Annotated in this window: 53 protein-coding genes and 4 pseudogenes (1 of these 57 cut by a window edge); 36 read left to right on the forward strand and 21 right to left on the reverse strand. The window is 62.8% G+C overall.

Going from position 1 to position 57088, the window contains the following annotated elements:
* Nucleotides 1-531 precede the first annotated feature (531 nt).
* Nucleotides 532-1356, reverse strand: a complete 825-nt coding sequence (locus J8I34_RS24510) for an IclR family transcriptional regulator (RefSeq protein ID WP_209775473.1) — start codon at nt 1354-1356, stop codon at nt 532-534.
* Between the two features lie 145 nt (nt 1357-1501).
* On the opposite strand from J8I34_RS24510, the gene J8I34_RS24515 reads away from it, so the two are divergent.
* The 8 genes and pseudogenes from J8I34_RS24515 (at nt 1502) to J8I34_RS24550 (ending at nt 10286) form a co-directional block, all read left to right on the forward strand.
* Nucleotides 1502-2518 (forward strand): amidohydrolase family protein, encoded by a 1017-nt coding sequence (locus tag J8I34_RS24515; protein WP_209775447.1) that lies wholly within the window; start codon nt 1502-1504, stop codon nt 2516-2518.
* A 173-nt stretch (nt 2519-2691) separates the two neighbouring features.
* Nucleotides 2692-3648: a Bug family tripartite tricarboxylate transporter substrate binding protein gene (locus tag J8I34_RS24520; RefSeq protein ID WP_371748131.1), complete on the forward strand. Its 957-nt coding sequence runs from the start codon at nt 2692-2694 to the stop codon at nt 3646-3648.
* A 60-nt stretch (nt 3649-3708) separates the two neighbouring features.
* On the forward strand, nt 3709-4908 hold the full coding sequence (locus J8I34_RS24525) for a CaiB/BaiF CoA transferase family protein (protein ID WP_209807186.1): 1200 nt from the start codon (nt 3709-3711) through the stop codon (nt 4906-4908).
* Nucleotides 4905-5777 carry a citryl-CoA lyase gene (locus J8I34_RS24530; RefSeq protein WP_209807187.1) on the forward strand — a complete coding sequence of 291 codons (873 nt, stop codon included), beginning with the start codon at nt 4905-4907 and terminating at the stop codon, nt 5775-5777. Before J8I34_RS24525 ends, J8I34_RS24530 begins: the two co-directional genes overlap by 4 nt.
* A 151-nt stretch (nt 5778-5928) precedes the next feature.
* Complete coding sequence (locus J8I34_RS24535; protein ID WP_209807188.1) at nt 5929-6888, forward strand: Bug family tripartite tricarboxylate transporter substrate binding protein; 960 nt, start codon at nt 5929-5931, stop codon at nt 6886-6888.
* A gap of 200 nt (nt 6889-7088) precedes the next feature.
* A pseudogene (locus J8I34_RS34820) lies at nt 7089-7196 on the forward strand (LysR substrate-binding domain-containing protein); the annotation flags it as partial.
* A 446-nt stretch (nt 7197-7642) separates the two neighbouring features.
* Complete coding sequence (locus tag J8I34_RS24545) at nt 7643-9235, forward strand: aspartate:alanine exchanger family transporter (RefSeq protein ID WP_209807189.1); 1593 nt, start codon at nt 7643-7645, stop codon at nt 9233-9235.
* 58 nt (nt 9236-9293) lie between these two features.
* Nucleotides 9294-10286, forward strand: a complete 993-nt coding sequence (locus tag J8I34_RS24550) for a 2-hydroxyacid dehydrogenase (protein WP_209775441.1) — start codon at nt 9294-9296, stop codon at nt 10284-10286.
* A 473-nt stretch (nt 10287-10759) separates the two neighbouring features.
* Here J8I34_RS24550 and J8I34_RS24555 read toward each other — a convergent pair whose 3' ends face one another.
* On the reverse strand, nt 10760-11683 hold the full coding sequence (locus tag J8I34_RS24555) for a LysR family transcriptional regulator (protein WP_209807190.1): 924 nt from the start codon (nt 11681-11683) through the stop codon (nt 10760-10762).
* 136 nt (nt 11684-11819) lie between these two features.
* Between J8I34_RS24555 and J8I34_RS24560 the strand changes: the two genes are divergently transcribed.
* The 10 genes and pseudogenes from J8I34_RS24560 to J8I34_RS35510 form a co-directional block, all read left to right on the forward strand.
* Nucleotides 11820-13244: an aldehyde dehydrogenase family protein gene (locus tag J8I34_RS24560; RefSeq protein ID WP_209807191.1), complete on the forward strand. Its 1425-nt coding sequence runs from the start codon at nt 11820-11822 to the stop codon at nt 13242-13244.
* A 131-nt stretch (nt 13245-13375) separates the two neighbouring features.
* Complete coding sequence (locus J8I34_RS24565) at nt 13376-14677, forward strand: MFS transporter (protein ID WP_051320519.1); 1302 nt, start codon at nt 13376-13378, stop codon at nt 14675-14677.
* Nucleotides 14678-14736: 59 nt separating this feature from the next.
* Complete coding sequence (locus J8I34_RS24570) at nt 14737-16374, forward strand: fatty acid--CoA ligase (protein ID WP_209807192.1); 1638 nt, start codon at nt 14737-14739, stop codon at nt 16372-16374.
* Nucleotides 16375-16513: 139 nt separating this feature from the next.
* Complete coding sequence (locus J8I34_RS24575; protein ID WP_209807202.1) at nt 16514-17392, forward strand: TauD/TfdA dioxygenase family protein; 879 nt, start codon at nt 16514-16516, stop codon at nt 17390-17392.
* 47 nt (nt 17393-17439) lie between these two features.
* Nucleotides 17440-18630 carry a lipid-transfer protein gene (locus tag J8I34_RS24580; RefSeq protein WP_209775436.1) on the forward strand — a complete coding sequence of 397 codons (1191 nt, stop codon included), beginning with the start codon at nt 17440-17442 and terminating at the stop codon, nt 18628-18630.
* Between the two features lie 54 nt (nt 18631-18684).
* On the forward strand, nt 18685-19128 hold the full coding sequence (locus J8I34_RS24585) for a MaoC family dehydratase N-terminal domain-containing protein (RefSeq protein WP_029047996.1): 444 nt from the start codon (nt 18685-18687) through the stop codon (nt 19126-19128).
* Nucleotides 19129-19141: 13 nt separating this feature from the next.
* Nucleotides 19142-19561, forward strand: coding sequence for a MaoC family dehydratase (locus J8I34_RS24590; protein WP_209775435.1), 420 nt, complete (start codon nt 19142-19144; stop codon nt 19559-19561).
* Nucleotides 19562-19638: 77 nt separating this feature from the next.
* Nucleotides 19639-20469 (forward strand): SDR family NAD(P)-dependent oxidoreductase, encoded by an 831-nt coding sequence (locus J8I34_RS24595; protein ID WP_209807193.1) that lies wholly within the window; start codon nt 19639-19641, stop codon nt 20467-20469.
* Between the two features lie 21 nt (nt 20470-20490).
* Nucleotides 20491-21639 carry an acyl-CoA dehydrogenase family protein gene (locus J8I34_RS24600; RefSeq protein ID WP_029047999.1) on the forward strand — a complete coding sequence of 383 codons (1149 nt, stop codon included), beginning with the start codon at nt 20491-20493 and terminating at the stop codon, nt 21637-21639.
* A 362-nt stretch (nt 21640-22001) separates the two neighbouring features.
* Nucleotides 22002-22076, forward strand: a pseudogene (locus J8I34_RS35510) (SEC-C metal-binding domain-containing protein); the annotation flags it as partial.
* A gap of 39 nt (nt 22077-22115) precedes the next feature.
* Here J8I34_RS35510 and J8I34_RS24610 read toward each other — a convergent pair.
* Nucleotides 22116-23003, reverse strand: coding sequence for a LysR family transcriptional regulator (locus tag J8I34_RS24610; protein ID WP_029048001.1), 888 nt, complete (start codon nt 23001-23003; stop codon nt 22116-22118).
* 97 nt (nt 23004-23100) lie between these two features.
* Here J8I34_RS24610 and glaH point away from each other — a divergent pair, with 97 nt between their 5' ends.
* Complete coding sequence (gene glaH, locus J8I34_RS24615; RefSeq protein ID WP_209775434.1) at nt 23101-24030, forward strand: glutarate dioxygenase GlaH; 930 nt, start codon at nt 23101-23103, stop codon at nt 24028-24030.
* A gap of 73 nt (nt 24031-24103) precedes the next feature.
* Nucleotides 24104-25342, forward strand: coding sequence for an alpha-hydroxy acid oxidase (locus J8I34_RS24620; RefSeq protein ID WP_209775433.1), 1239 nt, complete (start codon nt 24104-24106; stop codon nt 25340-25342).
* A gap of 200 nt (nt 25343-25542) precedes the next feature.
* Here J8I34_RS24620 and J8I34_RS24625 read toward each other — a convergent pair whose 3' ends face one another.
* The gene (locus J8I34_RS24625) at nt 25543-26655 is read right to left on the reverse strand and encodes an alcohol dehydrogenase catalytic domain-containing protein (protein WP_029048004.1); all 1113 of its coding nucleotides are present in this window, start codon (nt 26653-26655) and stop codon (nt 25543-25545) included.
* A 347-nt stretch (nt 26656-27002) separates the two neighbouring features.
* On the opposite strand from J8I34_RS24625, the gene J8I34_RS24630 reads away from it, so the two are divergent.
* The 6 genes and pseudogenes from J8I34_RS24630 to J8I34_RS24655 all read left to right on the forward strand — a co-directional run.
* Entirely contained in the window at nt 27003-27686 is a 684-nt protein-coding gene (locus J8I34_RS24630; protein WP_209807194.1) for an FCD domain-containing protein, read from the forward strand.
* Nucleotides 27687-28337: 651 nt separating this feature from the next.
* A complete protein-coding gene (locus J8I34_RS24635) occupies nt 28338-29600 on the forward strand; it encodes an MFS transporter (RefSeq protein WP_209775431.1) in 1263 nt (420 codons plus the stop codon).
* A gap of 71 nt (nt 29601-29671) precedes the next feature.
* Entirely contained in the window at nt 29672-30202 is a 531-nt protein-coding gene (locus J8I34_RS24640; protein WP_209775430.1) for a cupin domain-containing protein, read from the forward strand.
* A gap of 73 nt (nt 30203-30275) precedes the next feature.
* Entirely contained in the window at nt 30276-31355 is a 1080-nt protein-coding gene (locus tag J8I34_RS24645; protein WP_245176108.1) for a porin, read from the forward strand.
* A gap of 123 nt (nt 31356-31478) precedes the next feature.
* Nucleotides 31479-31770: pseudogene (locus J8I34_RS24650) on the forward strand (transposase); the annotation flags it as partial.
* A 152-nt stretch (nt 31771-31922) separates the two neighbouring features.
* Nucleotides 31923-32031 (forward strand): annotated as a pseudogene (locus J8I34_RS24655) (IS5/IS1182 family transposase); the annotation flags it as partial.
* 514 nt (nt 32032-32545) lie between these two features.
* On the opposite strand, the gene J8I34_RS24660 reads toward J8I34_RS24655, so the two are convergent.
* The 5 genes from J8I34_RS24660 to J8I34_RS24680 all read right to left on the reverse strand — a co-directional run bounded on the left by J8I34_RS24660 (nt 32546) and on the right by J8I34_RS24680 (nt 37116).
* Nucleotides 32546-33979, reverse strand: coding sequence for an aldehyde dehydrogenase family protein (locus tag J8I34_RS24660; protein WP_209775429.1), 1434 nt, complete (start codon nt 33977-33979; stop codon nt 32546-32548).
* Between the two features lie 58 nt (nt 33980-34037).
* Nucleotides 34038-34616: an amino acid synthesis family protein gene (locus J8I34_RS24665; RefSeq protein ID WP_029048011.1), complete on the reverse strand. Its 579-nt coding sequence runs from the start codon at nt 34614-34616 to the stop codon at nt 34038-34040.
* Between the two features lie 7 nt (nt 34617-34623).
* Nucleotides 34624-35592 (reverse strand): Bug family tripartite tricarboxylate transporter substrate binding protein, encoded by a 969-nt coding sequence (locus J8I34_RS24670; RefSeq protein WP_209775428.1) that lies wholly within the window; start codon nt 35590-35592, stop codon nt 34624-34626.
* A 63-nt stretch (nt 35593-35655) separates the two neighbouring features.
* The gene (locus tag J8I34_RS24675; protein WP_209775427.1) at nt 35656-36519 is read right to left on the reverse strand and encodes a fumarylacetoacetate hydrolase family protein; all 864 of its coding nucleotides are present in this window, start codon (nt 36517-36519) and stop codon (nt 35656-35658) included.
* Between the two features lie 39 nt (nt 36520-36558).
* Nucleotides 36559-37116 (reverse strand): VOC family protein, encoded by a 558-nt coding sequence (locus tag J8I34_RS24680; protein WP_209775470.1) that lies wholly within the window; start codon nt 37114-37116, stop codon nt 36559-36561.
* A 215-nt stretch (nt 37117-37331) separates the two neighbouring features.
* On the opposite strand from J8I34_RS24680, the gene J8I34_RS24685 reads away from it, so the two are divergent.
* Together J8I34_RS24685 and J8I34_RS24690 are read left to right on the forward strand one after the other, a co-directional pair.
* A complete protein-coding gene (locus J8I34_RS24685; RefSeq protein ID WP_209775426.1) occupies nt 37332-37739 on the forward strand; it encodes a nuclear transport factor 2 family protein in 408 nt (135 codons plus the stop codon).
* Nucleotides 37740-37892: 153 nt separating this feature from the next.
* Nucleotides 37893-38222 (forward strand): hypothetical protein, encoded by a 330-nt coding sequence (locus tag J8I34_RS24690; RefSeq protein WP_209775425.1) that lies wholly within the window; start codon nt 37893-37895, stop codon nt 38220-38222.
* A gap of 172 nt (nt 38223-38394) precedes the next feature.
* Here J8I34_RS24690 and J8I34_RS24695 read toward each other — a convergent pair whose 3' ends face one another.
* Complete coding sequence (locus J8I34_RS24695; protein ID WP_035877924.1) at nt 38395-39303, reverse strand: LysR family transcriptional regulator; 909 nt, start codon at nt 39301-39303, stop codon at nt 38395-38397.
* Nucleotides 39304-39434: 131 nt separating this feature from the next.
* Between J8I34_RS24695 and J8I34_RS24700 the strand changes: the two genes are divergently transcribed.
* From J8I34_RS24700 to J8I34_RS24720, 5 genes are read left to right on the forward strand one after another with little or no spacing between them, the layout of a single operon-like run.
* Nucleotides 39435-40439, forward strand: coding sequence for a Bug family tripartite tricarboxylate transporter substrate binding protein (locus J8I34_RS24700; protein WP_029048017.1), 1005 nt, complete (start codon nt 39435-39437; stop codon nt 40437-40439).
* Nucleotides 40432-42522 carry an acetate--CoA ligase family protein gene (locus tag J8I34_RS24705; RefSeq protein WP_245176109.1) on the forward strand — a complete coding sequence of 697 codons (2091 nt, stop codon included), beginning with the start codon at nt 40432-40434 and terminating at the stop codon, nt 42520-42522. Before J8I34_RS24700 ends, J8I34_RS24705 begins: the two co-directional genes overlap by 8 nt.
* A 3-nt stretch (nt 42523-42525) precedes the next feature.
* The gene (locus J8I34_RS24710; protein WP_209807196.1) at nt 42526-43296 is read left to right on the forward strand and encodes an enoyl-CoA hydratase/isomerase family protein; all 771 of its coding nucleotides are present in this window, start codon (nt 42526-42528) and stop codon (nt 43294-43296) included.
* Nucleotides 43293-44708 carry an aldehyde dehydrogenase family protein gene (locus tag J8I34_RS24715; RefSeq protein ID WP_348635779.1) on the forward strand — a complete coding sequence of 472 codons (1416 nt, stop codon included), beginning with the start codon at nt 43293-43295 and terminating at the stop codon, nt 44706-44708. Before J8I34_RS24710 ends, J8I34_RS24715 begins: the two co-directional genes overlap by 4 nt.
* 35 nt (nt 44709-44743) lie before the next feature.
* Nucleotides 44744-45562, forward strand: coding sequence for an enoyl-CoA hydratase (locus J8I34_RS24720; RefSeq protein ID WP_209807198.1), 819 nt, complete (start codon nt 44744-44746; stop codon nt 45560-45562).
* A 140-nt stretch (nt 45563-45702) separates the two neighbouring features.
* On the opposite strand, the gene J8I34_RS24725 is transcribed toward J8I34_RS24720, so the two are convergent.
* The 3 genes from J8I34_RS24725 to J8I34_RS24735 form a co-directional block, all read right to left on the reverse strand.
* Complete coding sequence (locus J8I34_RS24725) at nt 45703-46677, reverse strand: Bug family tripartite tricarboxylate transporter substrate binding protein (protein WP_209775419.1); 975 nt, start codon at nt 46675-46677, stop codon at nt 45703-45705.
* An 84-nt stretch (nt 46678-46761) separates the two neighbouring features.
* Nucleotides 46762-47520 carry an SDR family oxidoreductase gene (locus tag J8I34_RS24730; protein WP_029048023.1) on the reverse strand — a complete coding sequence of 253 codons (759 nt, stop codon included), beginning with the start codon at nt 47518-47520 and terminating at the stop codon, nt 46762-46764.
* Nucleotides 47521-47657: 137 nt separating this feature from the next.
* Nucleotides 47658-48611 carry a 2-hydroxyacid dehydrogenase gene (locus J8I34_RS24735; RefSeq protein ID WP_209807199.1) on the reverse strand — a complete coding sequence of 318 codons (954 nt, stop codon included), beginning with the start codon at nt 48609-48611 and terminating at the stop codon, nt 47658-47660.
* 137 nt (nt 48612-48748) lie between these two features.
* Between J8I34_RS24735 and J8I34_RS24740 the strand changes: the two genes are divergently transcribed.
* Entirely contained in the window at nt 48749-49882 is a 1134-nt protein-coding gene (locus J8I34_RS24740) for a citrate/2-methylcitrate synthase (protein ID WP_198030833.1), read from the forward strand.
* Between the two features lie 76 nt (nt 49883-49958).
* On the opposite strand, the gene J8I34_RS35515 is transcribed toward J8I34_RS24740, so the two are convergent.
* Together J8I34_RS35515 and J8I34_RS24750 are read right to left on the reverse strand one after the other, a co-directional pair.
* Nucleotides 49959-50111, reverse strand: coding sequence for a hypothetical protein (locus J8I34_RS35515; RefSeq protein ID WP_348635778.1), 153 nt, complete (start codon nt 50109-50111; stop codon nt 49959-49961).
* A 75-nt stretch (nt 50112-50186) separates the two neighbouring features.
* On the reverse strand, nt 50187-50360 hold the full coding sequence (locus J8I34_RS24750) for a hypothetical protein (RefSeq protein ID WP_348635777.1): 174 nt from the start codon (nt 50358-50360) through the stop codon (nt 50187-50189).
* Nucleotides 50361-50526: 166 nt separating this feature from the next.
* On the opposite strand from J8I34_RS24750, the gene J8I34_RS24755 reads away from it, so the two are divergent.
* Nucleotides 50527-50817 (forward strand): hypothetical protein, encoded by a 291-nt coding sequence (locus J8I34_RS24755; protein ID WP_209754315.1) that lies wholly within the window; start codon nt 50527-50529, stop codon nt 50815-50817.
* Between the two features lie 144 nt (nt 50818-50961).
* Complete coding sequence (locus J8I34_RS24760) at nt 50962-51270, forward strand: EthD family reductase (RefSeq protein ID WP_029048027.1); 309 nt, start codon at nt 50962-50964, stop codon at nt 51268-51270.
* Nucleotides 51271-51431: 161 nt separating this feature from the next.
* On the opposite strand, the gene J8I34_RS24765 is transcribed toward J8I34_RS24760, so the two are convergent.
* The 6 genes from J8I34_RS24765 to J8I34_RS24790 form a co-directional block, all read right to left on the reverse strand.
* Nucleotides 51432-52664, reverse strand: a complete 1233-nt coding sequence (locus tag J8I34_RS24765) for an adenylate/guanylate cyclase domain-containing protein (RefSeq protein WP_209775417.1) — start codon at nt 52662-52664, stop codon at nt 51432-51434.
* 256 nt (nt 52665-52920) lie between these two features.
* The gene (locus J8I34_RS24770) at nt 52921-53865 is read right to left on the reverse strand and encodes a SphA family protein (protein WP_245176111.1); all 945 of its coding nucleotides are present in this window, start codon (nt 53863-53865) and stop codon (nt 52921-52923) included.
* Between the two features lie 41 nt (nt 53866-53906).
* Nucleotides 53907-54686, reverse strand: coding sequence for a cyclase family protein (locus tag J8I34_RS24775; protein ID WP_209807200.1), 780 nt, complete (start codon nt 54684-54686; stop codon nt 53907-53909).
* Nucleotides 54687-54714: 28 nt separating this feature from the next.
* On the reverse strand, nt 54715-56310 hold the full coding sequence (locus J8I34_RS24780; protein ID WP_209807201.1) for a phytoene desaturase family protein: 1596 nt from the start codon (nt 56308-56310) through the stop codon (nt 54715-54717).
* A gap of 93 nt (nt 56311-56403) precedes the next feature.
* The gene (locus J8I34_RS24785) at nt 56404-56928 is read right to left on the reverse strand and encodes a flavin reductase family protein (protein ID WP_209775414.1); all 525 of its coding nucleotides are present in this window, start codon (nt 56926-56928) and stop codon (nt 56404-56406) included.
* A 72-nt stretch (nt 56929-57000) separates the two neighbouring features.
* Nucleotides 57001-57088 carry the 3' portion of a styrene monooxygenase/indole monooxygenase family protein gene (locus tag J8I34_RS24790; protein WP_209775413.1) on the reverse strand. 1202 nt of this gene lie beyond the right edge of the window, so the window shows 88 of its 1290 coding nt (coding positions 1203-1290); the start codon falls outside the window, past its right edge; it ends in the stop codon at nt 57001-57003.

Here is a 57088-nt window from a genome sequence, read left to right on the forward strand (position 1 = left end):
CACCATCGACGCCGAGATCGAGAAACTTCTCTCCGGCTACGGCTCAAAGTTTGAAATCCGTTTCTCGTGAATACTTATAAAGCTGGAATGGAGCACGCAACAGTCCGGCATATTTTCCGGCGGACAACGGTCGAGGCGGACCATGAACGCAGCGGGCGAAACGCCCCACAGGTCCGTTGCTTCGCACTGAAAAGCTATGGCCGCATGGATGATGAGCGCGGTCGCACGAACCTCAATCCTCGACAACAGCGCCAGCTGCCGTCGGAGGCAAAAATAAAAATGCGATTAATCGCCAAGCTGGTCGATCGGCAGCCTTCGTAGCAGCACGCAGATGGGCGGGGAACCGAAGTTTCGCGGGTTCATGGACACTTGAGCACCGTGCGCGGGATTCTGGATTGGTCTTGCATTGCACGCTCTCCGGCTCTTTGGTACCGAGACGAAACCCCGAGGCGGGGCGGCATTCCAGGAGTCAGGTGCAGCGCTTACGGGATTGCTTGGCCCAGGTCTGGACCACCGAAGAGTCTGCGCTACCTACGGTGCCTCATGGGCGCCGATGGCACCGCTGGTGATGATTTGCTGCATGTGCAGCTGCGCAATACTGCTATCGAATCGCCCTCCATTGCCGCCGAGGATCTCGGTGGCCTGCCTGGCAGTCTTTAGCAGCGTTGTCACTGCCGCGAACATGGTCGGCGCAGCGGCGAGTCTCTGCTTTGGCCCGGACAAGGTCAAGGCGCCGACGAGTTGCCCCATCGCGCTGAAAACAGGGACTGAAGCGGCCGCAGTCTCGGATTCGCGCTCGCCATATGACACAGCCCACAAGCGCTCGCGAACCTCGCGCCAGCGTTCATCGCTGGTTTCGCTGAACGCCAGCAACACCTTGCCCGAGGCACCGCGATCAATGGGGAACTCATCGCCGACACCGATCGCGACGCGCACAGCGCGCGCCGGCTCCACCCGATACAGCACCAGCCGCCGGTCCCCCTGGCGGACATAGAACGAAGCGGTCTCGCCGAGTTCGCGGCTGAGTTGCTCAAGCAAAGGCTCAATGACAGGACCGACGCGAAACGATCGCTGATAAATCGCGGCCAGCCGTAGCGGCTGTGGGCCAATTGCATACTGGCCATCGTCAAGCTTGCGAATGAAGCCGCCGTGCTCCAGCGCGCCCAGCAAGCGCAACACCGTACTCTTGTACATATCCGTGCGGCGCGAGAGTTCCGTCAGCGTCAGGCGGTCATCGTTGGGGCCGAATGCCCCAAGAATGGCAAAAGCGCGATCCAGCACCGCCACGCCACTGGAACTGTCGGCAGGCAGGACCTTGGTCCGGCCATCGAGCGGAGAAGTGGAGTTGTGGCCCATGTTGGTCGTGGCTGTTTGTTCTGTCCAGTAGAACACGTTTTCAAAAAAATAGAAAGATGAGGGTATACCCTCCTTTCTAACGCGGTTTCTCGCGCCTAAAGTTCTTTTCCATAGAACACGGTTCTGTCTGAGAGAACAAAGCGCGATGAGTAACTACCTTCCCGTTCGGCCCGAATGGCTAGCCTCTGCCACCGAGGAGGCGCTTGAGCCGTCGTTGCCAATCGTCGATGCGCATCACCATTTCTACGAGCGCCCGGGATGGGCCTACCTGCGCGACGACTATCTGCAGGATCTGCGCTGCGGGCACGACATCCAGGCGTCCGTGTATATGCAAGCCCTGACCCGCTACCGCGTAGCAGGCCCTGAGGCACTACGTCCGGTCGGCGAAACCGAGTTTGTTTCGCAGGCAACGCCAACGCACGCCGGCGGGGAGCCTCAAGTTGCCCAGGCCATCGTGGGCTACGCGGACTTGCGGCGTGGCGCGGCTGTGCGCGAAGTCCTGGAAGCCCATCTTGCGGCCGGCGGCGGCCGTTTCCGGGGCGTGCGCCACCTCACCACCTGGGATGCCGACGCCTCCCTCGCCAATCCTCTTACCGCCGCACCCCGCGGACTGCTGCTGGATCCTGGATACCGCGCAGGCGTTGCAGAGCTGGCGCCCCTGGGACTGTCCTACGATGCCTGGCTGTTCTTTCCGCAGCTCCCGGAACTGTTCGACCTGGCCAAAGCCAACCCGGATACGGTTGTCATCGTCAACCATTGCGGCGGCATCGTGCGCATCGGCCAGTACCGTGACAAGCAGGCGGAAGTGTTCACGCAGTGGTCGCGCCATATGCGCGAACTGGCCCGCCTACCTAACGTACGCGTCAAGCTGGGCGGCCTGGGCATGCGCATCAACGGCTTTGGCTTTGACCAGGGGGAGCGCCCGCCGTCATCGGTTCAGCTCGCCGACACGTGGAAACCGTGGATGCTCACGTGCGTGGAAGCGTTTGGCGCCGAGCGCTGCATGTTCGAAAGCAATTTCCCGGTCGACAAGGGTTCGTACCCCTACAGCAACGGCTGGAACGCCTTCAAGCGCCTGACTGCACAGGCCAGCGCAGCCGAGCGCGACGCGCTGTTCCGCGGGACGGCCAGTGCCGTGTACCGGCTTGGCGAATCGCCTTAATCCACCTTGAATTGCCAGCCCCTGCTGCTGCAGGCCAGCTCCTCCACCTTCTGCCAACAACCCACACCTCACCGACCGGATCTATGCCATCCGCCCGTACAGGAGACGACATGACTCACGCTCACACTCACCAGCCGTTCGCCACGGCAACCCGCCGCAGTTTTGCCAGAGCCATGCTCGGTTGCACCGTGTCGGCGCTGCTCGCCGCCGGCGTCACAGGCGCGGCTGCGGCCGAGGCCTATCCATCCCAGCCGGTCCGGCTGGTCGTGCCGTTCCCGCCTGCCGGCGGCACCGACGTGCTCTCGCGCCTGGTGTTCAACAAGATCGGCCAGGCCACGAATTGGAAGGTAGTGGTGGAGAACCGCGCCGGCGCCGGCGGCAATATCGGACTCGATAGCGTCGCCAAGGCCAAGCCGGATGGCTACACCCTGGGCATGGGCCAGACCGCCAACCTGGCGATCAATCCCACCTTGTATCCGAAGATGCCCTACAACGCACAGAAGGACTTCACGCCGGTAGTCCTGGTCGCGGCGCAACCGGTCGTGCTGATCGTGCGTAGCGATGCCCCTTACAAGAACGTTGCCGATCTGGTTGCGGCGGGCAAGGCGAAACAGCTATCGATGGCATCGGCAGGCGCCGGCACCGTCGGCCACCTCACCGGCGAAATGTTCGCGCGCCGCGCCGGCATCAAGATGCTGCACGTCCCTTACAAGGGGGCCTCACCAGCGCTGACCGACCTGATGGGCGGGCAGACCGATTTCTATTTCGCCACGCCGCCGATCGCGATGCCGATGGTCAAGGCCGGCAAGGTCCGTGCGATCGCCGTGACCTCCGCCAAACGCCTGCCGCTGCTTTCCGCCGTGCCGACCGTGGCGGAGTCGGGCTACGCCGGCTTCCAGGCGGAAGACTGGAAGGCGCTGGTGGCGCCCGCCGGCACGCCGGCGGAAGTGGTGGCGCGCCTGAATGCCGAGGTCAACAAAGTGCTGGCACAGCCGGACACCATCACCAGGCTGCGCGAAGAAGGCAGCGAGCCGCGCGGCGGCTCGGCCAAGGACCTGACGACCTTCATCCAGAGCGAAAACACGCGTTGGGGCGACATCGTGCGTCAGTCCGGCGCTCGCGTCGAGTAATTCATTCAGTGGTGCCGCGGCGGCCGTAACGCCGTGGCCCCACGCCACCGGAAGCCAGTCATGCAAAAGCCCTTGCGCAATATTCGCGTGCTCGACCTCACCAACGTGCTGGCCGGGCCCTTCTGCTGCCACCAGCTTGCCCATATGGGCGCCGAGGTCATCAAGGTGGAAACGCCCGGTACCGGCGACCTGGCACGCCAGCTGGGCGCCGATGCCGAGCTGAACCAGCGCCTGATGGGCGTGTCGTTCCTCGCCCAGAATCCCGGCAAACAGTCGATCACCATCAACTTGAAGCACGCCCACGGCAAGGAAATCTTCCGCAAGCTGGTGCGCAGCGCCGACGTGGTGGTGGAGAACTTTCGTCCCGGCGTGATGGACCGCCTCGGCCTGGGGTACGAGACGCTCAAGCAGGACAACCCGCGCCTGATCTATTGCGCGATCTCGGGCTTCGGCCAGGACGGCCCGCTGGCTGAACTGCCGGCCTACGACCAGATTATCCAGGGCATGTCCGGGGTGATGAGCATCACCGGCAAACCGCAGACGGCCCCGTACCGGGTCGGCTATCCGGTGTCGGACACCATCGGCGGGCTGACCGCGGCCTTTGCGGTGGCGGCATCGCTCGCCGACCACCAGCGCACCGAGGGCTACTTCATTGATGTCTCGATGCTGGAAGCGACGCTCGCCACCATGGGCTGGGTGGTGTCGAACCACCTGATCGCGGGCAGGGCGCCGGTGCCGATGGGCAACGAGAACATGACCGCAAGCCCCTCGGGGACGTTCCGCACCGGCGACGGCCTGCTCAATATCGCCGCCAACAAGCAGGAACAGTTCGAGGCTGTGTGCCGCGTGGTGGGCAAGCCCGAACTGGCCACCGATGAACGCTTCGCCCAGCGCCAGGCGCGGCTGGCCAACCGAGCTGCGCTGACGGCAGCGCTGGAGGCCGAGCTGGCCAGCAAAGCGGCCACCGAGTGGTGGCCGCTGCTGAACGAGGCCGGCGTACCGGCGGGACCCGTGCTGAGCGTGCCCGACACGCTCGCCCATCCCCAGGTGCGTGACCGCGGCATGATCGGTGAATTTGCCGATGCGCCGGGCGTTGGTCGCGACATTCGCGTGGTGCGTACGGGCTTCAAGCTCAATCGCGAGGCCCCGGCCGTCGACACGCCACCACCCGAACTCGGCCAGCATACGCGCGCGATCCTGGGCAGCCTGGGCTACAGCGACGCGGACATCGACCAACTCAGCCAGGAGCGCGCAATATGAGCCGCATCGAACAAGCCCCCAACACGCCCGATAGCACCATGGACGCCGGCCAACGCTTGTCGCAGGACTGGTGGCGCACCGAGATCATCGACATGCGCCCCGGCGAAATTCGCTATCGAGGCTATCCCATCGAGCAGCTGATCGGCCGCGTGTCGTTCGCACAGATGATCTGGCTGATGCTGCGCGGCGAACTGCCGGGGCCCGGCCAGGGCGAACTGCTTGATGCCGCCCTGATGGCGGCCGTGGACCACGGCCCGCAGGCGCCCAGCATCGCCATCGCGCGCATGGCGGCCACCTGCGGCGTGGGGCTGAACAACGCGATGGCCTCGGCTGTCAACGTGCTGGGCGACGTGCATGGCGGTGCCGGCGAGCAGGCCGTCGAGCTGTACCAGGACATCGCGCAACGCATCGACGCAGGCGCCGGCCTGGATGAGGCGGTCGGTGCCGGCCTGGAGCGCTACCGCGACCTGCACGGCAAGTTCGTCTCAGGGTTCGGCCACCGCTTTCATCCGCTGGATCCGCGAGCGCCGCGCCTGCTGGCACTGGTAGACCAGGCATCGGAAAACGGCGTCGTCAACGGCCGCTACGCCGCGATTGCTCGCGCAGTGGAGCAAGCCCTAGGTGCAGGCCGCAGCAAGCCGATCCCGATGAATATCGACGGCGCCACCGCCGTCATCTATGCCGAACTCGGCTTCCCGGCGCCGCTGGCGCGCGGGCTGTTCTGCCTGTCCCGCTCGGTCGGCATTCTCGCGCATGCGTGGGAGCAGACCAACCAGGGCGGGCGCAACAAGGGACCGATCCCTCGGCAGTTCCTGTGGACGTATGACGGCACGCCCCAGCGCGACGTGCCGGAGCCTCCGCGCGAATAGGACCACGATGCCGTCTTGCGACGAGCGAGACGTCATCCAAGGCATCTCTCGACAAGACGCGGGCGACGGCAGTCGCCCCGCGATGACCCGCATCGCCCGGACGCCGCCTCACCGGCGCCGGACAACGACAAGCCACACCAAGGAGACAACCATGTTGAACCGACTGATCGCTACCGTTGCCATGCTCTGCGCCACCCTGCCGGGCCATGCCGAGACCTGGCCCAGCAAGCCGGTGCGCATCGTCGTGCCGTACTCGGCCGGCGGCACCACCGATTTCGTTGCCAGGCAGGTCGCACAGAAACTGACCGAGAGCACCGGCAAATCCTTTTTTGTTGAAAACAAGCCAGGAGCCAGCGGGACGATCGGTACCATGCAAGTCGCGCGCGCCGCCCCCGACGGTTACACCCTGCTCGCGAACGACACCACGTACACGATGCTGCCGTCACTCTTCAAGACCCTGCCCTGGGACCATGAGCGTGACCTGGTGCCGGTCACCACCATCGCGCAGACGCCGGTAATTATCATTGTTCCTACAGGATCGCAATTCAAAAACCTGCAGCAACTGATCGCATACGCCAAGCAGAACCCCGGCAAGCTCAACTTTGGCTCCGGCGGCGCAGGGAGCTCGACACATCTGGCGGCGGAAGTGTTCGAGAAAAGCTCAGGCGTCTCCCTGGCGCACATTCCCTACAAGGGCGCCGGCGAAGCATTGATGGGCCTGATTGCCGGAAATGTCGATCTGCTGATTACCGCGACACCCACTGCGATCCCCCAGGTCAAGGGCGGCAAGGCACGAGCGTTGGCGGTCACTGGTGCAGCCCGTGTACCGACACTCCCGGAGGTGCCGACGTTCACCGAGGCTGGACTGAAAGATTACGCCGTGACCAACTGGTTTGGCCTCGCTGCGCCCAAGGGGACGCCGCCGGAACTGGTTGCCAAGCTTCAGTCCGAAGTGCAGAAGAGCGTGCAAAGCGCCGACGTCAGGGAGCGACTGGAGAGCATGGGGGCACAACCCGGCGGAATTCCGTCAGCGGAGTTTGCGAAACGGATCAAGCAAGACACCGTTACCTGGACGCAAGTGGCAAAGGCAGCCAATGTCAAGCCGGAGTAATTGGCGCGCATCTGCATTCCATGCCTGCGCGGCGGCATTCCAGCGGCGCTCGACGTCTTGCAGTATGGCCTGTGCGCGCCCCGCGGCCGTGCTGATGGTGACTATATATCGGTCATGCTTGCCATGTCGTTTCAAGGAGGTCCGCGCTTCCCGCCATCCTTGTCTCCCAGCTTTGCAGACCATGCTACGACGATGGCGCGCTGCGGCTGGAGATCCATGTCGGCCGCAGTCCGTTCCTGATGGAAGCACTGCGCCGCGGCGAGATCGACCTGACCGTCTCCACGCGCGAGGATGCCACGCTGGACGGATCTTCGACAACACGGGCAGAAATCAAGGCTGTCTGGAAGAAAATGCAATTAATCGCCAGGCGAGCAACCCAACAAAGAATGGAGCCAACAGGCAAGTGGGTTTGTGTTCGTGATGTCCCGCCGGGACTGCTCAGGGTAGGCTCGGAGGTACTTTCACGATCGTGAAAGTAAAATTCGCCTTGCCTGAAGCTCACTGGCGGTGCTCGCGGAGAAGCTGTGTGGGGGCTCTTGCGCCGGCAGCTTGCGGCATGTGGCATGCCTCGTCCGTCTGGCGGGCAGCCGTCCTATGCCCGGCACCGCAACCGTGGAATCGATTTGACGTCCGGCACAATTGACCTACCCTGCATATTCAGGCCCTGAGCGAGGAGAGCGGTGCTCCCCGCCCATCTATTTCGGCAAGCCATACCGGCCTGTCCCGCTGATCTTTCGGCTAGAAGGAACTGGCAATGGATGCAGTCCGGGTCTTATTCGAAACCCAGCCCTTGTTCACTTTGCTCCTCACGGTTGCACTGGGTTACGTTGTCGGCGAAATTAATATCAAGGGCGTTGCGCTGGGTTCCGGCGCCGTGCTATTTGTCGGCTTGGCAATCGGGGGGTTCGCACCCAAAGCGGCGCCGCCCCCGCTGGTCGGGACTCTCGGCCTGCTGCTGTTCCTCTATGGCATCGGCATCCAGTACGGCGCCCAGTTCTTCGAGGGGCTGACCAGTACCCGGGGACTGAAGGCCAATGCCGCCGCGGCCCTGGGAGTTATCGGTGCCGGAATGGCGTCGCTGGCGCTGGTTCCGCTGTTCGGGCTGAAGCTCGATGAGTCGCTGGGCATCTTTGCCGGCACCGGGACCAGCACGGCGACATTGCAGGCCATCATTGCGGCCATGAAGGGCGATGGCGCGGCGGTTGGCTACAGCGTGGCATACCCGTTCGGTGTGGCGGGCCCGATCCTGATTCTCTATGTCCTCGGTGCGGTGCTTAAAGCGAAAATCGAGGCGCCAGCGGCAAAGATCATTGAGACTGCCGAGATTTCCCTGCGCAACCCGGAGCTCGTCGGCCTCACGCTTTCCCAGCTGAAGGCGCGCCTGCCAGCGGGGCTGGCCATTGCGGCGGTGCGTCGCGAGCACCATAACCAGCTGCCAACGGAAGACCTTGTCCTGCGCACGGACGACGTTCTGCTGGCGACGTCCACCGAGCCCGCATTGCTTCGGGAAGCTGCTGGCATGTTGGGAGAGTTGCAGCCAGGCCGGATGAGCAGTCATCGCGAGGACCTTGACTATGTCCGCCTGTTTGCCTCAAGCCGTGCCGTGGTCGGGCTTGCGCTGCGCGATATCCGCTTTCCTGATGGCATCGCAAGTTCGATCGTCCAGGTACGCAGGGGCGACGCGGACATGCTGCCAAGCCCCGAGCTCATCCTCGAAGTCGGGGATCGGGTCGGGCTGCTAGTGAATCGCGCCCACACCAAGACCATGCGCAAGTTTTTCGGCGACTCCATCAAAGGTACCGCAGAGCTGAGCTTCATTTCCATCGGCATTGGCGCGGCGGTGGGCCTGCTGGCGGGCATGATTCCGCTGCCGGTCCCGGGCGCTGGCAAGCTGACCCTCGGACTGGCCGCACTGCTGCTGGTTGCGCTCTATCTGGGAAAGATCCGTCGTTCGGGCCCGCTCGTCTGGACCATGCCGCTTTCTGCCAACCTGGTGCTGCGCAATCTCGGGCTTACCATTTTCCTGGCACAGGTGGGAATATCCTCAGGGCCCAGGTTCTTCTCGACCATTGCCATCGCCGGAGCTTCGCTGCTTTTCTACAGCCTGCTCATTGTTCTGGTGCTCGTGCTGGTCACGGCCCTGGCTTGCCTGTGGATCTTCAGGATGCCCTTCGATGTGGCAGCGGGCGTCATCTGCGGGGCGACCGGAAATCCGGCAATCCTGGCGTTCGCCAACCGCGTAGCGCCCACGGAGCAGCCGGATATCGGCTACGCCATGATCTTTCCTTCGATGACGGTTACCAAGATCCTGTTCGTGGAGATTGCCATGGTCCTGGCTGGCGGGTAGGGCAAACAGGCATTTCTGCCCGAAGCCCCGGGACCTCATTCCGACCCGGAGAGAAGCCATGAAAGTTGCCGTATTCAGCGCCAAGCCCTACGACCGAGAGTATCTTGACGCCGCCAATGTTGCCGAAGGCCATCAACTCGACTTCTTCGATGTTCAGCTCGACATCAATACTGTCAGTCTGGCCGCTGGTCATGGAGCAGTCTGTATTTTCGTGAACGATGTCGCGGATGCAGCCGTGCTCAATGTGCTCCGGCGTGGCGGCACGTCACTGGTTGCGCTGCGCTGCACCGGATTCAACAATGTCGATCTTGGCGCCGCAGCGGGTCTCGACATGAAGGTGGTGCGAGTCGTCACGTACTCGCCCAACTCGGTGGCAGAGCATGCCGTGGCCCTGCTGCTGGCTATCAACCGGAAGATCCACCGTGCCTACAATCGCACGCGGGACTTCAATTTCTCGCTCGATGGCCTGATGGGGTTCGATTTCTGCGGCAAGACCGTCGCCGTGGTCGGCACCGGGAAGATCGGTCGGGTATTTGCCCGCATCATGCTTGGCTTCGGATGCGAAGTGATCGGCTATGATGTGTTTCCCTCACCGGAATTCGAAGCCTTAGGCGGCCGCTACGCCCAACCCGGCGAAATCGGCGCCAGTGCGGACATTATTTCCCTGCATTGCCCACTGACTCCGCAGACTCACCACATCATCAATGCCGACGCACTGGCGCGCGCCAAGCCCGGGGCACTGCTGGTCAATACCAGCCGCGGAGGCCTGCTCGATACCGTGGCCGCAATCGATGCACTGCAGAGCCGACAACTTGGTGGGCTGGCACTGGACGTGTACGAGCAGGAAGCCGACCTGTTCTTCCGTGATCTCTCCAGCACTATCATCGCCGACGACGTGATGCAGCGATTGGTCTCGTTCCCAAACGTCATCGTGACCGGGCACCAGGCCTTTCTCACGCGGGAAGCCGTGTCGACGATCTGCCAGACGACCCTGCGCAGCATGACCGAATTCGAGTCCGGCCTGGCGCTGACGAACGAGGTCAGCGCATGAATTTGGAGGCCACGTCGTGCGTCGATAAGCTGATGAGCTTTCATCGCCACGACAGCGACCTTGTCCGCTTGCACGCCGCAGAGCCAGGCCAGCGCGTTAGCGTACATCCATGGACGATGCACGTACTTTCTCGACAGCTTTGGCCACGGTGCCGGCAAGGATGCGATTGTTGGCGACGTTCGCTTGCGCGGGCAAGTTCCGCAAGAGCCGCGATACCCCAGCGTCTCCGTTATCGCTCCACGCTGCATCCGGGCCGATGCCCTGAAAAAAGTCGTGACCCTGGCCGGCATGAGTCCCCAATCACCATCAAAGCCTTGTCGCTCTATCACGCGCAGGCCGTTGTTTCATAACCAAATCTCCTTGTATCACCTGAAAGGCACCGGAATTTGCCTCACCTGGCGTGACGTGGTACTCAAACTTTCCTTTGTGCTACGAAATCCGGACGGCAGCGCTGCACGAGCGCAACTGGAACGTCATGGCTGGCAGTCGTCGGCAGGTCTCAAGACGCTGTTCGCTACGCGTTCAATGCATTCCATGGCGGATCTTGCAATGGGCGAAGGGGTTCGTCCCGTCAGCGAAACGATGCCCGGGCGCACGATCAATACCGGAGCATCCGTGATCGCAAGTTTGACCAGGGCGCCGGCTTCAACGTCGGCGGCGACGAGTGCACGGGGACTTGCCAGAACTGCTTCTGTGCTGAGTGCCACGGCGCGCAGGATGCCGAAGTTGTCGCATTCCAGCGCCGGCACCGTGGTGCTGGCCGGTTGGCCCAATGTTGCGGCCAGCGTGGCCTGCATCATGGCCGGCGGCGTCGCCGACGCCAGCCCGAATTGCCAGATCTGCGCGAATGCGCAGTGAGTTCCAGCCAGCGGATGGCCCGAGCGAGCGTAGAACTCGATCCGCTCGGCAGGCAGGAGCCGGATGGTTAGCGCAGCTTCTTCGGGCAGCTCATTGGTGTCCGAGACAAAGAACTCGATGCTTTCCCCGCGTAGCCGCTCCAGCAACTGCTTCCAATTGCTTTCCTCCACCCGCAGTGCGACCCTGGGATGGCGTTGCCGCAGCTCGGACAAGACGCGCGGCATCAGCGTCACCGCGGGGAAGGGTCCTACGCCAAAGGCCGTGTCGCCCAGCTCCACATCCCGATAGAGGTCGATATTGCGCTGCAGGCAGCGGGCGTCGAACAGGAGCTTGCGCGCACCATCGATCACAAATTGTCCCGCCGGCGTTGGGCGAACATCTGCATCGCCTCGCTCAAACAAGCGCAGGCCGAGTTCTGCTTCGATGGCCTGGATGCTGCGGCTGAACGCCGGCTGGCTGAGATGGACGCGCGCGGCCGCGCGCGCGAAATGCAACTCATCGGCCAAGGCAAGAACGTGGCTGAGACGGCGGAGATCCATACTACACGCATTGCGTCCAACGCATTGATCGGATGCTGATTATGCATTGGACGAATCACGGTGGCAAACCTAAAGTCAGCGCATCAAGTCCCGGCGATGAACGGGACGACCCGGATGCAGGACAAACGGAGACACCATGAAAGTGCTGGACAAGTTCTACATCAACGGCGAGTGGGTAGCCCCGTGCATGCGCGCCACCTACGCCGACATCATCGACCCCGCGACCGAGGCGGTCATCGGCAAGCTGGCCATGGGCAGCGCTGAGGACGCCGGACGTGCCGTACAGGCCGCGAAGGCAGCGCTGCCGGCGTGGTCGGCCACCCCGCGTGAGACCCGTGCCGCGCTGCTGGAGCGCGTGATGGCGGGCTACCAGGCGCGTCTGGGCGAACTGGCGGACGCGGTGCGGTGCGAGATGGGTGCTCCGGTGACGCTCTGTCAATCGCTGCAGGCGCCCATCGGCCTGGGCCAGATTCAGGCCACGCTTGAAGCGTTGCGTGATTTCGAGTTCGAGAGCGAGCGCGGCCGCAGCCGGATCCGGCGCGAGGCGGTCGGCGTGGCGGCGCTGATCACTCCATGGAACTGGCCGCTGAACCAGATCGCGGCAAAGGTTGCGCCGGCGCTTGCAGCGGGCTGCACGATGGTGCTCAAGCCGTCGGAGATCGCGCCGCTGGATGCAGTGCTGTTCGCCGAGATCCTGCACGCCGCCGGGGTGCCGGCTGGCGTCTTCAATATGGTGTTCGGCGACGGCAGCGTGGTAGGGGCTGCGCTGTCGTCGCACCGCGACGTGGACATGGTTTCCATCACTGGTTCGACCCGCGCTGGCGTAGAGGTGGCCATTAACGCCGCACCAACCGTCAAGCGCGTGGCGCAGGAACTTGGCGGCAAGTCCGCGCTGGTCATCCTCGACGATGCCGACCTGCAGGCTGCCGTCACCACCGGCGTGGCGCAGTGCATGATGAATGCCGGCCAGACCTGCATCGCGCCCACGCGCATGCTGGTGCCGCGCCAGCGCTACGAAGAGGCGGTGTCGATTGCCGCGGCAGCGGCCGATGCCATTTGCGTGGGCGATCCCGCCGATCCGCAGACCGGCATGGGCCCGATCTCCAACCGCGCGCAGTACCAGAAAGTGCAGCGCATGATCGGCATCGGCCTGGAGGAGGGCGCGCGGCTGGCCGCGGGGGGAGCGGGACGACCACACGGGCTCGAATGCGGTTTCTATGCCAGGCCGACCATCTTCGCCGACGTCCGCAACGACATGACGATCGCGCGCGAGGAGATATTCGGCCCGGTGCTCGTAATGATTCCCTACGACGGCGAGGAGGCGGCGATCGCCATCGCCAACGATACCGACTATGGCCTCGCCGCCTACGTGGCCGGCACCGACCCCGACCGCACGCAACGCGTGGCGGCGCGGCTGCGCGCCGGGGTGGTTTTCGTCAATGGCGCCATGCTTGACCTGGCTGCGCCCTTCGGCGGATGCAAGACCTCAGGCAACGGACGGGAATGCGGTCCGGAAGGCCTGGCCGAGTTCCTCGAGACCAGGACGGTGACGTCGCCCTGAGCGGGCACGCCGCCTGCAGTTCTCTCGCGGCCTGCGGGCCGCGGCGCCCTACGCTGTCCCATTGACGATTTCCCCGGCGGCCGCCATCGATGGCAACCCGCCGCGGAGACTTGCACCTTGCCGGAGAACGCATGAACACCTCCTATCAACCGGCCATGGCCTGGCGCACCGCCTTGCTGCTGGTGGTCTATATGGTCATCAATTTCGCCGACAAGATCGCGGTCGGCCTGCTGGCCGTGCCGATGATGACGGAGCTGGACCTGTCGCCTGCACAGTTCGGGCTGATCGGCAGCAGCTTCTTCTGGCTGTTCGCCATCGCGGGCGTCAGCGGCGGCTTCCTGGCCAACCGCCGGCCGACGACCGGCATCCTGCTGGCGATGGCGTTGGCCTGGTCGGTGCTGCAGATCCCGATGGCCATGTCGTCCAGCCTCTTCGTGCTGGTGGCGGCGCGCGTGCTGCTGGGCGCCGCCGAAGGACCGGCGTGGCCCGTTGCGGTCCACGCTTGCTACAAATGGTTTCCCAACGAGAAGCGCGAACTGCCGGTGGCCTGCCTGGCGCAAGGCGGCGCCATCGGGCTGCTGCTGGCAGGCATGGCCATGCCGCTGGTGACGGCGCACTGGGGATGGCGTGCCAACTTCTACGCGCTGGCCGTGATCGGCTTCGCCTGGGCGCTGCTGTGGATGGCGCTGGGGACGGAAGGCCGGGGCGCCGACGCCGAGACGCGCGAGGAGAAGGCCGGCATGCACGTGCCCTATCGCCGGCTGCTGGCCGAACCCACGGTGGCGGCATGCATCGCCATGAAGTTCTTCTCCTACTGGGGACTGGCTCTGACGCTGACCTGGTTGCCAGCCTATTTGCAGAAGGGCCTGGGATATGGCGCCGTCGAATCGGGAAGGCTGTACGCGGCACTCATCGCCATGGGCCTGCCGATCAGCCTCGCGGGATCGTGGCTGGTGCGTCAGTTGCTGGCGCGCGGCGTGTCGTCGCGGACGGCTCGCGCAAAGGTGGCCGCGGCGGCCGTCGCCATGGGCGGCGCGGCATTCATGCTGGTGTGGCTGGGAGAACTGCCGCCGTTGTGGCGCGCGGCGCTGATCGGCCTGACGCTGGGGCTGGCGCAGGTCATGTATGCGGTGGGACCCGCCATCCTGGCGGAAGTGGTGCCCGATTCGCAGCGCGGCGCCATCCTTGCCATCGACAACTCCATTGCTTCGTTTGCCGGCGTGCTGGCGCCGCTGGTCACCGGCTTCCTGGTGCAAGGCATGAGCGGCAGCGCGGGCTATGAGGCGGGCTTTGCCCTCTGCGGGCTGCTGATGGTCGCCGGCGCGTTGGCCGGGGGCTTGGCGATCGATCCGGCGCGCGCCGCCTTGTCCGTGCGCCGGCACGCGAGACCTGCCTACCACTATCGCGGCGAGGCCGCGGCATCGAGCCACTGACAGCCCATTGCGCCCTGGCAGGCAATACCCAACAAAGACACCGAATGGAGCAGAGACATATGACCGCCTACCACTTTCCCCTGCTGATCAAGCAGTTGCTGGCCACGCCGATCGCGCAGCGCTCGCGCAACGACATTGTCTATGACGACCGCGTGCGCTTTGGCTATCCCACGCTGGTCGAACGCATCGGCCGGCTCGGCAGCGCGCTCACCCGGCTGGGCGTGGCCCGCGGCAGCACGGTCGCGGTGCTCGACTGGGACAGCCATCGCTACCTGGAAGCCTATTTCGCCGTGCCGATGCTGGGCGCGACGCTGATGAAGACCAACATCCGCCTGTCGCCGGAGCAGATTGCCTATACGCTCGACCATGCCGAGGCGGAGACGCTGCTGGTCAACGTCGACTTCCTGCCGCTGATCCACGAAATCCGCGCGCATTTGCCGCGCGTCAAGCGCCTGATCTGCCTGGCCGAAGACGGCAAGGTGCCGCCGGAGCTTGACTGGGCCGGCGAATACGAGGCGCTGCTTGCCGCCGGCGATCCGGCGCATGCGTTTGCGGAATTCGACGAGAACACGCGCGCGACGCTCTTCTACACCACGGGCACCACCGGCCTGCCGAAGGGCGTCTCGTTCAGCCACCGCGACCTCGTGCTGCACAGCCTGACCGCGCTGGCAACGCTGTCGCAGTCCGGCGAGAACGCGAGCTTCTCGCGCAACGAGGTGTACATGCCCCTGACGCCGATGTTCCACGCGCATGCCTGGGGCTTTCCGTACATTGCCACGCTGTGCGGCTGGAAGCAGGTCTACCCTGGCCGCTACGAGCCATCGAAGCTGGTGAACCTGTTCCGCAAGGAGGGCGTCACCTTTTCGCATTGCGTGCCGACCGTCCTGCACCTGGTGCTGTCGGCGCCGGCCGCGCAGGACGCCGACTTCGGCGGATGGAAGGTCGTGATCGGCGGCAGTGCCCTGTCCCGCGCGCTGTGCAGGCAGGCGCTGGCGCGCAACATCGACATCTTCTCCGGCTATGGCATGTCCGAGACCTGCCCGCTGCTGAGCCTGGGCCAGATCAAGAGCGACGTGGCCCAGGACATCGCCGACCCCCAGGCGCGACATGAGCGCGAAGTCGACATTCGCGTCGGTGCCGGGCTGCCAGCGCTGCTGACGCAGATGCAGGTGGTCGGCGCCGATATGCAGCCAGTGCCTGTGGATGGCGTATCCGTCGGCGAAGTGGTGGTGCGCACGCCCTACCTGACCCAGGGCTACATGAAGAACCCCGACGCCAGTTCCGCGCTGTGGGAGGGCGGCTGGCTGCATACCGGCGACATCGGCCGATTGGACGCGGATGGCTATCTGCATCTGGTGGACCGGGCCAAGGATGTGATCAAGAGCGGGGGCGAGTGGGTCTCGTCGATCGACCTCGAAGATGCCATCTCCCAGGTGGCCGGCGTGTCCGAGGTGGCCGTGATCGGCGTCCCGGACGCGAAATGGGGAGAAAGGCCGATGGCGCTAGTTGTGCCACGCGCAGGCGATGCCCCTCTGGATGCCGACACCGTGCGCAGCCACCTCGCGGCACTGGCGGATGCCGGAACGATCTCGAAGTACGCAATTCCGGAGCGCATCCTGCTGGTCGACCACATCGACAAGACCAGCGTGGGCAAGCTCGACAAGAAGCGCCTGCGCGAACGCTATCAGCAGAACTGACCAGCGTCGTGCTGGCCATGGTGTTCCGGCGCTGAAAGGCGTAACCATCAATCGCGGTCTGGTAAGCACCGGACCGGCTGCCTCAAGGAAAATTGGAATGAGCGAACAAGCATTTGCTGCCGCGCCGAATAGCCCGGCCATGATCCGCCCGGGTGTCCGCAAGGCCTCGTTCACGGTGGAACCCGTCGCGACCTGCCTCGGGGCGGAGATTGGCAACATCGATCTCAGGGTGCCGCTCGACGACGATCAGTATCTGGCATTGCGCGCGGCGCTGTTGAAACACAAGGTATTGTTCTTCCGGGACCAGGATATCAGTGCTGCGCAGCAGGTCGCGCTGGCGCGTCGCTTTGGCGACCTTGAGGTGCATCCCGTCTTTCCCCACCACCCCGACCACCCGGAGCTGGTGATACTCGGTGGCGATAACAAGCAGGCGGCGCGCGAGAATATCTTCCACACCGACGTGAGCTGGCGCAAGCTTCCGTCAATGGGTTCGCTGCTGCGCTGCGTCGAATGCCCGCCGGTCGGGGGCGATACGCTGTGGGTGAACATGGCCGCGGCGTACTCGGGCCTGCCCGCAGCGGTGCGTGAGCGGCTTGCCGGCCTGCAAGCCGTGCACGATATCCTGCCGGCCTTCGGCTCGCGCATGACTGCCGAGCAGCGCGAGGCCCGCCGCCAGGAGTTCCCGCCGGCGACACATCCGGTCGTGCGCACGCACCCCGAGACCGGCGAGCAGATCCTGTATGTGAATGAGGCGTTCACCACGCACTTGTCGAACTACCTGGAACAGCACGAGAGCCAGTATCGATTCGGCTTTGATTTCCGGATCGAGGAGATGGACCTGCTGCACTACCTGTTCCGCCAGGCGAGCGCGCCGGAATACCAGGTGCGCCTGCGCTGGCGTGCCAACACCATCGCGTTCTGGGACAACCGCTCCACGCAGCACTACGCCGTCCAGGACTACTTCCCTGCGCGCCGTTGCATGCTGCGCGCGACCATCATCGGCGACGCGCCGTTCTGAGCGCCACACCGTCAAGGTTTTTTCTGCCACCAGGGAGGGAGATTCATATGTCAAAAGCCGTAGTCGCCGGAGTCGGCATGATTCCGTTCAGGAAGCCAGGCGCCAGCGGTACATACATCGAGATGGGTTCGGAAGCCGCGCGCATGGCACTGGGCGATGCCGGCCTCTCGTATGACCTCGTGCAGCAGGCTTACGTTGGCTATGTGTACGGCGACTCGTGCGCCGGCCAGGCTGCCTTGTATCCGGTAGGCCTCTCGCAAGTTCCGATCGTCAACGTCAACAATAACTGCTCGACCGGATCGACGGCATTGTTCCTGGCCCGCCAGGCGGTCGAGAGCGGTGCGGTGGAATGCGCGATCGCGTTGGGTTTCGAGCAGATGCAGCCGGGCGCGCTGAAGTCGCAGTGGGATGACAGGCCGGCCCCGCTGGGCACATTGCTGGACATCACCCGAGACCTCAACCAGGAAGCGTCGGCTGCAGGCATCCCTATTGCCCTGTTGCAGTTCGGGGGCGCGGGAAGGGAGCACATGGAGCGGTATGGCACCAGGCTGGAAACCTTCGCCGCGATCCGTGCCAAGGCCAGCCGCCACGCCGCCAACAATCCGCTGGCGATCTTCCGCAAGGTGGTTACCGTCGAAGATGTGATGGCCGATCCGGTGATCTGGCCTGGCGTGATGACCCGCCTGATGGCGTGCCCGCCGACCTGCGGCGCGGCTGCCGCCATTCTTTGCTCGGAAGCGTTCGCCAGGAAGCACAACCTGCGCGCCGACGTGCGCATCCTGGCCCAGTCCATGACCACTGACAGCCCGAAGGCTTTCGAGAGTCGCTCGATGATCGAGGTCGTGGGTTTCAGCATGGCGCAGGAAGCCGCTCGCCAGGTGTACGAGAGCGCCGGCGTGAGCCCGTCGGACATCAAGGTTGCGGAGTTACATGACTGCTTTGCGCACAACGAGTTGCTGACCTATGAATCGCTCGGCTTCGCGCCGGTGGGGGGCGCCGAGAGGTTCGTGCTTGACGGCGACAACACCTACGGTGGCAAGGTCGTGACCAATCCGTCGGGCGGCCTGCTGTCGAAAGGCCACCCGCTGGGCGCGACCGGCCTGGCGCAGTGCTATGAGCTGACGCGCCAGATTCGCGGCACGGCCGGGCCGACGCAGGTCGAGGGCGTGAACATGGCGCTGCAACACAACCTCGGCCTGGGCGGGGCCTGCGTGGTGACACTGTATGGCCGCGGCTAGGACGAAGTGGCGCCGGATGGCGGCGCCACCGGATATGAACAGCGAGATTCCCACATGGCAGACCAAAGCCTCATAGGCAGCAAGTTGTCCCACGGCACCGTCGAGGTCGAGAAGGGCCGCCTGCGCTTCTTCGCCAAGGCGATCGGCGAAACCGATCCGATCTACACCGACGAATCCGCCGCGCGCGACGACGGCCATCCCGCCTTGCCGGTCCCGCCGACCTTCCTTTTCTGCCTGAACAGCGAGGTGGGCGAGCTGAGCAAGACGCTGGAAGTCCTGCAGATGGACCTGGGCCGCATCCTGCATGCCGAGCAGGTTTTCGATTACCACCGCATGGCCTACGCCGGCGACGTGCTGCAGTTCGAGACCCGGGTCTCGGACGTCTACGACAAGAAGGGCGGTGCGCTGCACTTCGTCGTGCAGGAAACCCGCGTTACCAACCAGAAGGGCGAGCACGTCGCTGACCTGCGTAGCACGCTGGTCGAGCGCCGTGCCTAATGAAATATTCCCAATGCAAGCACCGCGCTATGAAGACGTGAAGGTCGGCGACCTACTGCCGGCGCTGGCCCTGCCGGCCATCAACCGTACCACGCTGGCGCTTTACGCCGGCGCCTCGGCTGACCATAACCCAATCCACATTGACATCGACTTTGCGCGCAAGTCGCGGATGCCGGACGTGTTCGCGCACGGCATGCTGTCGGCCGCCTACCTCGGCCGACTGCTGACCGGTTGGGTGCCGCAGTCGGCGCTGCGAAGTGTCGCGATCCGGTTCACCGGCATCACCCACCTGGGTAACCAGCCGACATGTACCGGTGAAGTCGTCGAGAAATTCGAGGCTAACGGCGAGCATCGCGTGAAGGTGGCGATCAGGTCCACCAATCAGCATGGCGAGGACAAGCTGGTTGGCGAGGCCATCGTCGCGCTGTACTGACTGACTGATTGCCGCCCCACGCCCCTCAATGGGAGAGCGGGGCAGAACCCGACAGAGCATCCAAAGGAGACACCTAAATGACCAAACTCGCAGGCAAGTCCGCCATCGTCACCGGCTCGGGCCGTGGCATCGGCCGGGAAGTGGCCCTGAAACTGGCGGCCGAAGGCGCACGTGTGGTGGTGAATGACCTCGACGCGGAGCCGGCGCACGAAGTCGTCGGCCTGATCAAAGCGCAAGGCGGGGAGGCCGTGGCCTGCGTCGGCAGCGTGACCGCTTCCGACTTCGCCGACCGCCTGGTGAGCACTGCTGTCACGAATTATCAAGGCATCGACATTATCGTCAACAACGCCGGCTTCACCTGGGACAACGTGATCCAGAAGATGACCGACGAGCAGTGGTACGCCATCATGGATTGCCACCTGACGGCTCCCTTCCGCATCCTGCGCGCTGCTTACCCGGTCATCAGCGCCGCCGCCAAAGCAGAGGCTGCGGAGGGCAGGGAGGTGTTCCGCAAGATCGTCAACATTTCGTCGGTCTCAGCCGGCGGCAACGTCGGCCAGGCCAACTATTCGACGGCCAAGGCCGGCATCCTCGGCATGACCAGGACGCTGGCCAAGGAATGGGGTCGCCTGAAGGTCAACGTGAACGCCGTTGCCTTCGGCCACATCGAGACCCGCCTGACCGTGCCCATTGCCGGCAAGGAAAGCGCCACTGTCAGTATCGAAGGTCGCGAGATCAAGGTCGGCATCAGCGAGGCGCTGGTCGAGCAGTCGAAAAAGATGATCCCGCTCGGCCGACCGGGCACCCCGGTCGAGGCCGCCGGTTCGGTCTACCTGTTCTGCCAGCCGGAGTCGAACTACGTGACCGGGCAGGTGCTTATCTGCGGCGGCGGTATCGGTAGCATCTGAGGCGGAACCGGGGGAATTAGCATGCTAGAAAATTTCCGTTCGCCGTGGATGGATGAGGACCTGGACGCGTTCGCCGATGCGGTGCAGCGCTTCTGCAAGGACATTATCGAGCCCAACGAAATGAAATGGCGCGCGCAGCATCACGTCGACCGCCAGGTCTGGCGCAAGGCCGGCGAACTTGGCCTGATCCTGCCCGATCTGCCCGAGGCCTATGGCGGCGCCGGTGGCACGGCGGCGCATGCGGCGGTGGTGGCGCGCGAAATGGGCTACGCCGGCAGCACCGGCTTCGGCTATGGCATCAACTACCTGGTGGGACATTACCTGGGCAGCTACGGCACCGAGACCCAGAAAAGTCGCTGGCTCCCCGGCATCGCGTCCGGCGAGATCATCACGGCGGTCGCCATGACCGAGCCGGGCACCGGCTCGGACCTGCAGGGCGTGCGGACCACGGCGCGCAAGCGCCCCGATGGCAAGTACGTCATCAATGGCGCCAAGACCTTCATTACCAACGGGCAGATGTGCGACATGGTGGTGGTGGTCGCCAGGACTGGCGACGAACCGGGGGCTAAGGCCATCTCGCTGCTGATCGTGGATGCCAACAACCCTGGCTTCCGCCGTGGTCAGTGCCTCGACAAGGTGGGCCAGGACTCCGGCGACACCTCCGAGCTGTTCTTCGACGAATGTGTGGTGGAGGCCGATGCGCTGCTTGGCGGCGTGGAAGGCCAGGGCTTCTTCCAACTCATGGGCCAGCTTCCGTACGAACGCGCCCTGATCGCCGTTGGAGCCGCCGCGCAGATGGAGCGGGCCCTTGCACTGACTGTGGCGTACGTCAAGGAGCGCAAGGCCTTCGGCAAGGCGCTGATCGAGCAGCAAAACACACGCTTCGTGCTGGCCGATGTCAAGGCCACGGCGACGGCTTCGCGCGCCTTTGCCGATCACATCATCAGGCACTGGATCGACGGCACGCTCGACTCGTCGCTGGCCTCGATGGGCAAGTTCTGGCTGACCGAGCGCCAGGGCGAGGTAATCGACAAGTGCCTGCAGTGCTTCGGCGGGTATGGCTACATGCTGGAATACCCGATTGCCCGCATGTATGCGGATGCCCGCGTGCAGCGAATCTACGGCGGCGCCAACGAGATCCAGCGCGAACTGGTGGCGCGTTCGCTGTAACGCCGGGATCGGGCTGCGCCAGGCCTGCGATTCCTGCAGGCCTGGCGTGAGCGACTTCGAGCGCCGTCCGCGACGTGATGACGTCGCTTTCTGCTTCGCGAAGCCGGCCGAGCAGGCAGACCCTCAACACGGAGATTGTGTCCGTGCTGTTCGATTTGAACGCGGTGGAGTCCATCGACCTGATCCGGGAGGCATATGCCAAGGATTGTGTCGATCTCGACGGGGTTGGCGATCTGGAGGACGTCGGGATTGCGCTTGGCTTGCGCACCGAACGCGCAACCGCACCCAAGCGAGGAAAATTCTTTCAGCGCCTGCGGGACCTGTCCAACTATCAAGAAGCGACGCGCCCCCGTACCGCTGGGCCAAAGACCGGAAGAAATGATCCCTGCCCGTGCGGAAGCGGGAAGAAGTACAAGAAATGCTGCCTGGAGGTGTGACGGGGAGTAATGATGCAACCGAGATTTCGGACGACGAACTCAGATGGCGACTCCCAGTTTCACAAACGCGCGCACGGCCGCCGATAGCTCCCTGCGTCTGTGAGCCAGTGCTAAGTGCACAGGCAAACTGAAATCAGCAATCTGTTTGTAGCAAATCCCGGGCTGTGAAAAATTCCGCATCGACTCCGGCACGATCGCTATGCCGTAGCCCGCGGACGCCATACTGATCGCGGAGATGAAATCCTGAACGCGATACTCAAGATGCGGGGTAAAGCCGCCGGCTTTTCCCAACGCAGACAGTACGTGCCCGAATCCTTCTTCGTCGTCGAACTGAGGGACGATAAAAGGCTGTTCTGCCAGAACACGCGCCGGAACTGAGGCCCGGCTGGCCAATGGATGGCTCCGCGCCATCGCAACCAACAAGCGCTCTGTCTGTACAACCTTCGCAATCACGCCAGCCGGGTACAGACGTCTGGGCCTCACAATCCCGACATCGATCTGGCCGTCTTTCAGCGCCTCAAGCTGCCGGGGGGATTCCATCTGCACCACTTCGACCCGTACGTTTTCATGTGAGCACCGAAATTCAGTCAGCAACCTTGAAAGAAGGCCGCTGCTTACCGCGGAAGCCACGAATCCGATTCGGATGACGCCGGCAAGCCCCCTGGCAGCCAGTCGCCCCACCTGATCCGCGCGCTCGAGATGACGCAATGCGGCGACAGCCTCGGTGTGAAATAGGTGGCCTGCATCCGTAAGCGTGACGGGTTGTCGCTTGTTGCGGTTCAGCAGTGTTACGCCCAGGTCTCGTTCAAGGCGTTGAATCTGGGTGCTCAGGGCTGACTGGGCAACGTCCAGGCGGTCTGCAGCCTTGGCAAAGTGCAGTTCCTCGGCCACAGCCAGGAAGTACCGCAACTGGCGGACATCGATCATTTTTTAATCTCAAAAAGAGAACAAACATTACGCAATCCTGTCTGGATCGTATCAAAGTTTCGGGGTGAAATAACGAAACCCATTCACGGAAACAACGATGAACGCTTCACGCCCTGCGGCAGCCCTTTCCAGTCATGAGCAAACACGATTCAGGCTGACTGATCATCCGGAACACCATCGAATCTTGCAGGTGCAGGTCGACCCCGGCGCGCTCGCTGGCTTTGTCGATGAGGTTCGGCAGATCGACGTCCAGAACCTCGAATACGTCCCTTTCATGCGGTATAAGCTCGCGGATGTCCTCGCGAGGCATGTGGGGGAGGATTTCGCCGCTACGCTCATCGGCCTTCTCAAGGATCGCCGTCACGGTGGCTTTACGGTCGGGCTTCAAGACATCTCCACTGATGCAACGGATTTTGTGCGATTCGGCACCGCCATCGCACACATTCTGGGCCCCTGCAATCATGACGCGATGTCCGGGACCTACTATGCCCGCGTCGTCGTCAAGCACACGGACGACAGCGATTCCTACCTGCGCCAGGCGTACCGGCTATTCACCATGCACACTGACGGCACCTTCGTCAGCGAAGCGACGGACTGGCTCCTGATGATGAAGCTCGCCGAAGAGCATGCAATTGGCGGCGAATCGCGCTTCCTGCATATGGACGACTGGGACGACCGCAATCGCTTTGTCGATCACAGGCTGGGAACCAGGCCCTTCCTCTACAAGGCTCCCGGCTCAAAGAACGTCAGCGAGATGGTCGAACGACCGCTGTTCTTCCAGACTGAGTTCGGCCTGTCGATCTCGTTCATCGATCAGTTTGTACAGCCTCGCAATCGCGAGGAGGCTGCATTCCTCTGCGATCTCTCGGCGTCCATGGAAGCCTCGCCAGGGACAAAGGAGGTCTCTCTGCCAGTTGGGGAACTGGTTGTCTTGAACAACTACTTCTACGTCCACGGGCGCGCGCCTTTTGAAAAGAACGAATCCCTGTTCCGCGAGTTGATGCGGCAGCGAGGCATGTTCGCGTAGTCACACGGACGTCGTTCACCAAATCGGCCTCCCGGCGATGGGCTCCCTGCCGGGATTGATGACTGGATGCAAAATGACATCACAAATTGAAGTCGCAGAAGCCGTCGCCGCTCCGGCCGCCACGTCATCCTGCAAAGCCGCATACGGCGCAAATCTTCAGGTAGGCCGGCGGCTTCGCTCGTTGCTGTCGCTGGCGGATTTTGAGTTGGCAGCCAGAAAGGTGCTTCCCCGTCCGATCTTTGGATACATCTCCGGCGCTGCGGAGGACGGCAAGTCAGCGGCGGCGAACCGGGCTGCATTCGATACCTTAAAGTTCCGACCCAGAGTGCTTGTCGACGTATCGGGAAGGTCGCAAGCGACTGAGGTTTTTGGCCAGCGTTACGATGCGCCGTTTGGTGTGGCGCCGGTTGGTATCAGCGCGATTGCGGCGTACCGTGGCGATGTTGTTCTGGCGCGTGCCGCAAGGGATGAAGGGATTCCGGCCATCATGAGCGGCTCGTCCCTGATTCCCATGGAAACGGTTCACGCGGCCGCGCCAGGCACTTGGTTCCAGGCTTACCTGCCTGGCGACACTACCCGCAGGGCTGCGCTGATCGATCGCGTCGCAGCCGGCGGTTTCTCTACACTGGTAGTGACAGTCGACATCCCAGTCTGGGCCAATAGAGAAAATAATATCCGTGCCGGCTTCTCTTTGCCATTGCGGCCATCTGTGCGGCTGGCAATGGACGGCATCACGCGACCACGCTGGCTGGTAGAGACCTTTGCTCGAACGCTGATTACGGACGGCATGCCTCATTTCGAGAACTCGTTCGCCACGCGTGGCGCACCGATCTTGTCGGCGTCTGCCATACGCGATACCAACGGGCGCGATCACCTGAGCTGGACAGACATTGGGCGGATCCGAGAGCAATGGCGCGGAAATCTTGTGCTGAAGGGTATTCTTCATGCTGCGGACGCTGAGCGGGCGGTTTCGATGGGCGCCGACGGCATAATCGTCTCCAACCACGGCGGTCGGCAATTGGACGGTGCTGCGGAGCCACTGTTCGTACTGCCGGAGATCTGCGACGCGGTGGGACACAAGACGGTCGTAATGATGGACGGCGGTATCCGGCGAGGTAGCGACGTCCTGAAAGCGCTGGCCTTAGGGGCGCGCTTCGTTTTTCTCGGGCGTCCATTCATGTACGCCGCCGCAGTTGGAGGTACGGCGGGGGTTCGGCATGCCATCACTCTGCTTCGAGACGAAGTTGACCGGAACATGGCAATGCTTGGCACGACAACCGTCGCGGAAGTCAATCGCGCCATCCTCGTTTAAACGATGCGGCCGCATGTAGGTGCGCGGTTGTAGAGGCAGCATCTACAGCTACCGTCCCACTTTCCGGGCGTATGTCTCTCGCCCGGAACCGCTTCCGAAAAAGGCGTCCTTCAGCAGGACGCCTTTTTTGCAGCATTGAGGGAGAGGGTCTGGACCCCTCCCTGGCGATCAAGGCTGAAACGCCTTACGTAAAGCATCCGTTACGGACAGATTACGAAATTGCTGAAGCCACCATCGCGGTTCTCGATCCCGGCCAGAGCAACGTTGATGTCCGCAAGGCGGTAGCGATGGTGTTCGAAGACCGAAAGGTCCACCACGCCTGCTTCTACCATGTCGGCCATCTCCTGACCCTGGCCTGCCGTGAACCACACCGAACCGGTCAACTGAATGTCGTTGTCCATCAGATAGTGCAGGTCGATGGGCACATCGCCCGCCACAGCGCCGATGTTGACTTGCTGCCCGCCGCGGCGCAGCCCTGCCAGCGCCTCCAGCATCGACGATTGCGGCGCACCCGGCCCCAGTGCATCAATAACCGCGTCAACGCCCAGTCCATCAGTAAGACCCTTGGCCCATACATCAGCGGTCATATCAGAGCCGAGTTGGTGAACCTCGATGCGATCCGGGGCGAGGTTCTTGACCCGCTGCAGCAGGTCAAGGTTGCGACCGGTTCCGAGGATCTTACGAGCACCCAGCCCCAGCGCGTACAGTGCAGTGCCAAGACCCAACGTGCCGCTAATGCCGTTGATGAGCACTGTCGAACCAGGCCCGACCCCGGCGCGTCGTAGCGCGCGATATCCCGTGCCGAGATAGCCAAACCGTGCCGCCGATTCGAAGCTGAGGTTTGAGGGCAGCTTGACGAGGCTATATTGCGGCGCTGTCATGTATTCGCACAGGCCACCATAGGGATAGTCGTCGAACATCTTTTGCGACCGCTCGCTGAACCCGAAGTACCCGTTGAACGTGAAGTACGGACAGGATGTCGTGTTGCCCGACCGGCATGCCCGGCATCCACCGCAATACCGGGCTGGATTGACATAAACCCGATCCCCTGGGTTCCACGCATGAACTTGCGATCCGACAGCCTCGATCACCCCGGTTGCATCAAGCCCGAAGATCGCGGGGAGCTTTGGCAAAGGCAGGTTGGGAAACCACTTTGTCCAGTTTGCCAGCACGTTGCCGAGGTTCGGCACGATACCGCAGGCCGCCACCTTCACCAGCACGTCTGTCGGGCGGACTTCCGGTACGGGAAGCTCTTCAATGACCATGGGCTGCCCCACATCGTGCATTCGCGCAGCACGCATCAGTCTGGTCATGGCTTGTCTCCTTCTTTCACTAGTTGCCGTCTCCGGCTTAGGTTGATGTCATGTTGACACGCCGCGCTAGTTCTTCGACATGTCTTACAAACTTCCTTCTCGTTCATGGGCGCCTGGCCGGCACGCCATTGGCTGCATTGTACGTATCCAGGAAAAATATGCAAGAACAGTAAAATAATGCATAAAAACAGGTTGGGCCTCTGTCGGCAAAAAGAGCAGCACGCGTTACATTCGATGGGAGTTTTGCAGGCGGCTTGACAGCCATGCGGCTCAACGTTGCAGAAACCAAATTTTTGCGCATAATAGGAGCTAATGTGTAGGAAGAGGGCGCTCACGCGATTACAACGATGCAAGAACCCGCTACAAATACAGCGCAACCACTGGTTGAGGTGGCACAGCAAGGGCTCAGATCGGCCATCATTCGGGGCGATCTGCAACCGGGGGCCCGGCTCAAAATCGATTCGCTGTCACGTTCGCTCGGACTAAGCAGTTCTCCGATCCGGGAGGCGTTGAATCGCCTTGCGCAGGAAGGCATTGTCAATGCGGAAGAAAACCGCGGCTTCTGGGTTCCCCCGCTTTCTGAAGAGGCCTTCCGGGAACTGGTGCGACTGCGCTGCCTTTTGGAAGGCGAAGCCATTCGTGAGTCAGTAGAGAAGGGCGGCGATGACTGGGAAGCTGGAGTCCTTGCAGCACACCACCGGCTGGAGCTGATCGAGAAGAAGCTGCCAGCCGGCCCGGTGGCGCTGAACAATGAATGGTCGCAACGGCATAAGGCATTTCACCTGGCGCTGATGTCGGGGTGTACGTCCGCGCTGCTGCTTCAGATGATCGATTCGTTGTTCGACAAGGCCGAGCGGTACAGGCGCTTCTCTGCACTGCACCGTTCCGAGGCCCGGCACAAAGGCACCGAGCATCAGGCCTTGATGAAGGCAGCACTCGCGCGCGAAACAGACAAGACAGTAACGCTGCTGACGCAACATATCGAAGGAACGCTCGATCGCGTTCTCACGGCGCTTCGAAAAATCCAATAGCACTCGTGCCGCCAGCTGCGCAGGCGTTCGGCGCTGCTGGCGATCTTGCCGGTTGCCATTGCAAGCGCACTTCGTTTGGCCAGACATAGCCTGCGGGCAAAGAGGACGTCCTGCTCCTAAACCCGCTGCGCCCAACTCGCGCAGTAGCAACGCCACGACTACAGCACTGTGAGCCCCTCGTTGCCCAGTCGTTGCCATGGCAGATGCGGCCCCATCACATCCAGTTTTATCGCGGCACAGCTGCGTGGCGATCGCTGTCATGTCGCCGGTCCAGATTAATCACTTTCCGGTTCTCGGCCGCGGCATCCAGCTCCTCCTGTCCGGCTAACCCAGCGCCGCTGCTTCACATTCAATTGCTCGTGCAGGACTAACTGCAGCGATCGGAACAAGCGCCGTGTCGGCGTGATTTCCTCGTGTGTCCACGCATTCTCCCGCAATTTTGGGGGCGAGATGCCGCTGGTCGCCAAGCTGTAGACGGGTCCACCCCGCGATTATTGAAAGCATGCCCATCAGCTCCGGGTAAACGTCAGCAACGAACGCATTGCTGATGCGTACTTGTGCGTGCTAACATTTTTTATGCATAAAAAACGTCTTTGGGCATAGGGTGATCCGCCCGTTGCGCCAAGGGCGCCCGCACATCAAGGAGACGCCATGGAAGTCCACAATCGCAGATACGAGAATCTGTTGCTGTTTATGCTGTTCTTTACTGTCGGCTTTGTATTTTTCGACAGATTGTCCATCAACTTCCTGTTTCCCTTCATGAGGCAGGAGTTCGAATTGACCAACGCCAGGATCGGCCTGCTCACATCGGCGCTTGCCTTGACGTGGGCTGTATCCGGCTACGCGCTGAGCTCTTACGCAGACAGCAAGAACCGCCGCAAGTCGGTGCTGATCGTCGCAGTGATCGTCTTCTCGCTCTGTTCGATCTCTTCGGGCCTGGCCCAGACCTTCACGGTGCTACTGGTGGCTCGGGCGGTGATGGGGCTGGCGGAAGGTCCCGTACTTCCCGTCAGCCAATCATTGATGGCCTTCGCGTCGAGTGAATCCAGACGCGGATTCAACATGGGGTTCATCCAGGCGTCGGCGGGCGGGCTGCTGGGCTCGGTGCTTGCACCGGCAATTCTGGTGCCGCTGGCCAGCACGCACGGATGGCGGTTTGCGTTCTATTGCGCGGGTATTCCAGGCCTTCTGCTGGCGATCCTGCTGCTGCTATTCGTTCGTGAGCCGGCCATCGCGCCGAAGTTCGACGTATCTCAGCAAGCCAAGGCCCGTTCCGGCGAAACAACTCCCTTGAGGAGAATTGTTGCAAGCCGCAACATGGTTCTGTGCATGGTTATCAGCTGTTTCTACATCACGTGGTTCCTTGCCATTGTGACGTTTTCCCCGGCTTTTCTGATGGAGCACCGAGGCTTTACCGCTGGCCAGATGAGCATTTTCATGACCGTCCTCGGCGTATCCAGCGTGATCGGCGGATTCGCCGTCCCCGCGCTCTCCGATCGGCTGGGGCGAAAGACGACCATGATCGTATTTTCGGCCGTCGCGGCAACCGCCCCCCTGGTTATTGGATTCATGCAAGCGGAATTTCTATCCCTTTGCATCGCCATCTTCCTGGCATACCTGGGGTATGGGTGCTTTCCGATCTTTCTCGCCACGATCCCTGCGGAAAGCGTGTCGCGCCAGCACATGGGCAGAGCGATTGCAATAGTGATCGGCGTCGGGGAGATCATTGGCGGTTTTGTTTCGCCGTCTGTCGTTGGACTCTCCGCAGATACGTTCGGTGCGACCGCGCCCTTCGCGATTGCTTCGGGGGCTGCGTGCATTGCCTTGTTGGCATCGGTATTCCTGCGGGAAACCGCACCTGGAAAGATCCAAGCGACATTGGCACACAGCAGTCTGGCAGAAGAGCTTCGGTGAAGGGGGGCACATGACCGCTGCCCTCTATGTCAGAAGTTGGTAACAACGTGTGGAAGAAAAAGGATTAAGCGATGCAAATCAGACGCGTAGTGACAACGCACGATGCCAATGGCAGCTCGAGCGTTGGCTCCGATGGGCTCGTACCAAGGGCCGTCACATTCGATACGGTGCCTGGCTTCCATGTCCGCATGGTTTGGGCCGACGAAGGCGAAACAGCCGGAGCCGTTGCCGCGGAGGACCGAACCGCCGACGTCTCCAGTTGGCTCCCGCCTCAAAGGGGCAGTCGCCTGCTTGTCGTGACGTTCCCGCCTGACGCGGCACCGGACGCCGCGGAGCCCGAGGCGCTGGCGCAAGAGTTCGCGACCAAGCTGCCGGGTCTAGCCGAAACGTTCGAAAAAGACGATCCGGGCATGCACCGAACCGAGACGTTGGACTATGGCGTCGTGCTGGATGGGGAACTCTGGCTGGAACTCGACGGCGGCAAGCAGGTGCACCTGAAGCAGCACGATATCGTCGTACAAACCGGTACGCGCCACGCCTGGAGAAATAGAGGCGAGAAGCCGGCGACGATCCTTTTCGTCCTGATTAGCAAGGCACCGTAGTCAAGCGAGTAACGCGCAGCGATATAGCCCCTGGCACGGGCCTCATTCGCCGCGCACAAGACAAAGAGAAGAGATGGAGGAGAAGGCGATGAGGTATCAAGTTGTCATTCGCAGGGCAAGGTGGGCGGCGCTGTGCTTCCCGTGCGCGCTAGGCGCCAATATTGCCCAGGCAAATGATCAGGTGCAGCTATATGGAGCTGTCGACGCGTTTGCCGGCTCCATGCGAGTCAGCGGGCAAAGTCATGGCACGGCGGTAGTAAATAGCTCTGGGCTTACCACCTCGTATTGGGGCCTGAAGGGAAGGGAGTCCTTGGGCAATTCACTAAGCGCAGAGTTCGCGTTGGAAAGCTTCTTCCGCACGGACTCTGGACGGTTCGGGCGGTATGACGGAGACACCTTCTTCGGGCGCAATGCCTACGTAGGACTGAGTAGTAGCTACGGCACCTTGAAACTTGGCCGCAACACCACGCCCTGGTTCATTTCGATGTTGCTTTTCAATCCGCTTGGGGATTCCGAAGTATTCTCTCCAATGTTCCTGCAATCGTATACGACACCCCCCGGGTCTCCCGTGAACCGCACGATTGCGGGCGACACGGCCTGGAACAACTCTGTTCTTTATCAAAGCCCCGGTTTCGGTGGACTGCGCTTCAACTTGCTGTACGCAACCGGCGAAGAGGTGGGGCATCAGGGCAAGCAGAACTACGGTGGCAACATCACCTACTTCTCTGGTGACTTTGCCGCCAGCGTTGCGGTGCAGCGGGTCAGTGTGAACGCGCCAGAGTTTTCCGCCAACGGCGCTGCTTATCAGATGGCTTATCTGCTGGGCAGTTCCTATGACTTCAGGTGGATAAAGCTGTATGGACAATATGCCAGGGCCGATAATCACTACGATGCCAACGGCAGTCAGGATAACAAGACCATGCAGTTGGGATTCAGCAGCCCGATCCTGGCAGGGACCCTGCTCTCAAGCTGGGCCAGGACTTGGCAAGGCAGCGGTGTGGCGCAGCAGTCCGCACGCCGGGACACGGTATCGATAGCATACGACTACCCATTCTCGAAACGCACCGATGTTTATGTGGCCTGGCGGTATGACAAAGTCACACATCTCAATGCAGGAAACAGCGCAGGCCTGGGATTGCGACACAAGTTCTAATCCGCTTCTTCCAGTCGGGGGGCGTTCCGATCAGTTCGGACGGCACGGTGCCCAGCCGTCTTGGAAGCGGTCTATTCTCGCTGCAATGTGTTCACATCCTGTCTCTTGCGCGAGCGAGGCAGGATGATCCGAACGCTATTGAGCGATGAGGTATGGAGCAAAGTCAAACTCATCTTGTCTGGCAAGGAAGGCGGCCGCGGCTGAACGGCTGCCGACAACCGCTGGTCTCTCGAGGCGGTGGTTTGGAGCGGTCGCACGGGCAGTCCCTGGCGTGACCTACCCGCGGAGTTTGGCATCGTGTACATGCGCTTCGCGCGATCGCGTCGCAATGGTCTGGCAGCGAGTCTCCCATGCGGTATCTGGCGAAGGGGAACTCGAACACATCCTGATCGATTCGACCATCGTGGGAGCACACAAGCTCGCGAGGCGAGCGCTTCTTCAAATACAGCACGCGCACGGGCTGGCCGAAGTGGTCGCACAGCACTTGCTGCAGGCGTTCGGCGAAGCCATTCTCGCCGAGGGCGGCCACCGGGATGCGCAGGTTGAAGGTCTTGCCGACCGCCTGCGTCACGCATCGAGCATTTTCCCCGTGTCTCCACTCGGTATGACAAGCGAGCCGACAGCTATCGTCTTCGCATCGCTTGCCTGCGCCTTTGGACCATTGGTCCAATTGTGAACAGACCTAGCGCATTCGAAAGCAGGCTGGTATGCGATTCCCGATTCCCGCCCGACGAGCAGTATGCCGACTTCGCCCACGCAACACAGCGACGCTTCGGACAATGTCCTCCGCGTCGCGTGCTGTAGCTGCAGTAACCTACCACACTGTGAAGTTAAGGCTGGCCTGTCAAAAAAAGGGATGAAAGCCTATCGCCAGAGCCGAGGGCGATGTCGCCGCGAGGCAGACCAGTACAAGGCTTGTAGTGCCGGGGCGGCGGACTGACTTACCAGTCTGCCGCATCGCTCCATCGAAGAGACTTCCAATTGCAGCCGCAACTCTGCGGCGCAAGCGTAGGCGATCACTGAGCTCTCCGGATCCTCACTATCAAGCCAGGTCTGTACGACGCGTTGCAACATGATGTCTCGTGACATCGGAAACTGAGCGGCCGTTTTCAGGGCAACCTCACTCGCCAGGCGTACCTTACGACGGAGTTCGCTCAGTTGTTGCAAGATGCGATGTTCAGGGCGCGCCATTACAGCGCGTAAGTGTATGCGGTTTTGGTCTTGGTAAAGAACTCCTTCGCATGATGGCCCTGTTCGCGAGCGCCATAGCTGGATGCCTTGGTCCCACCGAAAGAAACGTGATAATCCACGCCGGCCGTTGGCACATTGACCATGGCCATGCCGCTCTGGATATTGCGCTTGAAATGTGTTGCCTTGGCAAGGGAGGTCGTGCAAATGCCTGCGGTGAGACCGAAGGGACTATCGTTGGCCAGCACCATGGCGTGCTCGAAATCGTCCGCGACTAGGGTGCAAGCCACCGGACCGAAGATTTCCTCACGAGCGATTCTCATATCGGGCGTTGCATGGGTAAAGAGCGCCGGGCGGATGAAATGCCCCCTGGTTTCGCGCTTGAGAAGCTCGCCGCCCAGCGCAAGCGTTGCGCCTTCAGCCTTGCCGATTTCCACGTACTCCAGGTCGGTGCGAAGCTGACTTTCGTCCGCCGCTGGTCCCAGATGTGTTTGCGGGTCCAGAGCGTGCCCAACGCGCAATGCACGCATGGCATTCTTGAGTCTCTCGACAAACCGATCGTGAACGCTTCGTTCAACGATAATGCGCGACGTGGCGGTACACCGTTGACCCGTAGAGAAGAACGCACCCTGAATCGCGCAGTCGACAGCGTTATCGAGATCGGCATCATCAAGAACGACCAGAGGGTTCTTTCCGCCCATTTCGAGCTGGATCCTGGTCATGCCTTCTGATGCACGCGTCAGAAGTCGCTTTCCGGTTTCCGTAGATCCGGTAAAGGTCAGTCCGGCGATCTTCCGACTGTTGCTGAGAGTCTCTCCTACAATCGACCCGCGGCCCATGACAAGGTTAAAGGCGCCGTTGACTACGCCGGATCGACTGATGATCTCGGCGAGGGCCCAGGCGGATGCCGGAACCAGTTCGGCTGGCTTGAACACGACGCTGTTTCCGTATGCGAGGGCAGGAGCAATCTTCCAGGCCGGAATGGCGATCGGGAAGTTCCACGGAGTAATGATGCCGACCACGCCAAGCGGCTCGCGCCGCATCTCAACATCGATACCGGGTCGTACAGAATCCACGCTGTCACCACGCATTCGCAGTGCTTCACCAGCGAAGAATTTAAAGATCTGCCCGGCGCGTGAAACTTCCGCAATACCTTCCGCAAGCGTCTTGCCTTCTTCCCGCGAGAGAAGTTCACCAAGATCCGCGCTTCGCGCCAGCAGTTCGGCGCCGATAAAGTCGAGTGCGCTGGCGCGGGCCTGAATGCCTGCATTGGCCCAGATGGGCTGAGCGTCGCGGGCCATGGAGATGGCCAGCTCTGTCTGATCGACATCCGCCTGAGCGAAGTCGCCAATCACGTCATCGAGGTCGGACGGATTTTCATTGCGGCGCGCGTTATGGGATTCAACCCATTCGCCGCCGATGTAGTTGCGATGCATTCGCGTCTCTCAAGTAATAGCCAGGGAAAACAATCTGTTACGCTGCTGCCCAGCGCGCCTAGCGCTGCCCATCGTGTACAGAGACGCCTTCCCTGGAGAGCCCGCCTAGTCGCGAATGAACACGGCCACCGGTCCCCATGACCAAGGCGAATAGCAGTTCGTTCGGCCGCGGCGCATCCTGGATGCCGATCTCCATGCTGTTGTAATGACTGCGTACATAAGAAGCGTGAATGTAATGGACCGGGACCATAAGGCGATATCCGGCTGCGGCTACGGCCTTCGAGGACGGCACCATTGCCTTGGGCTCGTCCAGTACGGTGCGCATGGCCCAGCCGCCGGCTTCGTGCCAGACGGCACCGTGCTCGAGTTCCCCGTTCACGCCGACGATCGCCCCCTTGCTGTAGACCTCGATGTTGTTGCGACCAAGTGTCTCGACCAGCTCGCTGGCGAGGTCCGTGCCAAGGGTTCGCAGCTCGGTCATGAAGGGAATGAGATCGGCCTCATAACGGCCCGCATAGGGATTCTTGATGACCGCGCATGCGGTTGCCATCCGCAATGGCGTGGCCGCGACCGGGCCCCCCTCGTGGTAAATGGTCTCGATGGTCAGACTACGCTTTCGAATTTCGATCAGTGACATGGTTTTCTCATTGTTTGGGGATATTGGACTCGCTGACGACAGCTCTCCATTTCTGAAGGTCGTTGACGAGCAGTCTTGTCATTTGCTCGGGCGAACTTGACGTTGCCGTGCCGCCGATTTCGGTGAGCGTGGCGCACACCGTAGGCGATTCCAACGCCTTGGCGACGCTTGCTTGCAAGACATTGACGATTGCAGGTGAAGAGTTGGCCGGTGCCATCAAGCCAGCCCAGGACACTACCTCGTACCCCGGAACGCCGGATTCCATCACGGTCGGAACGCTGGCCATCGGTGTCCAGCGTTTCGGCCCCGTCGTTGCCAGCACCCGCAGCTTCCCGGCCTTGACGTGCTGTGTCACTGCGGTCGGGGGGGCGATAATGAGGGGGACCTCATTTGCGAGCAGCGCTGTTACCAAGGCTGCGTCGCCGCGGTACGGTACGTGCAGAAGTTCTGTGTTGGCCTTCCTCCCAAGAAGCTCCATTGCCAGGTGGTGGGTCGAGCCAATGCCGGCGGAGCCATAGGCGATGCTCCGGGGCGATGCGGAGGCCCTATGCAACAGGCTGGCAAGGTTGGGATAGGGTCCGTTCGCCCCGACTACCAGCAGGAAGGGAAATGTCGTCACAGTCGAGATCGACTGGAAGTCGGAAACTGGGTCATAGCGAAGTTTCCGATAGAGCGCACCTGCAACGGCGTGGCCGCCTGTGGCGAGCATCAGCGTATAGCCGTCGGGTCTTGCGCGGGCGACATGATTTGCCGCAATCGTTCCTCCGGCACCGGGCCGAGACTCGACGATAACGGGTTGTCCGAAGCTTTGCGCCAGTTCTGCAGCCAATACCCGCGCGATGCTATCCGCGTTACCGCCAACCGCAAACCCGTGACAGATGGTGATGACTTTGGAAGGATACTGAGATCCAAGCGCTCGAAAGGGGATGGTGCAGGCGGCAGCAAGGCCTGCAGCCAGAACGTCTCTGCGCCGCATGTTTGTCTCCGGGACTTTCTAATCGCAGCCACCCCGTCGCGGACAACGAGGTGGCGATTCGACTTAGTTCTGTTGGACAACGGGATTGCGCAGCACGCCGATCTGTTCGATTTCGACTTCGCAAACGTCGCCGGGCTTCATGAAGCGCGGCGGCTTCTTGCTCCAGCCCACGCCTGCGGGCGTGCCGGTGACGATGACGTCGCCGGGGCTCAGCGTGAAGATGGTGGAGGCGTAGTTGATGAGCCTCGGAATGCTGAAGATCAAGTGCCCGGTGTGGCTCGACTGGACAACCTCACCATTCAGGCGCGTTTCGATCTTCAGTTGGCGGTCCGGTTCAATCTCGTCGGCTGTGACCATCCAGGGGCCAAAGGCGCCGGTGGATTCGAAGTTCTTTCCGGAGGCGATCTGCTTCGCATGGAATTGCCATTCCCGAACGCTGGCGTCGTTGTAGCAGGCATACCCGGCCACATGCTCATACGCCTCTGACTCGGGGATGTCGCGTCCTGGCTTTCCGATGATGACGGCCAGTTCCCCCTCCCAGTCCAGGGACTCGGATACATGCGGGCGGACGATAGGAGCGTCATGCGCCACCTGCGAGCGCCACACGCGCAGGAAGATCGGCGGACATTCGGAGAGTTCCCGCTGCATGCCGGCTGCGAGCACTTCCTGATGGTGGTCCATGTAGTTGCGTACCGCGCAAACGATTTTCTCGGGGCGAGGAATCACCGGGAGGTAGGTGATCTCTTCAATGCGAGCGTGAGCGCTGAGGCCTTTTACATGCTCGGCTGCACTTTTATATGCACCAGACGCAATGTAGTCGAGCAAGCTTGGCTCATGGGGACGAGCCTGGCCAAGGTCAAAGACGTCGTCTCCGACGATGGCACCCCACGTTTCACGGCCTTCATGCTTATAGGACAGCAGTTTCATTGGAACTCCAGTTGGGAACGGTTATGGCTGTACGGCATATCAGGCGTCTGTGCCTGGGCGGCGCTTCTCTTCAAACTGGGCTTGCCACACCTCGATCGGCAAGAAGGTTGGGTCGCGCCGGCAGGCCTCTTCCGTTTCGCGCAGGATGGTCTCGTCGTCCTTGGACAGGTCCAGAGGATCGCCGTGAGGCTGCGCAACGTAAAAAGGTGTATCGACGTAGATCTCGACCATGTTTCCTTCCGGGTCGAGCATGTACACGGACAGGGCATTGCCGTGGTTGAGTCCACGCACGCCGCTGGCACCTCGGGCGACGGCTCTTTCTGAGATGTCGCGCAGATCCTGAATCGTGGGCACGGCAAACGAGATCTGCATGACCGTGCTGAATGTCGCTTCCGGCGGGCGGCCCGACGCGAGCACCAACTGGTGATGTTGGTCTGGGCTGGCACTAGTGAAGACAAGCTGGTTCTTGAAGGTCCGGCCTTCACCACGATCGGTAATCGTCAAACCGAACGTCTCGGTATAGAACGCGACCATTCGGGGCAGGTCGGTAACGTAGATCCCAAAATGCGATGGGGTCGGTCGGCTCACCTTGAGCATGTTGTCTCCTTCGTCGTAAGTCATTGCGCGGTCTGCGCGAAACTGGGTGGCTCATTGGGCACTCACTACCCTCGCTATGCTTGCAAGTTTGTGCATGGAATCCATTTTATGCATAAAATGGCGCCGTTGCCAAGTGCCGGACCCACTGTCCCCATGCAAGCGCGCGCCCCACGACTTGGGGGTGTTGTTTCGACTTACTTATTCAAAGGAGCGATATGAACGACGTATGTGGAGCCGGCTCTGCCGAAGTGGAACTGCTCGAACTGGAGCGCCAGCGCTGCGATGCCATGCGACGCGGGGACTTCGCACGATTGCGGGAGATCCTGCATCCCGATCTTCTGCATGTGCACGCGAGGGGTCAGGTTGACGATTACAGCAGCTATTTCACTGGTGGCGGGACGCATGTTGAATACAAGCAAATCGACCGTTTCGACCTGAATGTCCGCGTTATCGGCGATGCCGCGATCATGTCCGGCCGTCAGTTGCTTGTGGCTGTCCGCAAGGATGGAAGCGGCACTGTCCGGATCGATTCGCGAGTGCTTCAGGTGTGGACGCTAGAGGGAGGCAGCTGGCGACAGATAGCCTTTCAGACAACGCCAACGGAGTTGAGCATCACACAATAAGGTGGCGTGACGAAGCAGCCAGCAAGGCATTGAAGTCTGGGCATGGCGTAGCGTGCGCGGCAGGTCGGGGCGAGCGCGCTACGCTGAGGGGCCGGAATTTGTGAATATCTTAAGCTTCACTATGCACGATTACACCCCGGAGCCAATGAGCGCGTGACCGTGATCAGCGACGACGCCGGTGAGTTCGAGAAGACCGTACAGGGTAGTCGATTCGCTCGCGGCCGGATTCTCGATTGGTTCCACATCGCCATGCAGTTCAACGCAGCGCAGCGTTCCGTGTACGGCAGCAAGATGATGGACGCACTGGAGCGAGAGGAACGAGAGTCGACGGAGACTGAAATCACTCACGCCAAGTTTCTAGTCTGGCATGGCAAGGGCCGCAAAGCCATGGAGCGGATCAGGGCACTGGACGCTCGGCTGCTGACGCGGACAGGGTATGAGTACAGCACGCTGAGTGAGCACCTACGCCGTTTTGAGCATTGAGAAGACATGTCGCGCCACCGGATTGACCGCATTGGGCCGCCCCAAAGGTAGTACGTGACATCGGGCAGGCGCGGCAGGCCGCCCGCTGGGCAGCAACTGCTGTCCCTGTAATTGAGATTTTGTTCCGGCGCCGGTCCACGTGAGCTGCATCGTGCGCCTTGAATGACTCCAGCTAGGCCGGTCCGGTCCTTGCGACTTCAGGCACCAAGGCATGAAGCCGGGAAAGAACGAGCCGCGCCGCCCGGGACAGCGGATGATGTCGCGTGACGCCCATCGTAATGGTCCGTGGCAAGCGCGGTTCGACGATCTCGACTGCTGACAACCGCCCGGCGGCAACTTCGTTATCCACTGCGAGCAGCGGAAGTATGGTCAAAGCGCCACCGGCAAGCGCGACCTCCTTCATCGTATTCAGCGATTCCACTTCCAGTGCCACGTCCAGCGAGATGCCGAGCTGGCGCGCGTGCTGGTCGAGAATCGAGCGCAGGCCGTTGGGCGCCGGCGGCAGAACCAGCGGGAGGCCGTCGAGCTTGCGGAACGCCACCGTCGGCTTCCCGGCGAGCGGATGCCCGGGCGCGCAGATCAGGTAGGTGGCGACCTGGGCTAGCACGTCTTCATTCTGCCGCGGCCCGGGGCCATAGCGGTTGACGACCGCAAGATCCAGATGGCCCGATTCCAGCTCCTCATCGAGCTGCCCGCTGAACCCTTCGGCCACGCGCAGCCGGACACCCGGCGCCATGGTGCGCAGGTCCTCGAACAGCGCCGGAATCAGGCGTGGCGCCATTGACGGCAGCACGCCGATCCTTACCTGGCCGACCGGCACGCCCGCCGCGTCCTTGACCTCGTCGCGCAGCCGCGCCGACTGGGCCAGCAGCAACTGGACATGCGGGAAGATCCGCTGGCCGAACTCCGACAGCACCACGCCCCGGCCGGTCCGTTCGAACAGCCGGTCGCCCCATTCGGCTTCGATCTGGGCAATGGCGCGGCTCACCAGCGACTGGGCGATCCCCAGCGAGCGTGCCGCGCGTGACAACGATCCCACTTCGGCCACCAGTGCCACGGTTTCGAGCTGCTTCAGGTTCACGCTGCCACTCCATCCAGAAAATCGATATCAGATATCGACGATTCTACTCTTTTGCATTAGACCAGGACTCCATACACTGAGTCCATCCCTCCTGGCAGAGAGAGGGGGCTTACGAAACATATGGAGACAACATGCCGCGCTTTTCCGCTGTGCTTCGCGCATTCCGGCGGCCGTTATGCGCCTTGCTGGTCGCCGCCGCGCCGGCTGCCTTCAGCGGCGCCGCCGCTGCCACACCGGGCTATCCCGCCAAACCCATCCGCCTGCTTGTGCCGTTTCCGGCCGGCGGGCCCACTGACGCGATGGCGCGGCTGATCGGCCAGCACCTGTCGCAGCAGCTAGGACAGCCCGTGGTGATAGACAACCGCGGCGGCGCCGGCGGCACCATCGCCACGGAGGCCGCGGCGCAGGCGGCCCCCGATGGCTATACGCTGTTCTTTGCCACCACCGGCACCATGGCGATCAACCCATGGCTCTACCGCTCGCTGAAGGTTGACCCCGTCAAGTCGTTCGATGCCGTGGGTTCGGTGGCCTCCACGGTCAACGTGCTGGTGGTGCCGAACAACCTGCCGGTCAGCAACGTCAGGGAACTGCTGGCGCTGGCAAGGCAGAAGCCGGGCACGCTGACCTTCGGCTCGGCAGGCAACGGCAGCTCCAACCACCTGTCCGGCGAACTGTTCAGGTCAATGGCGGGCGTCGACATCGTCCATGTGCCGTACAAAGGCTCGGCGGCGGCATTCACCGACCTGCTTGGCGGACGCATCTCGATGATGTTCGACACGGTATCGAGCCAGGTGCAGTACATCAGCACAGGCAAGGTCAAGGCGCTCGGCGTGACCGGGGCGACACGTTCGGAGGCGCTGCCCAAGGTGCCGACCATTGCCGAGGCCGGCCTGCCGGGCTTCGACGTAACGATCTGGTTCGGCCTGTCGGCACCGAAGGGCACCACGCCCGACGTGATCCGCCGCCTGAACAGCGAGCTGCAGGCCGTGCTCGCGCAAGCAGACGTGCAGAAGCAACTCGCCGCGCTGGGCGCCCGGCCGCTGCCGGGTACACCCGCCGACTTCTCCAGGCTGATCCAGCATGACGCGGGCAAGTGGTCGCCGGTGGTCAAGGCATCGGGAGCGACCCTTGACTGAGATCTCCGCAACCTTCGCCGCCCTGTTCTCGCCGGCCTCGGTGGCCGTGATCGGCGCCTCGGACAATCCCAACAAAGTGGGCGGACGGCCGATCCACTACCTGCGGACCTTCGGCTACACGGGCGAGGTGTTTCCGGTCAACCCGGGGCGCGAGGTCATCCAGGGCTATCGCGCGTACCCCGATCTCGGTGCGATCGGCAAGGCGCCGGACGCCGTGGTGATCGCCGTGTCCGGCGATGCCACGCTTGAGCAGGTGCGCCAGTGCGGCGCCGCCGGCGTCAAGGCTGCCGTCATCATGGCGTCGGGTTTCGCCGAGACCGGCGAGGCGGGACGCCAGCGGCAGCAGGAACTGGTGGCGCTGGCCAATGACAGCGGCATGCGGCTGGTGGGACCGAACGCGCAGGGCACGGCCAACTTCGCCAGCGGCGCGGTGCTCAATTTCTCGACCATGTTCATGGAGGTGGCGCCACAGGACGGCCCGATCGCAATCATCAGCCAGAGCGGCGCGGCGAGCGTCATGCCCTATGCCTTGCTGCGCCAGGCCGGCCATGGTGTGCGCTACCTGGTGGCGACGGGCAACGACGCCGATCTCGACGCCTGCGCGATGACCGCCGCCGTGGCGGCGGACCCCGAGGTGCGGCTGATCCTGGTCTACCTCGAATCGGTGTCCGATCCGGCGCAGCTGGCCCGCGCGGCGGCGGTGGCCCGGGCGCGCGGCGCCAGCATCGTGGCGATCAAGGCCGGTAACAGCCAGCGCGGCGCCAGGGCAGCAGCCTCGCATACCGGTGCGCTGGTCGGCAACGACGCGGCGATCGATGCCTTCCTGGCTTGTCACGGCATCTGGCGTGCACGCGATATCGGCGAGCTGGTTCGCGCCGTGCCCCTCTACCTGCAGCACCGCGCGCCGGGGCAGGGCCGCACGGTCGTGATGAGCCATAGCGGCGCCGTGGGCGTCATGGCGGCCGACCTCGCCGAACGGCACGACCTCCCGCTGACCGAACTGCAGCCGGCCACGCTGCGCGAACTGGGTGCGATCCTGCCCGCGTTCGGTACGGCCAGCAATCCGCTCGACATGACCGCGGCGTTGCTGGGCAAGGGCGACATGTTCCCGCGCGTGCTCCAGGCGCTGGGCGCCGATCCGCAGGCCGACATGGTGATGGTCGGCATTCCGGTGGCCGGTCCCGGCTACGACGTCGAGGCGCTGGCGCGCGACGCCGCCGCCTTCAGCGCGCAACTGGGCAAGCCGCTGGTGGCGAGCGCGCCGCAACAGCCGGTGCGCGAGGTCTTCGTGCGGCACGGGGTGCCGGCCTTCGTCACCGAAGCGGATGCCATTGCAGCGCTGGCGCAATACGCCGCGCATCATCGGCTGGCCGAGGCGGCAAACACGCCGGCCTGGCCTGAAGCACGGCAGCTCGACGGCAGTGGATTGCAGGACGAAGCCCGTAGCCTGGCATTGCTTGCCGCAGCCGGCGTACCGACCGTGCCGTACCGGCTATGCGACAGCGTGGATGCGGCGGTGACGGCGTTTGACGCGCTCGGCGGGGTGCCGGTGGTGGTCAAGGGCTGCGCGGCGGAGGTCCCGCACAAGAGTGAGCATGGCCTCGTGCATCTTCGGCTCACCGATGCGGCAAGCGTGGCCCGCGCGACGCAGGACTGTCTCGATACGCTGCAGCGGCTGGGCGTGGCATCCCCACGGGTGATCGTGGCAACGATGGTCAAGGGCCGCCATGAGTTTGCGCTGGGCGTCTCGGTCGATCCCGCGTTTGGGCCGCTGGTCATGATCGGGGAGGGCGGCACGCTGCTCGAACTCCGCAAGGACGTCGTGACCCTGCTGGCGCCGTTCACTGCCGACGACGTCAAGGCGGCCTGCGCGCGGCTGCGCCTGGCGCCGCTGTTCGATGGCTATCGCGACATCCCGGCGCTCGACCTGGAGGCGCTGGCGTCGTCGGCGGTCGCGCTCGGAGACTGGGCGTTGCGTCACCGCACCGCGCTGGTTTCGGTCGACATCAACCCGCTGATGGTGATGGCGGCCGGCGCGGGTGTCGTGGCAGTCGATGCAGTGGTGGAACTCAAGGGAAACTGAAATATGGAAGCCATACGTGTCGAACAGGATGACGAGATCGCCATCGTCACGCTGAACCGTCCGCGCCGCATGAACGCGGTCAACGACGTGCTGCGCGGCGAGCTGATCGAAGCGCTGGGCCGGCTCAACACCGAACCATCGGTACGCGCCGTCGTGCTGACCGGCGCCGGCGAGCGGGCGTTCTGCGCCGGGCAGGACCTCGATGAGGCGGCTGCCGTGACCTGGCAGCAGCTCGTGCCCTGGCTGAACCGGCAACGGGCGATGTACCAGGCCGTGCGCGACCTGGACAAGCCTTGCGTGGCCGCCGTGCGGGGCGTGGCGGCAGGCGCGGGTTTTCAGCTGGCGCTGTGCGCGGACTGGCGCCTGACCACGGCTGAAAGCCGCTGGGGACAGCCGGAGGTCAAGGCAGGCCTGGCGAGCATCGTCGGATCCTATCTGATGACGCTGCACGTGGGGCACACCCATAACGTGCAGATGTCGCTGTCGGGCGAACTGGTCAGTGGCCAGCGCGCCTTCGACATCGGCCTGGTGACGGCGCTGTGCGGCGAGGCCGAGCTGATGACGCAGGCGCTGGCACAGGCCAGGTCGCTCGCGGCGCTGCCGCCGACCGCCGTGCGCCTGTCCAGGCAGCGCTTTCGTGCCATGACGCAGCCGGGGTTCGATGAGGCCTGTGTCGCCGGCATCCGGGCGCAACTTGAATGCTATGCCGACGGCGAACCGCAGCGCGTGATGGCAGCGTTCCTCGATCAACGCAAGACAAGGGAGTCGCAGTGAAGGAATTGACCCAACACTACATAGACGGCACACGTCGCCCGATACGAGGCGGCGAATCGATCCGCGTCTACGATTCGGCGACCGAAGCCCCGTTGGCCGAGGTCGGCCTGGGCACCGCGGACGATGTGGCCGACGCCGTGGCGGCGGCCGTGCGGGCGCAGCCAGCATGGCAGGCCCTGGGCGCAGCCGGGCGGGCGCCGTATCTGCATGCGCTTGCCGATGCGCTGGAAGGTTGCGCAGCGGAACTCGCCCATGAGATCTCGCGTGAAGTCGGCATGCCGCTGAAGCTGTCGCGTCGTATCCAGGTCGATGCGCCGATCGCGGCCTGGCGCGCCACGGCGGCGCTGGCCGACACGTTCGATTTCGTCCGCACGATCGGCAATTCCCGGGTGACGCTGGTGCCGGTCGGCGTGGTGGCCGCCATCACGCCGTGGAACTACCCGTTGCACCAGATCACGGCCAAGCTGGCGCCCGCGCTGCTGGCCGGCTGCACGGTGGTGCTGAAGCCGTCCGAACTGGCGCCTGCCGCCACGGAACGGCTGATGGCCGCGTGCGAACAGGCGAAGCTGCCGCCGGGCGTCCTTAACCTCGTACTGGGAGGTGCGGCGGTCGGCGAGGCGCTGGTCTCGCATCCCGATATCCAGATGGTGTCGTTCACCGGCTCCACGGCAGTGGGCCGCAAGGTCGCCGCGCAGGCGGCGGGCGACATGAAGCGCGTGTCGATGGAACTCGGCGGGAAGTCGGCGGCCGTCGTGCTGCCGGGTGCCGATCTCGCCAGGGCGGTCAGGGCGACGGTCGGTTCCTGCTTCCTCAATTCGGGGCAGACCTGCAGCGCGACCACCCGGCTGATCGTTGCACGCGACGACTACCCGCGCTGCCGGCAACTGCTGGCGGAGGCCGCGGCAGCGATGACCCTGGGGGATCCCGCCGATGGCGAAACGCGGGTCGGCCCCTTGCTGTCGGCGCTGCAGCGCCAGCGCGTGCAGGCGCATATCGCCACAGCGGAAGAGGCGGGCTTCGACCGGATCGCCGGCGGTGCCGACGCGCCAGTACCAGCGACCGGCTATTTCGTCGCGCCGACCATCTACGGCAACGTCGCACCCGACAGCCGGCTGGCGCAAGAGGAGGTCTTCGGGCCGGTGCTGGCGGTGCTGTGCTACGACAGCGTCGACGAGGCGATCGCCCTGGCCAATGGCACGCGCTACGGACTGGCTGCCACGGTCTGGGCTGCCGATGACAGCGCCGGCGAGGTGATCGCCAACGCGCTGCGGGCAGGGCAGGTGGACGTCAATGGCGCCCGCTTCAATCCCGCCGCACCGTTTGGCGGCTTCGGCCTGTCCGGCGTCGGGCGCGAAGGCGGCGTCCATGGGCTGGAAGAGTTCCTGGAGCCGAGATCGGTTCAGCTCCCTTAGTCAAGACTAGCCAAGACATCAAAAGGAATCGCACTATGTACAGTCAGGTCACCGTTGCTCGCGCAGGAAAAAGCGAGCGCATCGCCGTGGTCACCATGAACCGGCCGGACAAGCTCAACGCGCTGACCAAGGTCATGGAGGCCGAATTGCGCGATGCCATGGAGGCCGTCGATCGCGACGACAACGTCCGCGTGGTGGTGCTGACCGGCGCCGGCAAGGGCTTCTGCGCCGGCATGGACATCAACGAACTGGAAGTGCTGCCGCCGGGCGACATCCGCGCCGCCCAGTGGATGCGCCCGTTCGACATGAACCGGCGCGCCGACTACCAGACACGCTATGGCTATTTCCCGGCCATGCGCAAGCCCGTGATCGCGGCAATCAATGGTGCCGCGGCGGGTCTGGGCCTGGTGTTCGCGCTGTACAGCGACATGCGCTTCGCCAGCGCCCGGGCCGCGTTCAGCACCGCGTTCGCGCGTCGGGGGCTGATTGCCGAGCACGGTATCTCCTGGCTGCTGCCACGCGTGGTTGGCCCAGGTCATGCTGCCGATCTGCTGTACTCGGCACGCAAGGTTCCGGCCGACGAGGCGCTGCGGATTGGCCTGGTCGACCGTGTGGTCGATGCGGACACACTCATGGCGACGACGCTTGACTATGCCGACGACCTCGCCGAGAACGTTTCGCCCCGATCCATCCGCGTGATGAAGCGGCAACTGTGGGAGCAACCGTTCCAGTCATTGGCCGAGGCCACGCGGGTTGCCAATGCCGAGATGTTCGAAAGCATCCAGAGCGAGGACTTTACAGAGGGGGTTGCGCATTTCATCGAGCGCAGGCCGGCCAGATTTTCCGGCCAGTGACCGCACTGAAACACTCTGCTGCGAAACGTGCACCGCGCAGCCCTTCTTCGCCGGCCACGCGTCGGCGACGTTGCATGTCGCAACGCGTGGCAAGCAGGATGAGTGACACGCTTCCAGCTACCCTGTTTCCAGCGCGACCACTATTCCGGCTGGATTCCCGCTTCCTTGATGACTTTCCCCCACTTTGCCAGGTCAGACTTGATCAAGGCCGCGTATTCCTGTGACGTGCCGCCCTTGACCTCGATTCCTGCCGCTTCCAGCTTGGCGCGCACCTCGGGCAAGTTCAGCGCGGCATTGATCTCGGTATTGAGCCTGGCAACGATCTCCCTGGGTGTTCCCGCGGGGGCCAGGAAGCCGCCGTTGGTATTGGCGTCATAGCCCTTGAGGCCTTGCTCTTCGGCAGTTGCCACATTGGGCAGGGCCTTGGAGCGGCTGTGGGTGGATACCGCGATGGCACGGACGTTGCCCGACTTGACCTGCTCCTGGATGGCGCTGATGGTATCGATGTAGAGCGTGGTCCGTCCGGCGATCAGGTCGGGATGGGCGGCGGACGACCCTTTGTATGGCACCAGCAGCACGGGCGCGCCGCTTACCATGCGGAACATTTCGGCGGCCATTTCCTGCGCGCTGCCGCGGCCGGAAGTGGCAACCTTGGCCTCGCCCGGATTCGCCTTCATCCAGGTGACCAGCTCAGGTACCGTCTTGACCGGGAGTTTCGGGTAGACCGCAAACACCAGCGGGATCTCATGGGTGTAGACGATGGGCTCGAAGCTCTTTTGCGGATCCCACCCCAGGTTCCTGAACAGGAATTTGTTGATGTTGTGGCTGCCGCCCACGATGCCGATGGTATATCCATCGGGCCTGGCGTTGGCCAGCACCGCGGTGCCCAGGTTGTTGGACGCACCCGGACGGTTCTCGACGATGAACGGTTGGCCAAGCCTGACTGAAAGCTTTTCGCCGACGACCCGGGCGATCAGGTCGATGCCACCCCCCGCCGGCGCGGGGACGATGATGGTGACGGGTCGCGCGGGGTAATTCTGTGCCGATGCCAGGCCGGGTGCGATGAGCAGCGCGGCGGGGACGACCAAGGTCTTGATCAGGGTAGTGAACTGCATCGTTGTCTCCGTTTGTTTCTGGTTAACTCGTGTCAACTCTGGGGATGCACGCCTTTGCAACGCGTGCAAGGGTGCGGATCCATGTCAGCCGCGCCCGGCGAAGGGCATGGCACTGGCCATGACGGTCATGGTCAGCACGTTGGCGTCCAGTGGCAGCGAGGCCATATGACGCACGGCATTGGCGACGTGGCTGGCGTCCATCATGGGCTCGGGTGCGATCGTTCCGTTGGCCTGCAAGACGCCGCGCGTCATGCGCTCGGACAGGTCGGTCAATGCGTTGCCGATGTCAATCTGGCTGGCAACGATGTTGACGGCGCGCCCGTCCAGCGCCAGTGCCTTGGTGAGGCCGGTGACGGCGTGCTTGCTGGCGGTATAGGGCGCCGTGAAGGGACGCGGCGTATGCGCCGAGATGGAGCCGTTATTGATGATGCGCCCGCCCTGCGGCGATTGACGGCGCATGAGTCCGAAGGCCGCACGCGCGCAGAGATAGACGCCGGTGACATTGGTATTGATGACGTTGAACCAGTTGTCCAGCGGCAGCTCGTCCATCGGCACAGCCGGCGCATTCACACCCGCATTATTGAAAAGCAGGTCCAGTCGCCCGAACTCGCGTTCGATCGCGTCGAACAAGGCCTGCACGCGCTGCGGGTCGGTCACGTCCGCGGGCATGGCCACCGCGGTCTGGCCGCGCGCGGCGGCTTCGGCGGCCAGCGCTTGCAAGGGGGCGGCGCGACGGCCGGCCAGCACGACCGTCCAGCCGTCGTCGAGCAAGCCAAGCGCGGTAAGGCGGCCAACGCCGCTGCCAGCGCCCGTAACCAGGGCGATCTTTCGGGAAGCGTTCAAGGACGGTCTCCTGCAATGAGGGGCGAACGAAAATCAGGTGAGAAACGGCGCCGCGCGCCCGTGAGACGGGGAGGGCAAGCGTGGCGATGGTGGGAAAATGAAGCCGGTCAATTCCGGTGTCAGGGATGGGCCCGCGCTCAGGTAGTCAGGCTCATGACGGGGCGGTTGCCGGCCAGCGCCTGGGCGACGCTGTCGAGCACCATCTGCGCCATGGCGGTACGGGTTTCCCAGGTGGCGCTGGCGCGGTGGGCCTGCAGTGTCGTGCGGTCGGACTGGCGTAGCGTCAGGGGAACGCGAGGCTCGTCTACGAATACGTCCAGCGCGGCGCCCGCGATCCGGGCGGCGGCGACGGCTTCGGCGAGATCCGCCTCGTTGACCAGCCGGCCACGCGCCACGTTGACGAGATAGCCGCGGGGGCCGAGTGCGTCCAGCACCGCGGCATCGACGATGCCTTCGGCCTTGTCGGCAGCCGCGCACAGCACCAGTGCATCGCTGTCGTGCGCAAGCTGGCGCAGATCTGCCACGAACGCATAGGGCACGTCGTCCATGCGGTGCAGGTCCGTGTAGCGGATGTCGCAGCCAAAGGCAGCGGCCCGCGTTGCGACCGCGCGGCCGACTCGCCCCATGCCTACGATACCGACGCGCATGCCGCTGAATCGCCGGGCGAGCGGGATGGCGCTGGGCTGGGGGTGCAGCTCCCATTGGCCATCGCGCACAAAGCGGTCGCCGGCGCAGATGTTGCGGCAGGCCGCGATCAGCAGGCCGATGGCCAGGTCTGCCACGTCTTCTGTCAGCGCACCCAGGGTGGCGGTGACGGGCAGGCCGCGTTCACGGCAGTAGGCAAGATCCACCGCATCCGTCCCGACGCCATTGACGGCCACCACCTTCAGCGCCGGCAACTGTTCCAGCATCGCGCGCGAGATCCCGGTGTGCCCGCCGGTGATGACGGCCTCGATGGCCGCGCCATGCTCCCGCAGCCACGCGCCCTGATCCGCGATCTCGAAGAATTTGTGAACCCGATAGCGTGTGGCGAGTTCGTCATTGGCCGCCGGGATCAGGATGGGATTGAGTTGCAGGATCTGTGGCTTCATGTCCGGATGCAGTCAGGTTGACAAAGGTAGGGAAAGGTTGACTGCATGGTACGTATAAGTTGATTGTGGCGGCAATCTTGATATATAAAATCAATATAAATTTGCCCAACCACATCATCATGGGATCCTGGATATCGATGGAGGAGGCGTGCAAACGCCTTGGCGTCAGGCCGCAGACGATCTATGCCTACGTCAGCCGCGGCAAGCTGGAAGTCACATCCGACCCCGCGGACACACGGCGCAGCCTGTATCGCGCCGAAGACGTGGCGAACCTGGCCAGGCGCAAGCAGGCCGGGCGCAAGTTTGAGACGCTCGCAACCAATACGCTGTTCGGGGCGGAGCCCAGCATCCCCACTGCGCTCTCCACCTTTGTGCGGGAGCGGCTGTACTACCGCGGTCAGGACGCAGTGATGCTGGCCGGCTCGGCCAGTCTGGAAGACGTTGCGCGCTTGCTCTGGAACGCCGAGCAACCCGTCGACTTTTCATCGACTGCCCGCTGCGGCAAGCCGGGGCGTGTTGCGGCGTTCATGGCCCTGGCCGAGCTGGCCGCCACAGGCCACTCCACCCATGGGCGCATGACCCGCGTCCTGCACTACGAATGCCAAAGCCTGGTAGGCCAACTGGCCAATAGCTTCGGCGCGCATGCGGGACAGCAGCCGTTGCACTTGCGCTTTGCGCAAGGATGGAAGCAATCCCCTCACGTGGCGGATCTCCTGCGTACCGCAATGGTGCTTCTGGTAGACCACGAGCTGACGAGCTCCGCCTTTGCCGCGCGCATCGCCGCGTCTACCGGAGCGTCCCTGCCGGCCTGCCTTCTGTCCGGCCTGACCACATTGTCCGGTCCGCTGCATGGCGACGCCTCAGGCCGCGTGAAGGCGCTGTTCAATGAACTGGACCGACAGGGCGAGGACCAGGTGATCGCCCACCATCTGTCCGCTGGCTTGCCATTGGCAGGCTTCGGGCATCACCTCTATCCCGAAGGCGATCCGCGCGCGGCCGCGTTGCTGGCACTGTTCGATCCCCCGGAAGTCATCGCCCGTTTTATCGAGAAGGCGACTCGCCTGACCGGTTTGCAACCCAATATCGATGTTGCCCTGGCGGCGCTGGTTACCCACTACGGACTACCTGGCGACGCAGCCTTTGGCATGTTCGCCACGGCGCGGAGCATCGGACTGCTGGCGCATAGCCTGGAGCAGTTGGGGGTGGGGCAAGTGATACGTCCGAGAGGGCGTTATGTCGGGAAAACGCCTGAAAGAGCGGCCGAGGGCTGAGTCGCTACGGCGCCGCCCCCTCACTCACGAACCACCGGCCCTCGCGCGACACAAGCTGTCGTCGCCGTTCACTTCGTCATGCAGCGCCACCAGTCAACTTACGCCAAAGGCTGGTCGCGTTCGACTGATTGAGCGCGCCGCATTCGTCAGCCTCGAAATGCGAGAAACCGACATAGCGCAGACGACCGACAGGCATGATCCGCTCGACGGCTTCCCTGACCAGCGTCAAGGGAAGGATCAATGCGGACGAAGCGGTCGCGCTTCAGCGCCCGATGCGGTTGCTGATCCCTGGCGCTCGCGAAAATCATTCGCAACCCGCAAAGGGCGCGCGGAGGGAGGGCAGCAAATCAACCCTCGACGTCGCGCGGATCGTTGCCAAAAGAGCTTCGCTCAACGATTTGGCGGTCCCGCCGTGGATGAGCAGTTCCACCCTTGCACGCCTGGCCTTCTCGAGGCCGGTGGCAATCGCGTGGTCCATGGAGGTGAATCGCTGCTGCCTGCCGGCGCCACCTTCCGATTTAACGGCCCACTCGGAGGCCCGACCATCTTTTTGTAAAGGCTCTCGTCACACCTAAACTGGTTCCATCACCTCCTTCTCTGCGCGGCTTCGCGAAATCCGGGGTCATTCTATGGAGGGACGGATCATGCACACTGTTGTCAGGACTTATGCCGGAAGCGGGGCCAAGGCGCTGTTTGACCTGCTGGAAAAGCGCACGCCAGAAGTCGAATCGCTGATGCGCTCGGTTCAAGGCTTTGTCAGCTATACGCTGGTGCGAACCACCGATGGCGGATTCTCCGTCACGACCTGCAATGACAAGGCCGGCGTGGATGAAAGCGTCAAGAAGGCCAGGGACTGGATTGCCGAGAACGCAGCCGCTACGGGGGCAAGCGCGCCGACTATCTCCGAAGGAACCGTTATCCTGCACGCCAAATAGGCGCTGCACGCAAGCAGGGCAGGTCGCAAGTGAGCCGGGCCGGTTCTGCAAAGAACCGGATCGACTTATCGATCGGATCGAGGGCACGCCTTGGCGCGCAGCCATTTCGATCCGTCCCTACGCCTGACCAACCGGAAGAACAACATGGCAAAGCTTGTCGCACTGTACAAAATGCCTGCCGACAAGGCAGCGTTTGACTCGCACTATTTCTCGAAACACATTCCGATTGCCAGGAAAATGCCCGGCTTGCAAGCTTACGAGGTCAGCAGCAGTCCAGTGGAGACGCCAGCCGGGCAATCACCTTTCCATCTGGTAGCGTTGCTGACCTTCGATTCCCTCGGCGCACTGCAACAGGCTCTCGCTTCGCCAGAGGGTGCCGCGGCCGCCGCCGACCTGGCGAATTTTGCACAGGCGGGCGTGGATCTTCTGGTCTTCGACACCAAAGAGGTGTAGCGCCTGTCAGGCGCTCGCGATCCTGTTTGCGCAACGTTGCGCAACGCTCTTGTGCATCGTCTCCCAACAGGGGATCGGCGCCATCCGGAACGGTGTCCGAGACTTCTGCCCAATCTTCTTCGGTCAGTCGTTGCGCGGCACGCGGCATGACCTGTTTTTCCTCAGTGGCATTTTTTCCGGCCTGTGAGGAACCACGTGTGTAGTGTGCCAACCCCCTTTGCCTCGATTATCCCGCGCTCTTCAAAAAGGAAAAGCTCATCCAGTTGTCGCCGAGTCGCATCCGTCACCTGTACCCGTCCGGCGACACCGTGGGACTCCATCCGACTGGCGGTATTGACCGCAGCTCCCCACAAGTCGTAAATGAACTTGCGCTTGCCGATGACGCCAGCAACCACTGGCCCACTATTGATGCCAATGCGCATCTGCAGGTTGTAGCCACTGCGCTGGTTGAAGTGCGAGAGCGCGTCGACCATGTCCAACGCCATCTGCGCTGCTCGCACTGCATGGTCGGCTACGGGTTCAGGCAACCCTGCGGCGGCCATATAGGCATCGCCGATGGTCTTGATCTTTTCGAGGCCGCGGTAGTCCGCAATGATGTCAAACTCGCAAAAAATCTCATTGAGGACGGCAACCAGCTGCTCGGGGCTCATGTCGGCCGAAAACTTTGTGAAGGCGACGATATCCGCGAACAGAACCGTTACTTCGGGAAAGCTGTCAGCGATAATTTCCGGAATACTGTTGGCGACCAGGTCAGGACGCGTCTTCAGCCGCTCGGCGATTGGGTAGGGCAGCAGATTGAGCAGCAGCCGCTCCGACAATTTCTGCTCCGTTATGAGCTTATCGTAGAGGCTCTGGAGTTCGTCGCGTTGCCTCCGAATCAACTCCCAGCTTGCCTGCAGTTCCTCATTCTTCTGGGCAAGTGCGGCTTCTGCGTGCTTCTTCTCCGTGATATTGCGGCCTTCAGGAAGCAGAAACACAACGTTGCCATTCGAATCCCGGATAGGCAAGAGCGAAAAATCGACAATGATTGTCTCTTTGCCCCTCGCTTGGCCGTAGACTTCGAAGTCGCAGCGGACGAATTCGCCTTGGCTTGCGCGCCGGATTAGCGCTTGCAGCAAGGCCTGACTCTCCTGCGAGATGACCCACCAGCGAGCCTCCCAGAATGGCTTTCCCCGAATATCGTCCATCCGGATGCCGATCCCTTCGAGCGCTGCGCGGTTAATCTCGAGCATCCTGCCGTCGACATCCAGCAGACCGACGAACTGGTACATCGCGTCCAGCATGATGCGTGCGAGCTTGTTCCTTTGGGTATCGAAATCGTCACTCGCGGAGAGCGTCACGTCGCGCACCCGGAATGGGAAGTTGGAGAACCGTTGGCGACTGATGATAGCCATGCTTCACCTCTTTCGCCCCTCGTATCGTGAGACCAGCCTGCTGGCTGACGCCGAAGACATACAGGGCCGCCTCCCATTGGAGCATAACCCGGCTTGATCAGCACGCCGTTGAGGTGGCAGGTTGTTCGCCGTACGGATATCAAGCGTCGAGCCGAGTCTTCTCAGCGCGCGCAGGGGGCGGCGCTTACAGCCAAGTCGGCCCACCAGGTACCGCCGTCTTCTATCTTGCGGGGTCCGCTCCCGCGGACCCCAATCGTTAGAACGCTGTAACCACCTTGAACCAGAACTTGTCGCCGCCAAACCGGTTCTCGGCATACGCTTCATGCTGCCATTGGGCGACGAAGCTGGTGCCCTTGGCATTCGTATAGGAGACACTAGGGCCAATGGCGAACACTTCGCCCCGCCGACCCCGGCTCCACACGCCAGGCACCTCCGGTACCACAGCGCCATTGAACTTGTCGTCCGTGACTTGCTTCAGATAATAGCCGCTCAAGCCGACAGTCCACGGGCCAATATGCTTGCCAAAGGCATAGTCCACGTGCAACTCCTGCCCCGACTGATAGTTTCCAGTCATGCCGCCAAAGTTGGAATCCTTGTTCTTGCCCTTGATGTTGTACATGAACTTGGCGGAGACTTCCCAGCCGCTCTGGCCCAGCCAAGTAAACGCAGCGACCGGCTCGAAGGCCCAGTAATTCGCGCCGATGCTGGTTCTGGGATCGTTCTGGTCGTATCGTCCCGTTGGCAGGTAGATGTCCAGGCCAGTCGTGACATGCCAGTTGGCTCCATGCCAGCCGAGGACAATCGGGTCGATCGAGATGTCGCCCAGGCCGGTGGCGCTGCGCCGGCCGCCCAACTGAGGGAGATTCATCGATTGATAGACCAGCGGGACGATTGCCTGCATGCCCCAGCTCGCGCCGAAGATCGTCACGTCCGTTACCTTGACGAGACGCAGTGCGTCAAACCAGGCGTCCACCTTGGCGGGATTCCCTCCAATGCTGGCGTTGTCGCCGTTGCCGTCCTTGAGCTTGCCACCGTAATAGCCGGTGTAGTTCAGAAAGTATGTGCCGGGAGGCGGCAATGCTCCCGACATCCAGCTTTCGGCGCCATTTGGATACTGGTCTGCACCTTCCTTGGCGAAGGTTTCGTTGCCGACTAGCGCAAGCAAACCGGCCAGTATGGCCGCGATGCCTCGTTTCTTCAATTCGTTCTCCTCCTTTTGTAGTTATGGGCGAGTGGATGATGTCAGCCGGGAATCAAGGCAAGGACGCGTAGCGGACTGCCAGAGCCATCTTTGATCTTCAGCGGGGCAGCGACAATCAGTGCGCCCTGCGGGGGAAGCTGGTCGAGGTTGGTCAGGCATTGCAGACCGTAGCGGTTGTTGCCATGCATCAAGTAATGGCACGGGAACGGCAACTCCCAGCCATAGGATTGGCCCGCGTCGGTGCCGATTGCCTCGACACCGAATCCATGGACATCGCGCTCTTCGATCATCCACTGGACGACTCCCTGGTCGGGGCCAGGTGTGTGCATGCCATCCTCGCGCGCATTTAGGTACGCCTCGGGATCGGTGCGCTTGGACCAGTCAGTACGCATCAGCACCCACGAGCGGGGCGGGATGCGTCCATGCCGGGCTTCCCAAGCCTTGACGGCGTCGACAGTGAGCAGGTAATCCGGGTCCTCTGCGGTCTCGCTGGAGCAGTCGATGACGCAGGCGTTGGCGAAGAATTTATCGGCAGGGATGGTGTCGGTCGTATTGTCCGGCAGATCCTTGCCGGATATCCAATGGACGGGTGCGTCGAAATGCGTGCCGGTATGTTCGCCGCATGAAAAGTTGTTCCAGTACCAGTTCGGGCCCCGCTCGTCATAGCGGGAGATGGTCTCTTGCCGGAAGGGCCAGGTCTGGCCCATCTCGGGCGGGAGCGAGATGGTCGGAAACTCGGGACTCAGCGTTTGGGTCAGGTCGACCACACGGATGCGGCCAGACAGAAGGTCGGCTGCAAACTGGGAAAGGCTATTGCTCATGGTTGTCTCCTGTCAGATCTTTTCACTTTCAGTTTGATTTCGCCCGCTTCCGTGCAAGGGCATTGGCGACGTGGTAACCAGATGTGCCGCCAAGACCGGGCCCTGGATGCGTGGAGGCGCCGATATGGTGGAGGTGCTTGACCGGCGTTGCGTGATCCTTGACGCCCGGAAGTGGCCGCCAGAACATGAACTGGTCGATGCTGCATTCACCGGAATATGGATCGCCGCCGACGAGATTGATGTTCATCGCTTCGAGGTCCGCCGGTGACAGTACCGTCCGCCCGACGATGCTCGCCTTCAGGTTTGGAGCCTGGAGCGCAATGCGGTCGATGATGCGGTCGGCGTAGCGCTCTCTTACTTCTGGCGTCCAGCGGCCGTCAGCGGGGGCGGGGATTTCTCCCAAGGCATCGCCTTTGATACTTCGCGGGCACTCGGGGACCTGGATCCAGAGTACCCAGCCACCAGCCGGGCTCCTGGACGGGTCAACCGCGCAAGGCTGGGCAACGCAAATCGTGCCTTCGGCTGGAAGCAGTCCGCGCTCTGCTTCGCTGACCGCCCTGGAGACGCCGTCCAGACCCGCAGTAAGGTGCAGGTAGATGACGTCCCGCAGATGCTCCTGGGGCCAGTCCGGCGGGGCTGACAGCGACAAGTGAATCTGCATATTGCCCTTGCCATAGCGGTACTCTGCAGCCTGTTGCCGCAGGCCAGCCGGAACGTGTTCAGCGGCCAGCAACTTGCCGTAGAGCTGCCCGGGTGTGACGTTGCAGATAATTTCCTTGCCCGTGATTACGCGATTGTCCCGCGTCCTTACGCCCCGAGCCGCGCCGCCGAGGACCAGGATATCCTCGACATCGGCATTGACATGGAACGCACCGCCCCGGCTTTCGATGATCCGGCGAAATGCGTCGACCGTCCGGGCATTGCCGCCCTGGACGATTGGCAGTCCGACGGCCTCCAGGCTGAACGCGACCACTTTGCCCATTAGCGCAGACATGGCGCTCTCCGGGCCAAGGCCGGTATGCAATACCCAAGGTGCCAGCAGCGCCCGGACCAGGTCGGATTTGACGCGGGTCTCCAGCCAACTCCGGCAACTCATCAGCGCAGGGGAGAAGAAGGCGACAGTGTCATGCACACCTTGTTTCCACAGGCGGCCAGCCACCGTCCTTGCCACACCAGCGCTCCAAAGCTCGTTGCCTAGCAGCGAGAACACCAGCCCGGCATTCTGCTCGACCTCCTGCATGGCGGCCATATAGGCATCGCCGTCGCCGCTTGCCAGCGCATTGAATGCGCTGACATTGCGCTCGCGGGAGGTGGCCAGGATCAGCGAACGATTGTCGGGCAGCAATACGCCTGTGGGCGTGTCGTTATTGCGGTAGCGGAGTCCTGCCTGATGGAGATCGTCCTTCAGTTCCGCATAGCCGGGTGAGGTGACAAAGAGCGGGTGTGCCGTGGATAGCGTGTCGTGCAGGTAGCCCGGTGCGTTGAGGGACTCGGTGCGAATGCATCCGCCCAGCGTGCTGTTGCGTTCCAGCACGCAGACGCGCTTGCCACGCCGGGCGAGGACGGCAGCGCAGACAAGCGAATTGATGCCACTGCCGACAATAACGGCGTCATAGGTACTCATGGATTATCCCGGGGGCAAGGACAAGAAGGGGCAATGCGTTTGGCGGCGGCGTTGGCCTGGATGGGGTCATGGACGCCGGGCCGCGTGCGGCATTCAGGTCGCTGCGACGTACTCGCTGCGGATCAACTCTGCGAGGTCGGTGAGCGCATTGGCAGCGCGGGCATACCCGCCCTTATAGAAGAGCAGGGATTCACGGTCCGATGTGTCGAAATGATGGACCTCGCCAATGAAAATGACGTGGTCGCCGCCATCGTACTGCTGGGCATTGCGGCATTGGAAGACCGCCGCGCACCCCGGCAGAACAGGGGAGCCTTCGAGGCCATCCGTGCAAGAGATGCCGACGAACTTGCCGTCCGCGCCCCGCGCAAAGCGGTTCGAGACGTCTTCCTGGTCGGAAGCCAGGACGTGGATCACGAAACTACCGGTCTTCTGGAATGCCTCAAGGCTGTAGGATTTCTTTGCGAGGCTCCACAGCACCAGTCGCGGCTCTAGCGATACCGAGCTGAAACTATTGACAGTCACGCCCCATGGTTCGCCATCGGCGGTGCGGGTTGTGACGATGGCTACGCCAGTAGCAAAGCGGCCGAGGGCATTCCGAAACTCGCGGGCGTCGGTCATGGTTGTCTCCTGTGCCTGCTGCACCGATGACGGAGCAGGCAGGCGACTTGTTCTGATGGGGCTGTGATGTCTTCAGGCGGCCCGGGTCCGGGACTCTTGTGCGATCCAGGCGTCGGTGGCTTCCTCGTCGAACCAGTAGCTGCCATAGTCGCGAGGGTCA

It is taken from the genome of Cupriavidus phytohabitans (assembly GCF_017815025.1).
Lineage (GTDB): Bacteria > Pseudomonadota > Gammaproteobacteria > Burkholderiales > Burkholderiaceae > Cupriavidus.

Coding starts and splice junctions, on each gene's coding strand:
- J8I34_RS24510 (WP_209775473.1), bottom strand. CDS start 1,356: ATGGGCCACAACTCCACTTCTCCGCTCGATGGCCGGACCAAGGTCCTG.
- J8I34_RS24515 (WP_209775447.1), top strand. CDS start 1,502: ATGAGTAACTACCTTCCCGTTCGGCCCGAATGGCTAGCCTCTGCCACC.
- J8I34_RS24520 (WP_371748131.1), top strand. CDS start 2,692: ATGCTCGGTTGCACCGTGTCGGCGCTGCTCGCCGCCGGCGTCACAGGC.
- J8I34_RS24525 (WP_209807186.1), top strand. CDS start 3,709: ATGCAAAAGCCCTTGCGCAATATTCGCGTGCTCGACCTCACCAACGTG.
- J8I34_RS24530 (WP_209807187.1), top strand. CDS start 4,905: ATGAGCCGCATCGAACAAGCCCCCAACACGCCCGATAGCACCATGGAC.
- J8I34_RS24535 (WP_209807188.1), top strand. CDS start 5,929: ATGTTGAACCGACTGATCGCTACCGTTGCCATGCTCTGCGCCACCCTG.
- J8I34_RS24545 (WP_209807189.1), top strand. CDS start 7,643: ATGGATGCAGTCCGGGTCTTATTCGAAACCCAGCCCTTGTTCACTTTG.
- J8I34_RS24550 (WP_209775441.1), top strand. CDS start 9,294: ATGAAAGTTGCCGTATTCAGCGCCAAGCCCTACGACCGAGAGTATCTT.
- J8I34_RS24555 (WP_209807190.1), bottom strand. CDS start 11,683: ATGGATCTCCGCCGTCTCAGCCACGTTCTTGCCTTGGCCGATGAGTTG.
- J8I34_RS24560 (WP_209807191.1), top strand. CDS start 11,820: ATGAAAGTGCTGGACAAGTTCTACATCAACGGCGAGTGGGTAGCCCCG.
- J8I34_RS24565 (WP_051320519.1), top strand. CDS start 13,376: ATGAACACCTCCTATCAACCGGCCATGGCCTGGCGCACCGCCTTGCTG.
- J8I34_RS24570 (WP_209807192.1), top strand. CDS start 14,737: ATGACCGCCTACCACTTTCCCCTGCTGATCAAGCAGTTGCTGGCCACG.
- J8I34_RS24575 (WP_209807202.1), top strand. CDS start 16,514: ATGATCCGCCCGGGTGTCCGCAAGGCCTCGTTCACGGTGGAACCCGTC.
- J8I34_RS24580 (WP_209775436.1), top strand. CDS start 17,440: ATGTCAAAAGCCGTAGTCGCCGGAGTCGGCATGATTCCGTTCAGGAAG.
- J8I34_RS24585 (WP_029047996.1), top strand. CDS start 18,685: ATGGCAGACCAAAGCCTCATAGGCAGCAAGTTGTCCCACGGCACCGTC.
- J8I34_RS24590 (WP_209775435.1), top strand. CDS start 19,142: ATGCAAGCACCGCGCTATGAAGACGTGAAGGTCGGCGACCTACTGCCG.
- J8I34_RS24595 (WP_209807193.1), top strand. CDS start 19,639: ATGACCAAACTCGCAGGCAAGTCCGCCATCGTCACCGGCTCGGGCCGT.
- J8I34_RS24600 (WP_029047999.1), top strand. CDS start 20,491: ATGCTAGAAAATTTCCGTTCGCCGTGGATGGATGAGGACCTGGACGCG.
- J8I34_RS24610 (WP_029048001.1), bottom strand. CDS start 23,003: ATGATCGATGTCCGCCAGTTGCGGTACTTCCTGGCTGTGGCCGAGGAA.
- glaH (WP_209775434.1), top strand. CDS start 23,101: ATGAACGCTTCACGCCCTGCGGCAGCCCTTTCCAGTCATGAGCAAACA.
- J8I34_RS24620 (WP_209775433.1), top strand. CDS start 24,104: ATGACATCACAAATTGAAGTCGCAGAAGCCGTCGCCGCTCCGGCCGCC.
- J8I34_RS24625 (WP_029048004.1), bottom strand. CDS start 26,655: ATGACCAGACTGATGCGTGCTGCGCGAATGCACGATGTGGGGCAGCCC.
- J8I34_RS24630 (WP_209807194.1), top strand. CDS start 27,003: ATGCAAGAACCCGCTACAAATACAGCGCAACCACTGGTTGAGGTGGCA.
- J8I34_RS24635 (WP_209775431.1), top strand. CDS start 28,338: ATGGAAGTCCACAATCGCAGATACGAGAATCTGTTGCTGTTTATGCTG.
- J8I34_RS24640 (WP_209775430.1), top strand. CDS start 29,672: ATGCAAATCAGACGCGTAGTGACAACGCACGATGCCAATGGCAGCTCG.
- J8I34_RS24645 (WP_245176108.1), top strand. CDS start 30,276: ATGGAGGAGAAGGCGATGAGGTATCAAGTTGTCATTCGCAGGGCAAGG.
- J8I34_RS24660 (WP_209775429.1), bottom strand. CDS start 33,979: ATGCATCGCAACTACATCGGCGGCGAATGGGTTGAATCCCATAACGCG.
- J8I34_RS24665 (WP_029048011.1), bottom strand. CDS start 34,616: ATGTCACTGATCGAAATTCGAAAGCGTAGTCTGACCATCGAGACCATT.
- J8I34_RS24670 (WP_209775428.1), bottom strand. CDS start 35,592: ATGCGGCGCAGAGACGTTCTGGCTGCAGGCCTTGCTGCCGCCTGCACC.
- J8I34_RS24675 (WP_209775427.1), bottom strand. CDS start 36,519: ATGAAACTGCTGTCCTATAAGCATGAAGGCCGTGAAACGTGGGGTGCC.
- J8I34_RS24680 (WP_209775470.1), bottom strand. CDS start 37,116: ATGCTCAAGGTGAGCCGACCGACCCCATCGCATTTTGGGATCTACGTT.
- J8I34_RS24685 (WP_209775426.1), top strand. CDS start 37,332: ATGAACGACGTATGTGGAGCCGGCTCTGCCGAAGTGGAACTGCTCGAA.
- J8I34_RS24700 (WP_029048017.1), top strand. CDS start 39,435: ATGCCGCGCTTTTCCGCTGTGCTTCGCGCATTCCGGCGGCCGTTATGC.
- J8I34_RS24710 (WP_209807196.1), top strand. CDS start 42,526: ATGGAAGCCATACGTGTCGAACAGGATGACGAGATCGCCATCGTCACG.
- J8I34_RS24720 (WP_209807198.1), top strand. CDS start 44,744: ATGTACAGTCAGGTCACCGTTGCTCGCGCAGGAAAAAGCGAGCGCATC.
- J8I34_RS24725 (WP_209775419.1), bottom strand. CDS start 46,677: ATGCAGTTCACTACCCTGATCAAGACCTTGGTCGTCCCCGCCGCGCTG.
- J8I34_RS24735 (WP_209807199.1), bottom strand. CDS start 48,611: ATGAAGCCACAGATCCTGCAACTCAATCCCATCCTGATCCCGGCGGCC.
- J8I34_RS24740 (WP_198030833.1), top strand. CDS start 48,749: ATGGAGGAGGCGTGCAAACGCCTTGGCGTCAGGCCGCAGACGATCTAT.
- J8I34_RS24750 (WP_348635777.1), bottom strand. CDS start 50,360: ATGGACCACGCGATTGCCACCGGCCTCGAGAAGGCCAGGCGTGCAAGG.
- J8I34_RS24755 (WP_209754315.1), top strand. CDS start 50,527: ATGCACACTGTTGTCAGGACTTATGCCGGAAGCGGGGCCAAGGCGCTG.
- J8I34_RS24760 (WP_029048027.1), top strand. CDS start 50,962: ATGGCAAAGCTTGTCGCACTGTACAAAATGCCTGCCGACAAGGCAGCG.
- J8I34_RS24765 (WP_209775417.1), bottom strand. CDS start 52,664: ATGGCTATCATCAGTCGCCAACGGTTCTCCAACTTCCCATTCCGGGTG.
- J8I34_RS24775 (WP_209807200.1), bottom strand. CDS start 54,686: ATGAGCAATAGCCTTTCCCAGTTTGCAGCCGACCTTCTGTCTGGCCGC.
- J8I34_RS24780 (WP_209807201.1), bottom strand. CDS start 56,310: ATGAGTACCTATGACGCCGTTATTGTCGGCAGTGGCATCAATTCGCTT.
- J8I34_RS24785 (WP_209775414.1), bottom strand. CDS start 56,928: ATGACCGACGCCCGCGAGTTTCGGAATGCCCTCGGCCGCTTTGCTACT.